The following is a 56,929-nucleotide window of genomic DNA, read 5'->3' on the forward strand; positions in this document are numbered from 1 at the left end:
GGCCAAATACGGCGGCAACACCTTCTACGTTGGCCTACAGAAAGTCGGCGGCGACGACGCCTGGATGCGCGTCAACGGCACCAGCGGCGGCACCCTGGCGAACGACAGCTACAACTCCAGCTACGACAACGCCAAGGAAAAATCCTGGCAAGTGCGCCATGACTTCAACTTCGCCGCCGTCGGCGTGCCGGGCCTGACCCTGATGAACCGCTACATCAGCGGCGACAATGTGCACACCGCCACGGTCGATGACGGCAAGGAATGGGGCCGTGAAAGTGAGCTGGCTTACACCGTACAGAGCGGTGTATTCAAGAGCCTCAACGTGAAATGGCGTAACTCGTCGCTTCGTCGTGACTTCAGCACCAACGAATTCGACGAGAACCGAATCATCTTCAACTACCCGATTTCGCTTCTGTAATACGGGACCATTGCCATGGGCGCATCCCATGGCAATCTGCGGCAGGGACGCCGATTCCAGAGCGGTTCGTCGATCAAACGTTGACAAGGTAGCGGAAGGATAAGGATATTCCCTCTCGGTCGTACGACAACTTATAACAACTGTACCTCTCATTGTTTGCTCAGGTAATGCCATGACCACGACACAGATTCGCCACCCCTTCAATCGCCTGCTATTGACCGGCGCCGCCGGCGGCCTTGGCAAAGTCTTGCGCGAACGCCTCAAGCCTTACGCCCGCCACATTCGCCTGTCGGACATCGCCAACATGGCCCCGGCCATCGACGAAAGCGAAGAAGTGGTGCCTTGCGACCTGTCGGATAAACAGGCCGTGCACCAGTTGGTGGAAGGCGTCGACGCCATCCTGCATTTCGGTGGTGTCTCGGTGGAGCGCCCGTTCGAAGAGATTCTCGGCGCCAACATCAGTGGCGTGTTCCACATCTATGAAGCGGCGCGCAAGCACGGCGTCAAGCGCGTGATCTTCGCCAGTTCCAACCACGTCATCGGTTTCTACAAGCAGGACGAGGCCCTCGACGCCCATTGCCTGCGCCGTCCGGATGGCTACTACGGCCTGTCCAAGTCCTACGGCGAAGACATGGCCAGTTTCTATTTCGATCGCTACGGCATCGAGACCGTGAGCATCCGCATCGGCTCGTCGTTCCCGGAGCCGCAAAACCGCCGGATGATGAGCACCTGGCTGAGCTTCGACGACCTCACCCAATTGCTCGAATGCTCGCTCTACACGCCGAAGGTCGGCCACACCGTGGTCTATGGCGTGTCCGCCAACCGCGACGTCTGGTGGGATAACAGCCACGCCGCGCACCTGGGCTATCAGCCCAAGGACACTTCCGAGATTTTCCGCGACAAGGTCGAAGCGCAGCCAATGCCGGCCGCCGATGACCCAGCCAGGATCTACCAGGGCGGTGCCTTTGTCGCAGCCGGCCCGTTCGACGACTGATTCGCCTGTTGTTCATGGGATACGAACGAACCAAGGAATCGCCATGCAAGCCGAATTGATTGTCGATGCACGCAACGCCGTCGGGGAAAGCCCGGTGTGGGTCCCCGAGGAAAACTCGCTGTACTGGGTAAACATCCCCAGCGGCGGCCTGCAACGCTGGAACGCCAGCAACGGAAAAATCCAGGGCTGGGAAGCGCCCGAAATGCTCGCCTGCATCGCCCGTCACCAGGACGGTGGCTGGGTCGCCGGCATGGAAAGCGGTTTTTTCCGCCTGCACCCCCATGACGACGGCAGCCTTGACAGCGAACTCTGTGCGAGCGTGGAACACAGCCGCACCGACATGCGCCTCAACGATGGCCGTTGCGACCGCCAGGGGCGTTTCTGGGCCGGCAGCATGGTGTTGAACATGGGTGCCAATGCCGACGAAGGCCGGATGTACCGCTATGAGGCCGGGCAACGCAGCCCGGTCGAGGCGCAACTGAGCGGGTTCATCGTGCCCAACGGCCTGGGCTTCAGCCCGGACGGACGGACGATGTACCTCTCCGATTCGCACCCGTTGATCCAGCAGATCTGGGCCTTCGACTACGACATCGACAGTGGCACACCGTCCAACCGGCGGCTGTTCGTCGACATGATGCCCTTGGCCGGTCGCCCGGATGGCGCAGCGGTGGATGCCGACGGTTGCTATTGGATCTGCGCCAACGACGCCGGGCTGATTCATCGCTTCACCCCAGACGGACGTCTCGACCGTTCGCTGGAAGTGCCGGTGAAAAAACCGACCATGTGCGCCTTTGGCGGCAGCCAGCTGGACACCCTCTTCGTCACCTCGATCCGCCCGGGCGACGACAACGACCCGCAATCCCTGGCCGGTGGCGTGTTCGCGCTCAACCCCGGCGTCAAGGGCCTGGCTGAACCTGCTTTCGGAGGACGGAAACACTCCGCGAACTGATCTGCTTTGCCGCTTCACATCGATAGATATAAAAACAACAACACTGGAGATTGACCATGAATTTCAAACGCACGCTTCTGATCGCAGCCCTGCCCCTGGCCTTCCTGGCCCAGGCGGCACACGCCCTCGACCTCAAGATCGCTGACATCCACCCCAAGGGCTACCCGACCGTGGTCGCCGAGGAATCCATGGGTAAAACCCTGGAAAAGGAGAGCAATGGCGAACTGAAGTTCAAGTACTTCCCGGGCGGCGTGTTGGGTTCCGAAAAAGAAGTCATCGAGCAAATGCAAGCCGGTGCGATCCAGATGTCCAGGGTCAGCCTGGGCATTGTCGGTCCTGTCGTGCCGGACGTGAACGTCTTCAACATGCCGTTCATTTTCCGCGACCAGGCCCACATGCGCGCCGTCATCGACGGTGAAGTCGGCGATGCGATCCTCGACCGGATCACCAACTCCGAATTCGGCCTGGTGGCCCTGGCCTGGATGGACGGTGGCACGCGCAACATCTACACCAAAAAACCAGTCCGCAAGCTCGAAGACCTGAAGGGCATGAAAATCCGCGTCCAAGGCAACCCGATGTTCATCGAGATGATGAATGCCATGGGCGCCAACGGCATCGCCATGGACACCGGCGAGATCTTCAGCGCCCTGCAGACCGGCGTGATCGACGGCGCGGAAAACAACCCGCCGACCCTGCTCGAACACAACCACTACCAGAACGCCAAGTACTACAGCCTGACCGGTCACCTGATCCTGCCCGAGCCCATCGTGATGTCGAAAATCACCTGGAACAAGCTCACGCCGGAACAGCAGGACATGGTCAAAAAAGCTGCCAAGGCGGCCCAGGCTGAAGAGCGCGATCTGTGGGACAAGAAGTCCGCCGCCAGTGAAGAAAAACTCAAGGCCGCTGGCGTTGAGTTCATCACCGTCGACAAGAAACCTTTCTATGACGCCACCGCGCCGGTCCGGGCCAAATACGGCGCGCCGTATGCGGACCTGATCAAGCGTATCGAAGCCGTCAAGTAAGGTCCCTCAATCTGTACTCATGAAACGGCTGGGCGCGCCTGCGATAAAAAGGCGCGCCCGGTTACGGTGGAACCCGATGAAGAACTTGCTGCTGCGTATCAACGACACGATTTACATGACTTGCATCTGGGTGGCCGGCCTGTCTGTCCTGGCAGTATCCCTGATGATCCCCTGGGGTGTGTTTGCCCGCTACGTGCTGGGCTCAGGCTCGAGCTGGCCGGAGCCCACCGCCATCCTGCTGATGATGGTGTTTACCTTCATCGGTGCCGCTTCCAGCTATCGCTCCGGCTCGCACATGGCCGTGGATATGCTCACCAGCCGCCTGCCATCCCAATGGCGAACCGCGGCGTCGATTTTCACCCAGCTATTGATGGCGGCGGTGTGCATCTTCATGACCATCTGGGGCGCCAAGCTGTGCATGACCACCTGGAATCAGTTCATGAGCGCCATCCCTACCCTGCGCGTCGGCATCACGTACATGCCGATCCCGGTCGGTGGCTTCCTGACCCTGATTTTTGTCCTGGAAAAACTCTTGCTGGGTGATCAAAGCCAGCGTCGGGTCGTGCAGTTCGACCTGGTCGAAGAAAACGAAGGTGCCGCTTAATGGACGCTCTGATTCTGCTGGGCAGTTTTTTGCTGTTGATCCTGATCGGCATGCCGGTCGCCTACGCTCTGGGCGCTGCCGCCCTGATCGGCGCGTGGTGGATCGACATTCCGTTCCAGGCCATGATGATTCAGGTCGCGGGCGGGGTGAACAAGTTCTCGCTGTTGGCCATTCCGTTCTTCGTGCTGGCCGGCGCAATCATGGCCGAGGGCGGCATGTCCCGCCGGCTAGTGGCCTTCGCCAGCGTGTTGGTAGGCTTCGTGCGCGGTGGCTTGTCCCTGGTCAACCTCGTGGCCTCGAGTTTCTTTGGCGCGATCTCCGGCTCCTCGGTGGCCGATACCGCCTCGGTCGGCTCGGTGCTGATCCCGGAAATGACACGCCGGGGCTATCCGCGTGAATACGCCACCGCCGTCACTGTCAGTGGTTCGGTACAAGCGCTGCTGACACCGCCCAGCCACAACGCGGTGCTGTACTCCCTCGCCGCTGGCGGCACCGTCTCCATCGGTTCGCTGTTCATGGCCGGCATCGTCCCCGGCATCATGATGAACCTCTGCCTGATGGCGCTGTGCCTGGTTTTTGCGAAAAAGCGCAATTACCCCAAGGGCGAAGTGATTCCGCTCAAGCAAGCGTTGAAGATCTGCAAGGAAGCCATGTGGGGCATGATGACCCTCTTCATCATCCTGGGCGGCATTCTCTCGGGTGTGTTCACCGCCACCGAATCGGCCGCGATTGCCGTGGTGTGGGCATTCTTCGTCACCATGTGCATCTATCGCGACTACAAGTGGAGCGAGTTGCCGAAACTGATGCACCGTACGGTGCGCACCATCTCCATCGTGATGATCCTGATCGGCTTCGCCGCCAGCTTCGGCTACATCATGACGCTGATGGAAATCCCGGCGAAGATCACCACCGCGTTCCTGACACTGTCGGACAACCGCTACGTGATCCTGATGTGCATCAACGTGATGTTGCTGCTGTTGGGCACCGTGATGGACATGGCGCCGCTGATCCTGATCCTGACGCCGATCCTGATGCCGGTGATCGTGGGCATCGGCGTGGACCCGGTGCAGTTCGGCATGATCATGCTGGTGAACCTGGGTATCGGGCTGATAACGCCACCGGTGGGCGCGGTGTTGTTCGTCGGCTCCGCCATCGGCAAGGTCAGCATCGAAAGCACCGTCAAGGCCCTGCTGCCGTTCTACGCCATGCTGTTCGTGGTACTGATGCTGGTGACCTACGTGCCTGCCATTTCCCTGTGGCTGCCGCATCTGGTGTTGTAACCCTGTAAGCGAGCAAGCCCCCTTGTGGCGAGGGAGCTTGCTCCCGCTCGGCTGCGAAGCAGACGCCCGGGTCCAGACCGGATGGGCCTGCTGCGCAGTCCAGCGGGAGCAAGCTCCCTCGCCACAAAAGCTATCTGCCTCCCTTCCATCTGCTTCCCTCCGAACAGAAGCGACTCCCATGACGCAGCCTCTCCTGTACCTCGAAGACGAACTCACCCGCCTCACCCTGGCCCCGCACCTGGGCGCCAGTCTCGTTGAATGGACATTGAGCAGTACCGGTGCTCCCCTGCTACGCCCGCCCGCGCCGCAAGCGCTGGAAAATGGCCTGCCGGGAAAACTCGGCTGCTTCCCGTTGATCCCGTGGTCGAACCGGATCGCCCAAGGCGGTTTCGATTGCCCCGGCGGCTGGCTGGCCCTGGACGCCAACAGCCCCAACGATCCCTTCCCGATCCATGGCAGTGCCTGGCAGCAACCGTGGCAAGTGATCGAACAGAATGGCCAGGAAGCCTTGTTGCAACTCGACAGCCAGCACCCGTTCGCCTATTGCGCCTCCCTGCGGATTCGCCTCAGTGGCGGCCAATTGCAAATCGCAATGCACGTCACCCACACGGCGAAACAGCCCGCCTGGCATGGGCTTGGCCTGCATCCGTATTTTCCGCGCACCGCCGGCACCCGTCTGCAAACCCGGGCGAACGAAGTCTGGAAATGCGATGCCAGCAAGCTGCCAACGGAGCTGAGTGCTATTCCTGCCGAGTGGGATTTCCAGCAAGCCCGGACGCTGCCCGACACACTGGTGGACAATGGCTTCGGCGGCTGGGACGGCAATTGCCTGATCCAGCAACCAGACCTGGGGTATGAACTGCAATGCCTCGCCAGCGGTAGCCCATACTTTCTGTTGTACTGCCCCGTGGGTCTGGATTTCTTCTGCATCGAACCGGTCAGCCACCCGGTCAATGCCCATCACCTGCCAGGACGGCCGGGGCTGCGTTTACTGGAGCAAGGGCAGTCGGTGGCGTTGGGCTTTTCGATGCAGTGCCGGGAGTTGTAAACACCACCCCCCTTGTGGCCAGGGAGCTTGCTCCCGCTGGCCTGCGCAGCAGGCCCATACAATCTTGACCCAGGGCGTCTGCTGCGCAGCCGAGCGGGAGCAAGCTCCCTCGCCACAAAGGCAATGTGCAATCCTGATTCGTCGCAACTACGCCCGTACCAGCATGAACCCCGCCACCGCCAGGCAGACGCCGGCAAACCCCACCTGCAACGCCCGCGCAGGAACCTTGGCCGACACTCGCCGCCCGAGCACCATCCCGACGATGCTCGCCGCAATGAACGCCGCTCCTACCCGGTCGATGCTCACGCCGGCATGAAACGCGCCCACCACGCCAATCAGTGAAATCAGGCTGATGACCATCAAGGAAGTCGCGACGATCCCGCGCATCTGCACGTCGGTCAGTTGCTTGAACGCCGGCACGATCAGGAAGCCGCCACCGACGCCCAGCAGGCCTGAAACCATGCCGGTTACCGCGCCCAATGCCGACAGCGTGGCGGTGCAACGGGCAGTCCAGGCCAGGCGCCCGGTCTGGCGGTCGAGCAGGCAATTCTTCTGGCCCCAACTGGCGGCACCGTGATCACTGGGCCCCGTTTGCGGCGTTTCCCGGCGCAACATGCGCGCCGCCACCAGCACCATCAACAGGCTGAACAGCAGCATCAGGATTTTTTCCGAGAGCTGATGGGCGAGGTAGATGCCCAGCGGCGAAAACACCGCGCCCAGCAGCGCAATCAGCAGGGCCGCACGGTAACGCACCAGGCCATGGCGCAGCCCATCGATGGCCCCCACCGCCGCCGCACTGCCCACCGCGAACAACGCCACCGGCGCGGCCTGGGTCATGCTCCAACCCAGGCCCAACACCAACGCCGGCACCGCCAGGATGCCGCCGCCCGCCCCCGTCAGGCCAAGGACCAGGCCCATGACCACGCCAAACAAACTCGCCAGTAACATTCAGGTTCTCTCAAGCCGCGCACACCTGTTGGCAGGTGCGATCGCATTTGCAGGACGCCTTGGCCCTCACTAAGCTGCGGACCATATGTTGTAAACCTCAGGCGTTGCAACAAGTGCTACTTATCCAATATGGGTATGTGGCCAGAGCTTGCTCCCGCTGGGTTGCGTAGCAGCCCCCTTTATGAGTTCGTCCCGCATAGGTTCGCTGTCATGCCCGCGCAGATTCAAAGTTTTCTCGACCCCGCCTCCAAGACCTTTACCTACGTCGTGTACGAACACGATGGCGGGCACTGCGCGGTGGTCGACCCGGTGCTCGACTACGACCCGGCCTCGGGCCGCAGCGGCACCACGCAGGCGGATAGGGTGATCGCTTTTGTGCGCGAACATCAACTGACGGTGCAATGGCTGCTGGAAACCCATGCCCATGCCGATCACCTGTCCGCCGCGCCTTATCTGCGTCGCGAACTGGGCGGCAAGATCGCCATTGGCGAGTCCATCGGCCAGGTGCAGAACGTGTTCAAGACCCTGTTCAACCTGGAACCGCAATTCGCCGTCGACGGTTCGCAATTCGACCACCTGTTCGCGCCCGACGCGTCCTTCCTGATCGGCAACCTCAAGGCCACCGCGCTGCACGTGCCCGGCCACACCCCGGCGGACATGGCCTACCTGATCGACGGCGACGTGATCCTGGTGGGCGACACGCTGTTCATGCCCGACGTGGGCACCGCCCGTTGCGACTTCCCCGGCGGCAATGCCCATCAGCTCTACGCCTCGATCCGCAAGCTGCTGGCGTTTCCTGCGGGCGTGCGGCTGTATGTGTGTCACGACTATCCACCGGAGGAACGCGAACCCCACTGCGTGAGTACCGTGGGTGAGCAGCGCCAGCACAATATTCATGTCCGCGATGGGATTGATGAAGCGGCGTTCGTGGCCATGCGTACCCAGCGCGACAAGACATTGGGCATGCCGACGCTATTGCTGCCGGCGATCCAGGTGAATGTGCGGGCGGGACACCTGCCGCCGGCCGAGGGAAATGGCGTGACCTATCTGAAGATTCCGATCAACCAGCTCTAGCAGTTTGGGGCTGCTGCGCCCGAGGCGCCGGACCGGCCCAGCGGGAGCAAGCTCGCTCCCACAGGGATTGAATTCAGGTGCCCAAGGTCAACCCATTGGCCGGCAACGGCAGCGCGGTCTTGTAGCGCACTTGCTTGAGGGCAAAGCTGGAGCGGATGTTCGCCACGCCCGGGACCTTGGTCAAAAAGTCCATCATGAACCGCTCCAACGACTGGATCGTCGGCACCAGCACGCGAATCAGGTAATCCGGATCGCCGGCCATCAGGTAGCACTCCATCACCTCCGGCCGGTCGGAAATCGCCTCCTCGAAGTGCTGCAGCGCCTCTTCCACCTGCTTCTCCAGGCTGACATGGATGAACACGTTGACGTGCAGCCCCAGCAAGTCGGCATCCAACAGCGTGACCTGCTCGCGGATCACCCCCAGCTCTTCCATGGCCCGGACGCGGTTGAAGCACGGCGTCGGCGACAGATTGACCGAACGAGCCAGGTCGGCGTTGGTGATGCGGGCGTTTTCCTGAAGGCTGTTCAGAATGCCGATGTCGGTGCGATCCAATTTACGCATGAGACAAATAACCTTGTTTTTTATCGTTGTGCAGATTTTTTATCTGCAAATGATCTGAACAGCAAGCTAACAGAGAAAAATATTCTTCTTCGTCGAGCCTATGATTGTTGTAGGACAATTTCCCACCTACCCAGGGAAATTCGTCAGCTAGCGCGCCCACTACAAGAAATTCACAAGATCGAGCGTAGAAAGCCATGAACCCAGCGTACGAACCGCTACGCCTGCACGTTCCCGAACCCTCGGGCCGTCCCGGCTGCAAGACCGACTTTTCCTACCTGCATCTGTCCGATGCCGGCACGGTGCGCAAACCTCCCATCGACGTCGAACCCGCCGACACCGCCGACCTGGCCCGCAGTCTGATCCGCGTGCTCGACGACCAAGGCAATGCCTTGGGCGACTGGGCCGCCGACATCCCCGTCGAGATCCTGCGCAAAGGCATGCGTGCCATGCTCAAGACGCGTATCTACGACAACCGCATGGTGGTCGCCCAGCGTCAGAAAAAGATGTCCTTCTACATGCAAAGCCTTGGCGAAGAAGCCATCGGCAGCGCCCAGGCCCTGGCCTTGAACATCGACGACATGTGCTTCCCCACCTACCGCCAGCAAAGCATCCTGATGGCCCGCGAAGTGCCGCTGGTGGACCTGATCTGCCAACTGCTGTCCAACGAGCGCGATCCGCTCAAGGGCCGGCAATTGCCGATCATGTACTCGGTCAAGGACGCCGGTTTCTTCACCATCTCCGGCAACCTTGCCACGCAATTCATCCAGGGCGTGGGCTGGGGCATGGCCTCGGCGATCAAGGGCGATACCAAGATCGCCTCGGCCTGGATCGGTGACGGCGCCACCGCTGAATCGGACTTCCACACCGCCCTCACCTTCGCCCACGTCTACCGCGCGCCGGTGATCCTCAACGTGGTCAACAACCAATGGGCGATCTCCACCTTCCAAGCCATTGCCGGCGGTGAAGCCACCACCTTCGCCGGACGCGGCGTCGGCTGCGGCATCGCCTCCCTGCGCGTCGATGGCAACGATTTCATGGCGGTCTACGCCGCCTCGCGCTGGGCCGCCGAACGCGCCCGCCGCAACCTCGGCCCGGCGCTGATCGAATGGGTCACCTACCGCGCCGGCCCGCACTCCACCTCGGACGACCCTTCGAAGTACCGCCCCGCCGACGACTGGAGCCACTTCCCCCTGGGCGATCCGATCGCCCGTCTCAAGCAACACATGGTGAAGATCGGCCAGTGGTCCGAAGAAGAACATGCGGCGGTCACCGCCGAACTCGAAGCCGAGGTGATCGCCGCGCAGAAGGAAGCCGAACAGTACGGCACTCTCGCCGGCGGGCAGATTCCAAGCGCCGCGACCATGTTCGAAGACGTCTACAAAGAGATGCCGGAGCACTTGAAGCGCCAGCGTCAGCAGTTGGGGATCTGACATGAACGATCACAACAACAATATTGCGTTGGACACCGCCATGACCACTACCACCATGACCATGATCCAGGCCCTGCGCTCGGCCATGGACGTGATGCTCGAGCGCGACGATAACGTCGTGGTGTTCGGCCAGGACGTCGGTTACTTCGGCGGCGTGTTCCGCTGCACCGAGGGCCTGCAGAACAAGTACGGCACCTCGCGGGTGTTCGACGCACCGATTTCCGAAAGCGGCATCGTCGGCGTGGCGGTGGGCATGGGCGCCTATGGGCTGCGGCCGGTGGCCGAGATCCAGTTCGCCGACTACGTCTACCCGGCCTCAGACCAGATCATTTCCGAAGCGGCGCGCCTGCGCTATCGCTCGGCCGGCGAGTTCACCGCGCCGATGACCCTGCGCATGCCCTGCGGCGGCGGCATCTATGGTGGCCAGACCCACAGCCAGAGCATCGAGGCGATGTTCACCCAAGTCTGCGGCCTGCGCACCGTCATGCCGTCCAACCCCTACGACGCCAAGGGGCTGCTGATCGCCTCCATCGAAAACGATGACCCGGTGATCTTCCTCGAACCCAAGCGCCTGTATAACGGCCCGTTCGACGGCCACCACGATCGCCCGGTGACGCCGTGGTCGAAACACCCCTCGGCGCAAGTCCCGGACGGTTACTACACCGTGCCGCTGGACGTCGCCGCCATCACCCGTCCGGGCAAGGACGTGACGGTGCTCACCTACGGCACCACGGTCTACGTCTCCCAAGTCGCCGCCGAAGAGACCGGCATCGACGCCGAAGTCATCGACCTGCGCAGCCTCTGGCCGCTGGACCTTGAGACCATCGTCAAATCCGTGAAGAAAACCGGTCGCTGCGTGGTCGTCCACGAAGCCACCCGCACCTGCGGTTTCGGCGCCGAGCTGGTGTCGTTGGTACAAGAACATTGCTTCCACCACCTGGAAGCGCCCATCGAGCGTGTCACCGGTTGGGACACCCCCTACCCGCACGCGCAGGAGTGGGCGTATTTCCCAGGGCCGTCCCGTGTGGGCGCGGCGTTGAAACGGGTCATGGAGGTCTGAATGGGCACGCACGTTATCAAGATGCCGGACATCGGCGAAGGCATCGCGGAAGTTGAACTGTCGGTGTGGCACGTCAAGGTCGGCGACATGGTCGTCGAGGACCAGGTGCTGGCCGATGTCATGACCGACAAGGCGATGGTGGACATCCCTTCGCCGGTGCATGGCCGGGTCATCGCCCTGGGCGGCGAGCCCGGTGAAGTCATGGCGGTGGGCAGCGAACTGATCCGCATCGAAGTCGAAGGCGCGGGCAACCTGAAGGAATCGGCGCAACCGGCCCCAACCCCGGCCGCTGTGCAGGCACCAAAACCGGCGCCCGTGGCAACGCCTGAACCGGTGGTGGAAAAAACCGCCGCGCCACGCTGCGCCCCGCAAGCCCCGGTGGCCCGCGACCCTGAAGAGCGTCCATTGGCCTCGCCGGCCGTGCGCAAACATGCGCTGGACCTGGGCATCCAACTGCGCCTGGTCCAGGGCAGCGGCCCCGCCGGACGGGTCCTGCACGAAGACCTCGAAGCCTACCTGGCCCAGGGTTCGTCGACCCAGGCCAAGGGTGGCTCGGGTTATGCCGAACGCCACGATGAGCAGCAGATACCAGTGATCGGCATGCGCCGCAAGATCGCCCAGCGCATGCAGGAAGCGACCCAGCGCGCCGCCCATTTCAGCTACGTCGAGGAAATCGACGTCACGGCCCTGGAAGAGCTACGGGTTCACCTGAATGAAAAACACGGTGCCAGTCGCGGCAAGCTGACCTTGCTGCCGTTCCTGGTCCGCGCCCTCGTCGTAGCCCTGCGGGATTTTCCGCAGATGAACGCGCGCTACGACGACGAAGCCCAGGTCATCCACCGCTGCGGCGCCGTACATGTTGGCGTCGCCACCCAGAGCGACGTTGGCCTGATGGTGCCGGTGGTGCGTCACGCCGAGGCCCGCAGCCTGTGGGACAGCGCGGCGGAAATCTCGCGGCTGGCCACGGCCGCCCGCAATGGCAAGGCCAGTCGCGATGAACTGTCCGGCTCGACCATCACCCTGACCAGCCTCGGTGCGTTGGGCGGCATCGTCAGCACGCCGGTGTTGAACCTGCCGGAAGTGGCGATTGTCGGCGTCAACAAAATCGTCGAACGGCCCATGGTGATCAAGGGCCAGATCGTGATCCGCAAGATGATGAACCTCTCCAGCTCCTTCGATCACCGGGTGGTCGACGGCATGGACGCGGCGCAATTCATCCAGGCCCTGCGCGGCTTGCTCGAACAACCTGCCACCTTGTTTGTGGAGTAAGAGATGCAATCTTTGAACACCACGCTGCTGATCATCGGCGGCGGTCCTGGCGGTTATGTGGCGGCGATCCGCGCCGGGCAACTGGGCATTTCGACCATCCTGGTGGAAGGCCAGGCGTTGGGCGGTACCTGCCTGAACATCGGCTGCATCCCGTCCAAGGCGTTGATCCATGTGGCCGAGCAGTTCCACCAGACCTGCCACCACAGCCAGGGCTCGGCCTTGGGTATCACGGTGGCGGCGCCGACCCTGGAGATCGGCAAGAGTGTGGAATGGAAAAACGGCATCGTCGATCGCCTGACCACTGGCGTCGCGGCATTGCTGAAAAAGCACAAGGTCCAGGTTATTCATGGCTGGGCCAAGGTCATCGATGGCAAGACCGTCGAGGTCGGCGACACCCGCATCCAGTGCGAGCACCTGCTGCTGGCCACCGGTTCGAAAAGCCTCAACCTGCCGATGCTGCCCGTGGGCGGGCCGATCATTTCCTCCACCGAAGCCCTCGCCCCCACCTCGGTGCCCAAGCACCTGGTGGTGGTCGGCGGTGGCTACATCGGCCTGGAGCTGGGCATCGCCTACCGCAAGCTCGGCGCCGAGGTCAGCGTGGTCGAGGCCCAGGAGCGGATCCTGCCGGCCTACGACGGCGAGCTGACGCAACCGGTGCACGAGGCGCTCAAGCAGTTGGGCGTAAAGCTGTACCTCAAGCACAGCGTCGAAGGTTTCGATGCCCAGGCCAGTACCTTGCAGGTGCGTGACCCCAACGGCGACACGTTGAACCTGGACACCGACCGGGTGCTGGTGGCGGTCGGTCGCAAACCCAACACCCTGGGCTGGAATCTCGAAGCGCTGGACCTGGCGATGAACGGTTCGGCGGTGAAGATCGACAGCCGTTGCCAGACCAGCATGCGCAATGTCTGGGCCATCGGCGACCTGAGCGGCGAACCGATGCTCGCCCACCGGGCCATGGCCCAGGGCGAAATGGTCGCCGAACTGATCGCCGGCCAGCATCGGGAGTTCAACCCGACGGCCATTGCGGCGGTGTGCTTCACCGATCCGGAACTGGTGGTGGTCGGCAAGACGCCGGACGAGGCCAAGGCTGCCGGCCTGGACTGCATCGTTTCGAGCTTCCCGTTCGCCGCCAACGGCCGGGCCATGACCTTGGAATCGAAAAGCGGTTTCGTCCGGGTCGTGGCGCGCCGGGACAACCATTTGATTGTGGGTTGGCAAGCGGTCGGCGTCGGTGTGTCGGAGCTGTCCACCGCGTTCGGCCAATCCTTGGAAATGGGTGCGCGCCTGGAGGACATCGCCGGCACCATCCACGCCCATCCGACACTGGGCGAGGCCGTGCAGGAAGCGGCGTTGCGGGCGTTGGGGCATGCGTTGCATCTCTAGACGTGTAGCGCATCTGTAGGCATGAGTTTCACCTGTGGCGAGGGAGCTTGCTCCCGCTGGGCTGCGAAGCGGCCCCGTTTTTGCGACTGCTGCGCAGTCGAGCGGGAGCAAGCTCCCTCGCCACAGATGTGAAACGCCGGGAAAATATGCCTGCCCCTTATCGAGCGGGCTGCGAAACAGCCCCGGAATGAAGTATTGTTGTCCCCATCCAAAAAACGTCAGAAGCCTTGAACCGTTTCGACGGTTGTTAAGAAATAGAGGGTGTCATGGGTAACGAGAGCATCAATTGGGACAAACTGGGCTTTGACTACATCAAGACCGACAAGCGCTACCTGTCGCACTGGCGCGATGGCGCCTGGGACGCGGGCACCCTGACCGAAGACAACGTGCTGCATATCAGCGAGGGCTCCACCGCCCTGCACTACGGTCAGCAGTGCTTCGAAGGCCTGAAGGCCTATCGCTGCAAGGACGGCTCGATCAACCTGTTCCGCCCGGACCAGAACGCCGCCCGCATGCAGCGTAGCTGCGCCCGCCTGCTGATGCCGCACGTCGACACCGAGCAGTTCGTCGAAGCCTGCAAGCAAGTGGTCCGCGCCAACGAGCGCTTCATCCCGCCGTATGGCACCGGCGGCGCGCTGTACCTGCGCCCGTTCGTGATCGGCGTGGGTGACAACATCGGCGTGCGCACCGCACCCGAGTTCATCTTCTCGATCTTCTGCATCCCGGTCGGCGCCTACTTCAAGGGCGGCCTGACCCCGCACAATTTCCTGATCTCCAGCTTCGACCGCGCCGCCCCACAAGGCACCGGCGCGGCCAAGGTCGGTGGCAACTACGCCGCCAGCCTGATGCCCGGCTCCCTGGCCAAGAAGGCCACTTTCGCCGACTGCATCTACCTGGATCCGCTGACCCATTCGAAAATCGAAGAAGTCGGCTCGGCCAACTTCTTCGGCATCACCCACGACAACAAATTCATCACCCCCAACTCCCCTTCGGTCCTGCCGGGCATCACCCGCCTGTCGCTGATCGAACTGGCCAAATCGCGCCTGGGCCTGGAAGTGATCGAAGGTGACGTGTTCATCGACAAGCTGGCGGATTTCAAGGAAGCCGGCGCCTGCGGCACCGCTGCGGTGATCACCCCGATTGGCGGCATCAGCTACAAGGACAAGCTGCACGTGTTCCACAGCGAAACCGAAGTCGGCCCGATCACCCAGAAGCTCTACAAAGAGCTGACGGGCGTGCAGACCGGTGACGTGGAAGCGCCGGCGGGCTGGATCGTCAAGGTTTGATCCAAGCCGGCGCTTGCGCCCGCTGGGCTCTGTAGGAGCTGTCGAGTGCAACGAGGCTGCGATCTTTCCCCAGACACTTGAGTCTCAAGTGAAAGATCAAAAGATCGCAGCCTTCGGCAGCTCCTACAGAGCCCAGCGCGAGCAAGCGCCCTCGCCACATGGGTCTGCACCCCACTACCCTCGCCGCAAAACCGGCCATCGCCCCCAGCGCTGGCGAAACCATCCGTAACCGCTGACCAGCAGAATCCCACTCAATACCAACGCCGCGCCAACGATGAAGTTCGGCTCCAGCGGCTCATCCAGCAACCAGACGCCAAAACCGATACCGAACAGCGGCGTCATGAACGATAGCACCCCCAATTGCGACGCGAGGTAGTGGCGCAGCAGGGAGAACCAGATCAGGAAACTGGCGAAGGATACCAGCAACACCTGGAACGCCATGCTGGCAATGAGTTGTGGCGTGGGGTTGATCGTCGTTTGCCCCAGCGCTGCCGACATGCCGATCAGCAGCACCCCGGCGCCTACCAGTTGATAAAGCAGTGTCTGGCTGGCCGGCACGTCAGTCAGCCGCGAACAACGAACCGTCACCGTGGTTGCGCCCCACAGCGCGCCAGCCAGCAAGCCCATGCCGTCACCGAGCAACGAGCTGCCGTTCGCCGCGCCCGAGCCGCCACTGAAGGCCACCACGATCCCGCCGAAGGCAACGGCGATGCCCAGCCATTGCGCCGGTTTGAGACGCTCACTCGGCAGTTTCCAGTGCAAACCGAGGGCGGCGAACATCGGTGCGGTGTAGAGGAAAATCACCATGTGCGACGCCGTCGTATGACGCAGGCCTTCGCCCACCATCACGAACTCCAGGGCGAACAACAGCCCCACCAGCAGGCCTGGGCGCCAACTGCCATCGGCCAGGGACAGGCGTTCACCGCGGGCCAGCACCAACAGCCAGACCAGCACCGCAGCGATGGCCGAGCGCACGCCCAGTTGCAGCATCGGCGCCATGTCGACGGCGCCTGCCTTGATCGCGACTTGCTGGAAACCCCAGATGGCACAGAGGCCGGTCATCAGGGCACAGACCTGGCCATCCAGGGCGCGACGGGTGGTCATGGGAAAGGGTCCTTGGGCAGAAAAGAGATGAAAGGATTGTCTGCCTGACACCTTTGCTGGATATAGTGATTACCCGACAAGCCATCCCGGTAATCCGCCATTGCGGTCGATATGCAACCTCCAGCCCAACACCTGAAGATTCCTCCGTTCGAATCGGCCCTGCCCTCGCCGATTTTCTTTCGCAGCGCCTGCATGCCGGCCCACGCCACTTACCCCCGGCACCGGCATGCCTGGGGTGAGTTCGTCTACTCCTACAGTGGCGTGATGGAAATCGAGATCGCCCAGCACCATTACCTGGCGCCACCGCAGTACGGCATCTGGCTGCCGCCGGACATGGAACATGTGGGGTTCAATCGGCACGAGGCCTGCCATTGTTCGTTGTATCTGGCGGCCGAACTGTGCGCTGCGCTGCCTGCCGTACCCTGTGCGCTGACCTTGAGCCCGCTGATCCGCGCGTTGCTGGAAGAACTGCGCAGCGACCCGCCGAGCCAACCGCAGACGCCCGAACAGCAGCGCTTGTTACAGGTGCTGGTGGACAAACTGACTCAGGCGCCCCACGTCGGCAGCTACCTGCCCTTCTCGGATGACCCACTGCTGGGCCCAGTGCTGCGGGCTCTGGAGGCGAACCCCAGCGACCCGCGCTCCTTGCCACAACTGGCCCACGCCGCCAACACCACCGAACGCACGCTGATGCGCCGGGCCCAACGGGACCTGGGCATGTCCTTGGTTGAATGGCGCCAGCGCCTGAAAGTCATCGAGGCCCTGGCCCTGCTCGAACGCGGCCAGAGCGTGGAAACCATCGGCCTGGACCTGGGCTACAGCAGCGCCTCGGCGTTTATCAGCATGTTTCGCAAAATGATGGGGACCACGCCGGATGAATATCGGCGCAGGCATATGGCTGGATGATGTGACGTTGAATGTGCTGCCGTCATCGCGAGCAGGCTCGCTCCCACAGGGGATAGGTGGTGTGCATGGGTCTTGTATTCAGCGCAGACCCATTGTGGGAGCGAGCCTGCTCGCGATGGCGCCTGTGGGTTTGACGTCGATTTCGGCACTGATCCCGAATCGCGCCGCCATTTCCCGGCGGCCACTGGCCGTCAACCCCAGCGCCCGGCTGTCCAGGTCCTGGATCACCCATTTGCGCTTGAGCGCGACTTGCAGCAACGCCGCGCCCAAGGCCCCGCCCAGATGGGGGCGGCGCATGCTCCAGTCGAGGCAGGGGCAGGCGAATCGGCGGCGTTGCGTGGCGAGGTGATGCACATCGACACCCAATCCCTCGAACACTGCCTCGCCGGATTCACTCAGGCGATAGCCCTCACCCTCCATGCCCACCAGCCATCCGGCCTCAAGCATGCGGTCATGCAGGCGCACCGCCAAGGTGCCGGCCATGTGGTCGTAGCAGGTGCGGGCAAATTGCAGGCGATCCGGCGTGCGCGGGGTGAAGGTCGGCGTGGCGCTCTGGCCGATCACCATCAGCGCCTCCAGTGCCTGGGCCACGCGTGGGTCCGCCAGGCTGTAATAGCGATGGCGGCCCTGGACATGCAGGCGCACCAGGGCCATTTGCTTGAGTTTCGCCAGGTGGGCGCTGGCGGTCGAGGCGCTGACCTCGGCGATGCTTGCCAATTCGGTGCTGGTACGGGCATGGCCGTCCATCAACGCACACAGCATCCGGGTACGGGCCGGCTCGGCAATGGCCGCGGCCACCTGGGACACGCCCAGGTCATGGTGTTCTGCATTCATAGTTCGCTCCCCGACGAATCAAGCCCTGCATCGACTGGAGATAGTAGCAACACTTTCTCCCTCACGAACAAGGCCGCGCTTCATGGACCCGATCACCGCCGCGACGCACACCGACCCTTACCCTTTCTACGCCACCCTGCGCGCCGCCGGCGGGCTGGCCTTCGACCCTGAATTGAACCTGTGGATCGCCAGCAGCGCCGAGGCCGTATGCGCCGTCTTGCATCACCCCGATTGCCACGTGCGCCCGGCCCACGAGCCCGTGCCCAAGGCCATCGCCGAGGGACCGGCCGGCCGCGTGTTCGGCCATCTGATGCGCATGAACGAAGGCGAACGGCAGCGTTGCCCGAGGGCGGCGATTGCGCCGGGGTTGCAGGACATCGACCCCAGTCAGATCGAAGCATTGATCAGAGCCCGCTTTCTCCGGGACGGCGCCGAAGGCCTGCATCAGGCCCAGTTCATCGGGCCGGCCAGCGTGGTCGCGGCATTACTGGGTTTCAACCCGACGGAGAGTCGCCTGATCAGCGAATTGACCGCAGACTTCGTCGCCTGCCTGTCGCCCCTGAGCCAGGCGCCGCAACTGAACGCCGCGCACCGGGCCAGCGAGCAGCTAGCCAGGTTGTTCCAGGAACGGCTCGGGGCGCAGGACATCCCTTTGTTGACACACATCGATCAAGGCTTCGAAGGCACGGCGCCGGACAGCAAGATCGCCAACCTGATCGGCCTGCTCTCGCAAACCTATGAAGCCACGGCTGGGCTGATCGGCAACGCGTTGCTGGCACTGATCGACGATCCGGCGTTGCGCCAGGCGCTGCGGGACGACCCCGCGCAAGTCGGCCCGCTACTGGCCGAAGTCCAGCGTTTCGACCCGCCCGTGCAGAACACCCGTCGATTCGTCGCCGCCCCTTGCGAAATCCTCGGCAGCGCATTGAACCCTGGCGAAGCGATCCTGGTGCTACTGGCCTCAGCCAACCGCGACCCGCAGCTCAACCCGCAGCCGGACAGCTTGCTACTGGACCGGCCGAATCGCCGCAGTTTCAGCTTCGGCAGCGGGCGTCATGAATGCCCAGGGCAAACCCTGGCCATGGGCATCGCCCGCGCCACCCTGGCGGTACTTCTGGAAGCCGAACCAAGACTGGAGCAGTTGACCTGGCGCTACCGCCCCTCGGTCAACGGACGCATTCCACTGTTCAGCGAGCGGTCCTGACCCGCCCCTGCCCCCTCAATCGTCCCGGGTCAGGACTTCCAGCAACTCGATTTCAAAGATCAGGTTGGCGTTGGGCTTGATATGGGCGCCCATGGAACGCTCGCCATAGGCCAGGTGAGCCGGCACCCACAACTTGCGCTTGCCACCGACTTGCATGCCCATCAGGCCCAAGTCCCAACCCTTGATGACGCGACCGGTGCCGATCACGCATTGGAAGGGTTTGCCGCGACTGTAGGACGAATCGAATTCGGTGCCGTCTTCAAGGGTGCCGCGGTATTGGGTGGTGATCAGCGCACCTTTGACTACGCTTTTGCCGTCGCCCTGTTGCAGGTCGATGATTTGCAGTTCTTCATTCATGGCGTATCCCTCGTGTGATCCTGGCGCGGGGTTTTCGCAGAAATCAGGCCCCATGGCAAACGTTGTCTGCCATGGCCAGGGAACCGCAACGGCCTCTTCGGTTCACATGGGTATCGACCCTGCATTTCAGATAAGGATTTTCTGATGATCGACTCTCGCCCACACCACAGTTTCATTCCGCCGTACATCCTCAACCGCATCATCGCCCACGGTTCCGAGCAGCAACGCTCCAGCGCCCTCGGCACCTTGACCCACGTGCGCAACCTGCGGCACAACCCAGGCCCGCCCAGCCATCCGCCGGTCGCGGCGGCGCTGCCCAAGCCCGGCAAGGCCGGACACCCGCAACGCAGCGTGCATGACGCCCAGAACAGCATGGAACTGCCCGGCCAGCCGGTACGCCTGGAAGGCCAGCGGGCCAGTGGGGACCCGGCCGTGGACGAGGCCTACGACGCCCTCGGCGCGACCTATGATTTTTTCTGGAAGGTCCTGGGGCGCGACTCCATCGACAACAAAGGCTTCGCCCTGGTGGGCAGCGTGCATTATGGCCAAGGCTATGAAAACGCCTTCTGGAACGGCGCGCAGATGGTATTCGGCGACGGCGACGGGGAAATCTTCCAGCGCTTCACCCGCTCCCTCGACGTGGTGGCCCACGAACTGGCCCATGGCGTCACCGAAAGCGAAGCCGGGTTGATCTACGCCAACCAGTCCGGTGCGTTGAACGAGTCCATCTCCGATGTGTTCGGTGTGCTGGTCAAGCAGTTCGTGCTCGAACAGACCGCCGACCAGGCCGACTGGCTGATCGGCGCCGACCTGCTCACCGACAAGATCAACGGCGACGGCCTGCGCAGCATGTCCAACCCCGGCACCGCCTACGATGACCCATTGCTGGGCAAGGACCCGCAACCAGCGCACATGCGCGAATTCGTGATTACCCGTGAGGACAACGGCGGCGTGCACATCAACTCCGGCATTCCCAACCGGGCCTTTTATCTGGTGGCGACCACGCTGGGCGGATTTGCCTGGGAAAAGGCCGGCCGGATCTGGTATGAAACCTTGTGCGACCGAAGACTGGCCAACGACGCGTCCTTCAGCGCCTTCGCCCGCCTGACCGTCGAGCACGCCCGCCAGCGCTTCGGCATGCGGGAAGTGCAAGCGGTGCAGAACGGCTGGGCCCAGGTCGGCGTCGACCTGACACAGGAGAGCTGATGAAAACCCTTCCAGACCTCGACGACAAGGCCGTGGTGCGGCTGTCGCGCCAGGGCGGCGTGGCCGCCATTCATGCACTGACCCGACCACGGGAAATCGAGTTCGCCCAGTGCGACCTCGACCAGCGCACCCGCATCTGCTCGGTCCTGGAGGGCTGCCTGCCGCTGACCTCCTCCACGCCCGGGCGCGGCGACCAGCGGTTTTTCCAGATCGAGGTGCGTTATCGCGCCAACGACCAGGACGACGAGATGGTGCTGCAGGTGCCCGAGGACCGGGCACCTGGCGAGTTGGTGCATTTGTGGGACAAAGGCGAAGTGCTTTAACGGGTGGCCGGAACGATCTTGACGATGGCGCCCGACACGGTTTCGATCAGCAGGTACTTGTCGTCGATCTGCACCCATTGCTGGTCGTTTGTCGGCTGTTCGAGCTTCTTCTGTTTCAAGTCTTTCACGGCCCTGTCCGCGCGCTGGTAGTCCGCCGGTACCCGGTCGTTCTCCACCAGCCTGCGGCCATTGCTCGGCGAATGCTCCAGGGCGTCGCCGGTTTTCTCGACCGCTTGTGCGACCGGCCCAAAAGCGGTGAGGCCGGCGATCAGGACCAGGCTGGCGATCAGGGTGGGTTTGCGCATAAAAAACTCCAGTTATTCGAGGGACTGAATCTGGGACTTCGCGGACGGCGAATCATTCCTTAATTTCTGGAAACTGTACCCCTGCTTGCTCCCGCTGAACCCTGTAGGAGCTGGCGAAGCCTGCGATCTTTTGATCTTTTGATCTTTCGCTTGAGACTCAAGTGTCTGGGGAAAGATCGCAGCCTCGTTGCACTCGACAGCTCCTACAGAGCCGAGCGGGAGCAGGCTCCCTCGCCACAGGTTGTGCCTGGCATGGCATAGTGACGGGTCTTGGCCCAACACCCGCCGGACGGACCCACCATGAGCACCACCGCCTCTTCCCCTGCCCTCAAGGAAATCTTCAACAACGCGCGCCTGGAGCACATCGCCGGCGAAATGCGCGCGGTGTATCCAGCCTTCGACGCCAAGGCGTTCTTGCACAGGGCCAACGATGGGCTGGCCGAATTGTCGGTGATGCAGCGCATGGCCCGGGTCAGTGAGTGCCTGCACGCGGTGCTACCCCTCGATTACGAGGCGTCGCTGGAGGTGCTGCGCGCCCTGGCTCCGCGCCTGAACAGCATGTTCGTCAGCATGTTCCTGCCGCACTACGTGGCGTCTTACGGCCGGCATCGCTTCGACGTGTCGCTGGATGCGCTCAAGTATTTCACCCGGTTCGGCTCGTCGGAGTTCGCCGTGCGGCACTTCCTGCGCGATGACCTGGAACGCACCCTCAAGGTCATGCACGACTGGGCGCTGGACGCCAACGAGCACGTGCGCCGCCTCGCCAGCGAAGGCAGCCGTCCACGCCTGCCGTGGTCGTTTCACCTGGAGCCGATCCAGGCCAACCCTGACCTTGCCGCCGCGATCCTCGACACGCTCAAGGCCGACGACAGCCTGTATGTGCGCAAATCCGTGGCCAACCACCTCAACGACGTCACCAAGCAGCATCCTGACTGGGTGCTGGACCAGATCGAAGGCTGGCCACTGCAAGACCGTCACACGGCGTGGATCGCCCGGCATGCGCTGCGCAGCTTGATCAAACAAGGCAACCCCAGGGCGCTGGGGGTCATCGGCGCCGGCGGCAAGGCGCAGGTCCAGGTGCTCGATTTACAGGTGACGCCGGCGGTGATTCGCCTGGGGGAACAGGTCACGCTGTCCTTCACCGTGCAATCAACCCTGGAGCAGAGCCAGCGCCTGGTGATCGACTACGCCGTCGACTACGTGAAAGCCTCGGGCGGCACCTCGGCCAAGGTCTTCAAGCTCAAGACCTTCGATCTTCCCGCCCAGGGTTGCGTCAATCTCAGCCGCTCCCAACACATTCGCGAGCTGACCACCCGCAAACACTATGCGGGCCGACATGACGTGCACCTGCTGGTCAACGGCGAGCGACTGGGTAGCACAGCGTTCGACATCGTACCCTGAGGGCGTCTCAGGCCATCACCACGCGTTTCGCCCGGCGAATCTCCTGCAAAAATCCCTCGGCCGGCAGCGGATGGCCCAGCAGATAACCCTGCAGCGAATCGCAGCCCAGCTGGGTCAGGAAGTCTTGTTGCACATCGGTCTCCACGCCTTCGGCGACGATCCGCAGGCCCAGGGCCTGGCCGAGGGCGACGATGGCCGAGACGATGGCCGCGTCATCGCTGTCGTGCTCCAGGTCGCGCACGAAGCCGCGATCGATCTTCAGCTCGTTGGCCGGCAGGCGCTTGAGGTACATCAGGCTCGAATAGCCGGTGCCGAAGTCATCGATGGACAAATCCACGCCCATGTCCGAGAGCTGTTGCAGCACCGTCATGCTCGCGTCCGCATCACTCATGGCGGTGGTTTCGGTGATTTCCAGGGTCAGGCTGTTGGCCGGCAGTTTGTGCATCGCCAACGCCTTGGCCACGCTCTGCACCAAGCCGGTGTGGCAGAACTGCAAGGCCGAGAGGTTCACCGCGATGCGCCAGTCGGTATAGCCGAGCACGTACCACTCGCGCATCTGCCGGCAGGCTTCGTTCAACACCCATTCGCCAATTGGGATGATCAAGCCGGTTTTTTCCGCCAGGTCGATGAACGTGTCGGGCATCAACAGGCCCTGGGTCGGGTGGGTCCAGCGCAACAAGGCTTCGGCCCCGACCGGACGGCCATTGGCCGCGTCGAACTTGGGCTGGTAATGCAGGCTGAACTGCCGCTGTTCGACGGCCGTGCGCAAGTCTTGCAGCAGTTGCAATTGCTTGCGGGCATTGCTGTTCATTGAGGCGTCGAAAAAGCTGTAGCCGTTCTTGCCGGCGCCCTTGGCGTGGTACATCGCCGCGTCGGCATTCATCAGCAGCTCTTCGGCGCTCTGGCCGTTGCCAGGGTAGACGGCGATGCCGACGCTGGCGGAGATCTGCAAGTCATGGTCAGCCACCCGGAACGTACGCCCGATCAAGCCGACCTGACGTGCCGCCAGTCGCAGGGCATCGTCGGGCTCGGCCAGTTGCACCAGCAGCACGAATTCGTCACCGCCAATCCGCGCCAGGGTGTCCTGGCTGCGCAGGTCTTCGCGCAGGCGCAGCGCCACGTCCCGCAGCAGCAAATCGCCCATGTGGTGACCAAAGGCGTCGTTGACCGGCTTGAAGCCATCGAGGTCGATGAACATCAAGGCGAAGCAGCCGCCCTGCTCTTGCACCCGATGCATGGCCTGGTCGATCCGATCAGCCAGCAGCACACGGTTGGGCAGACCGGTGAGGGGGTCGTGCAGGGCCAACTGGGTCAGTTCCCGGTTGGCCAGGGTCAGGGACTGGGCCAGCTCGGCGGTGCGGGCTTCCAGGCGCGCGTCGAGAATCGACGTCAGCAAGGCGATGGCCAGCACGGCCAGGGTGGTGATCAACACCAGATTGTCCAGGCCCTTGCCGCTCAAGCCGTCCAGCGAGCCACAAAAGCTGCCTTCGCTGAACCGCGCCCCGGCCATGCCGGTGTAGTGCATGCCGACGATGGCGATGCCCATGACCACCGCGGCGCCCGCCCGAGCCAGACGCACGTGAGGCGTGTTCTGACGCAGGCGAAAGGCAATCCACAGCGCCGCCGCAGACGCGCCGACGGCAATCACCAACGAAGCGCCGAACAGCGTCGGATCGTAATCGATGCCCGGCTGCATCCGCAGCGCGGCCATGCCGGTGTAATGCATGGCGCTGATCCCGGCGCCCATGATCAGTGCGCCAAAAGCCAGTTGCCACGCCGGCAATCGCGGTTGGCTGACCAGCCACAGGGCGAAACCGCTGGAAAGAATCGCGGTCAGCAGCGACAGCGCAGTGATCGGTACATCGTAGCCAAGCTCGATTGGCAAGGTGAACGCCAGCATGCCGATGAAGTGCATGGACCAGATGCCCACCCCCATCGCCAGCGCGCCCCCGGTCATCCACAAATGCGCGGCGCGACCCTTAGCGGTCGCGATCCGCCCGGCCAGATCCAGCGCGGTGTAGGAAGCCAGCACTGCAACAAACAAGGAAATCGAAACAAGAGCAGGGGAATAACTACCAATGAGCATGGTTTTTCTCGTAACAGGAGAACCGGACGGCTTCCATGCCCGGTTGGAGGCCGGCGATTGTACTGAATCGTGGCAGGGACGCACGAACCAAATGTCAAAAAGCCATCAAACTTGGAATATTTTCGACGAAAGACACTACCTCCAGCAGGGTGAATATTTTTTGTGGGAGCCTCTCAATCCTGTGTTCCGCGGATCCAATGTGGGAGCGAGCCTGCTCGCGATAGCGGTGGGTCAGTCCGCACACCGGCCCAAGGCTGTTCAGCTACTCTCGAAGAACCACTTCAAGGAGGATTCCAATCATGAACGTTCCAGCCAACCGAGCCTTGACCACCGCACTCGTGGTGATCGATGTACAGAACGACTTCATCCCCGGCGGTCAATTGGCCGTGCCGGGGGGTGATGAAATCGTGCCGCTGATCAACCAGCTCGGCCAATCCTTCAGGCACGTCGTCCTCGCGCAGGACTGGCACCCGGCCGGGCATGCCTCGTTTGCGTCCAGTCATCCGGGCAAGCAACCTTTCGGCACCGTCCAATTGCCCTATGGCGAGCAAAAGCTCTGGCCCGACCACTGCGTACAAGGCAGCCACGGCGCCGCGCTGCACCCGGCACTCAAGCTTGACCATGCCAAGCTGATCATTCGCAAAGGTTGCAACCCGGACATCGACAGCTACTCAGCCTTCATGGAAGCGGACCACCTGACCCCCACCGGTTTGACCGGCTATCTCAAGGAACGCGGCATCGACACCGTGTACCTGGTGGGCCTGGCCCTGGATTTCTGCGTGATGTTTTCGGCGCTGGATGCCCGGCTGGCCGGGTTCAACGCATTTGTGGTGCTGGATGCCTGCCGGGGCATCGACACCGATGGCTCGACGGCGACGGCGATCCGGCGGATGCAGGAAGCGGGCGTGCAATTGATCGAGTCCAGCGCGATAGACGGCCGGCCCTTCGCTTGATGGCTCATACTAGGCATCTCCTTTCCGGACAGTGAGCCTCCATGCCCCTCCTCGCCCGCACCCACCCGCGTCTTTCCAGCGCCACGGTCCTTGGCCTGGCGGTGGGTATTCTGGTGCCCGTGGATTCGATCATCAGCAAAATCCTGATCGGTTGGAACGCCGGTGTCTGGACCTACCTGATACTGATGTTCTGGCTGACCGTGCGGGCCAAGGCGCCCGACGTGAAGCGCATCGCTGAAATCGAAGATGAAAATGCCGGGCTGGTGCTGCTGATGGTCTGCGTCGCGGCATTGGCCAGCCTGGCGACCATCACCTTCGAGTTGGCGGGCAGCCGCGACCTGCAAGCCGCTGGCAAGCTGTTGCATTACGGCTTCACGGCAATGACCGTGATCGGTTCATGGTTGCTGATTGGCGTAATTTTCAGCGTTCACTATGCGCGGTTGTATTACACCTGGGAGGGCAAGGAGCCGGCGCTGCGGTTTGCCGAAGGGCTGATTACGCCCAACTATTGGGATTTCCTGTATTTCTCTTTCACCATCGGCGTGGCGGTGCAGACCTCGGACGTGGGCGTAGCCACGCGGCAATTGCGCAAGATCGTGTTGGCGCAGTCGTTGATCGGGTTTGTGTTCAACACGGCGATCCTGGGGTTTTCGATCAATATTGCGGCGGGGTTGTTTGGGTAGGTAATGGTCACCCTCCTGTAGGAGCTGCCGAAGGCTGCGATCTTTTGATCTTGATCGTTCGCTTACGACTCAATTGTCCGGGGCAAGATCGCAGCCTCGTTGCACTCGTCAGCTCCTACAGACGAGTCGGGCGATATATCGAGATGCCTCAGGAGGGTGTTGGCAGCCACAGCCTGAAGCGCGCCCCGCCCAGTGGCGAGGCCTCGACGGTCAGTGTGCCGCCCTGGGCTTCCAGGGCCCGGCGGCTGATGGCCAGGCCGAGGCCGAAGCCGCCGGTGGCGCGGTCGCGGCTACGGTCCAGGCGGTAGAACGGCTCGAACACACGTTCGCGTTCGCTGTCGGGAATACCGATGCCGTCGTCGTCGACCCAGATCTCACAGCCTTGATCACTGACCAGTACACCAACCTGGATGCGCTTTTCGCAGTAACGCATGGCATTGCGCAACAGGTTCTGCAACGCCCGAGCGGTCAGGCGAGGATCCAGCACGAAACGTTCCAGCGCCCCATGCAACAGCACGTCGATGACCACGTCCGGCGCCGCCAGGTCCTCGTCGATGCTGCCCAGGATGCTGTCGATGAACTCATCCAGCGCCACTTCGACCTGTTCGGGCAGGCGCTGCGGGTTTTGCAAACGGCTGTAGGACAGCAGTTCCAGCACCAACTCATCCAACTCGCGAATGTGCGCCACCAGCCCTTGCAAGCGCTCGCGACTGGGCGCCGGCAGGTCGTCGGACAGCGCCAGGGCCAGGCCGAAATCGAGCCGGGTCAGTGGCGTGCGCAGTTCGTGGGACACGGCGTTGAGCAGATCCCGCTGTTGGTTGAGCAGGTTCTCGATGTCCCCCGCCATCGTGTCGAATACGTGGGCCAGGCTGCCAATGTTCGAACTGGACGCGATGTGTGTCCGCTCCTCCAGATGGCCTTTGCCGAAACGCTCGGCGGTGCGCCTGAGGCGTTCCAGGTCGCGCCAATGCGGCCGCAGCCAGAGCAACAGACAGGCCAGCATGGTCGCGCCGATCAACACGTTGATGCTCCAGTACAACCAACTGACATCGGCCGGGTCCGGCGGCACGACCATCTTCACCGCCGTACGCTCGTCCAGCGGCGCCGCCGCCAGGGTTCGCCAGGCCCAATCGCCAAGGCGCACCACATTCTCGCCACGCTTGAGACGCGCCTGTTCATCGGCGCTGAAACCCTCGTCATCGACCGCGGCCAGTTCGATGCGCAGCGGCTCGAACTCCTTGTCCATCTGCGCCGCCAGCGCCGGCCACTGCTCGCTGGGCACGGCGCGGAACTGCTTGACCATCAAGGTTTGCAGGCCCCGGGAATAATCGAGGTTGTAGGTCAGGAAACGCTCCTGGAACAGGCGGATCACCAGTTCCGGCATCAGGTAGATCGCCGCGCTGTAGGACACGATGGTGACCAGGTACAGGCGAATCAGCAGCTTCCACATTGGCTCAGCATTCCCACTCGGAACGACTGAACAGATAGCCCTTGCCCCACACGGTCTTGATCTTGCGGGCTTCGTCGGCGTTGTCGTCGAACTTGCGCCGCAACTTGGAAATCGCCACGTCCACCGAACGGTCGGTGCCGTTGAACTCGATGCCGCGCAGGCGCTGCAGGATCTGGTCGCGGCTCAGCACTTCGCCGGAATGCCGGGCCAGTACCACCAGCAGGTTGTATTCGCCACTGGACAGCTCCACCGCTTGGCCGCGCCACGTTACCGTACGCTCGGACAGGTCGATGCACAGGTTGCCCATGAGGATGCGGTCGTTGACCGTCTGCGGCTCGGTGAGGCTGCTGCGCCGCAACAAAGTGCGCACCCGCGCCAGCAACACTCGGGGTTCGCAAGGCTTGGTGACGTAGTCGTCGGCGCCCATTTCCAGGCCCAGGACCTGGTCGTGGCTGTCGTCCCGGGCGGTGAGCATCAGGATCGGCAAGGTCGCCGAGTCGGCCCGCAACAGACGGCAGACCTGCAAGCCGTCCAACCCCGGCAGCATCAGGTCGAGGATCACCAGGTCCGGCGGATCGACCCGCGCCCGTTCACGCACATGATCGCCACGGCTGAGCACGCTGACCTGATAGCCGTTGCGCTCCAGGTAACTGGCGATCAGTTCGGAGAGCGCGGTGTCGTCTTCGACCAGGAGGATGTTGGGCATGGTGTTTCCAGAGTGCTGGGGCGTCAGCTATGCCGCCATCGCGAGCAGGCTCGCTCCCACATTTGGCTTTGGTACGACACAAAACCACTGTGGGAGCGAGCCTGCTCGCGATGGCGGTATGACAAACGCAGAAAATCTCAATCTGCCAAGGATATACGCCCTCGCCCGCCCGCGAGCAAACCCCTTACACAATTTCACAACAAGCTTTCCAATCACAAAACCTCGGCCTTGGCTACCTGTAATACTTGACAGTATACAAAGGAGCAACATTGGTCCTATATAAGAAACCAGGCGCATGGCATCGCAACGTGCCGACTGGAGCCTTCCAATAACCTTATGGAGTTCACCTATGAACAGCGCAGCCAGTAAATCTTCCTTAGCTACAACTGACGTAAATTTCACTGCGAGCCTTGAGGACGGCTCCTCCTTTCGCGCCTCCGTAACGGAACTTAAAAGCTCGGTTACGCCAGGCCGCGGCGATATATGGATGGTGATTGCCACTGAATGGGTCAACGGTCGTCCCAGAACGTTCACCATCACGTTCTCCAAAGAGAGGAAAGATGCAACAAACGAACCTGTGACGGACCAAGACCAACATGCAACCGTGCATTTCAATAATTATCAAGACCCCCTACACCCGACGTTGCAAAAAGCCAGATCAGGAACGATCACTTACCGTTTTAACCGCGCAAACTTAAACTTCTCGGGTACTTTTCAAGTCACCATGGACAAAGCTGACGGCACTGGCCGCTATCAATGCGTGGGGGAATTTGACACCGCGCTTGATTGATAGGCAAAAAATAGCCCCGGCGTTAAACCGGGGCTATACATATTAAAATCAAATCCAAGCCAAAACGATAAGCATGCTTACCATTTAAATTGCAGACCTACAGTTCCCCCTAGCGGCATTTCAATGCCTTTACCATTCATATATTCAACTTCCCCGTGGGCTTGCCAGCGCTGCGACAGGTTGACGGCAATACCAGCGCCCAATTCAGCGCGCGATCCGGAAAGGTCGTTATTGAACACATTATTATTCACTTTGACTTCATTATTTTTGGAGAACTCATGGGCCCATGCCGCACGAACATAAGGCTGAACCGTCGCGCCATTGTTCAGTTGCATGTCCCGCCCTACCGTCATGCCAGCCTTACCCAACAATGAATAAGTACGGTCACCCTCAGCCTGCAAACCATTATCCAAGTGGTAATCCTTCCCCTGGATCGCCACAGCGGACCACTGGGTAAACGGCTCGATGAAGTAACCATCGTCAAGCTTGATATGGCGACCGACCTCCACCGAACCGCCGAGGCCATTGTTGTCATAATCGCCCTTGGAGCGTTGCCCATCACTCATGCCGACCTTGGCTTCATTCCGAAAGCGGTTCAGCTTGAGCGTGCTGTCGACATAGTAACCACTGGTCTCATCCATCCATGTCAGATAGGTACCGAGGTAGTAACTTTTAATCGTGCCCGAAGTACCGTAATGCAGATCCAGGTCCGAAGTGCTATGACCGGCCATGACCCCCAGCAACCATTGCCCATCACCCAAAGGCAACGGCGCATCGGCACCCAATGAGAATCCTTGTTGTGCCTGGCGGTATCCTGCGCCGTAGCTGTCCGACACGTTGTACTTGTTGCCATAGGCGCGGATCCAGGCGCCGGATTTTTCCGGATTGAAGCGCAACTCCCCCATGCGGCTGCGCAATGAGGCCTGCTCGCCGTACCACACCGTCACTGCGGTATTGAACAACGCCATGACGGCGCGGGTGGAAGGGCTGACGCCGCGAGCCGTGGGATCGAGGAACCAGTCACCCGTATCGCCTTTCTGCAAACCATAGGTAAATGCGCCGAACTCCACTTCTCCACCGGTATTGGCCAGGGAGAAAACAGCATCCCCCCCGGCGGTCTGGACCACCTGAACGGGCTGACCGCTACTACCCACCAGCTCGTTGCCACTGGCAGCAATCAAGAGTTGGTGGTTCCCCGTGGCAGTGCCCGTGACATTGATAAAGTCCGTCTGGTTGGTTGTAAAATCAGTGCCGATTGCAAACAGACCATTCCCGGAGAGGTTCTCCACGTTCAATCGATAGAACGCATTATCGGCACCCATTCTCACCGTACCGCCATTGAGCGCCAGGTTACCGACCTGACTGTCGCCCGTCATGGTCCAACCCGATTGAGCATCGATGCCAACCGTCGCAACATTGGTCATGATGCCGGTCAATTGCGAGCCTTGCTGCAACGCTACTGTCGCCGTACTGCCCGCATCGGCGGTTATGTCACCCGTCAATGAGCCTTGAGTAAAAGTCAGCGCCGCGACACTGTTGTCGGAAACTTGAACGTTACCCGTCAAGTCGCTCAGACCTACATTCGTGGCTACGTCAGCCGCGCCCTTTACTTCCAGAATCGTTCCGTTGCTACCGGTCAGCGTTGAACCGTTGAGGACATCAATCCGCGTAACCGGGGCCGAACTGCCCGAATAATCCACAACGATGGCAGATCCGTTTTTTCCTTCAACGCTCGACCGATCCAGCTCTAACTGGTTACCAACCGATACGCCGCTTTCAAGCCCCAGCGTGACGCCATTCTGACCGCCGATAATACGCGTTCCATTACTGGCAAACGCCGAGCCACCCAGCAGTGAAATACCAAAACTTGTTGCGCCTGTGCCTTCGACGGTCGAATTCGAAAACGCCATGGTGCTATAGGCCGATGCACGAGCGCCACCTGTGGCGCCGGTGAAGGTACTGTCGGTGGCCGTTACCGTTGAACCCGTTGTCGAAGTGACATCCCGCGCGGCTGACAACCCCAATCTATCCCCAATAATGGTGCTGCCGTTGATCGTCGCGGTACTGTTGTCAAGTCGCAACGCGGAGGGCGCATTCCCACCAATGACTGTGGTGTCAGATAAATTGATGGTCGAACCAACACTTCCAGTTACTCTTCCAGTTGTAGCTCCGCTGGCATTCAACGTTGATTCAGAGACAAAAACATCGAGCGTTTCTGCGCCATTGACGTTCAACGTGGAGAATTGCGCGAGCGTCCAGGTTTCCACCGGGTAACCGTTTGTGATTGTCTCGTCTTGGCCTACCAACGCCCCGGCAAGCGCCGGCTCAGCCAGGAACAAAAAATACAATAACGACGAACTACCCAGACAGCCTGCTGCCTCAGACCTTCTGCTGACAAACTTGACCGATTTCATAATTGCAACCTGAGTTCTGTCATTCCGAAAAATGACGAGGCTAATTTCGTGAGCGTCCCCTCTCACAGACGGCCGGTAAGCTACACTTCAATTCCGCAATTTAATGTAGGATAAATCCCAATTCAAACTAGGACATTTCTTCACTCCCTATTCCCGGAAGACATCAGGGAGGCATTTACCCCCCCGATGCCCGAACCGCCAGCCTATTGATTATCCGTCCCATCACAATACTGAAAGCTGTTATTCAGCAGCGAAACCTCATTTATAAATTCAAGCGAGGGTGTAAGCACCCCACCGACATCAACCTCATACCAGATTTTTATGTAACCATTAGGCAGACCGGAAGAATGTGGCGGCTGGATAGGCTTGAGCTTTGTCAAATAGGGTTCTATGTTTTTCTCAAACTGCCCACCCGTTTCCGTCCCCTTAATTACGTACTCTCCGCTGTAGTCCGTACCCGGAATTTCATCAAGTCCAAACTCATCAGTGGTCCCAACGGATTTCAGCGTAACGACCGTACCGGTAGGCATATAAACCGGATCGATAGGAACGGTGACAGGCAGCTCGTAGTTATCCACCAAATATCGGCATGAAACAAAGCCGTTAAACAAGCGGACCGTTGGCTCTAGAAATACAACCCGAACTGCATCAACTTGAACCTCAGTAGGGTACGATCGCATTACGTTACGACCGCCGGCCTCTTCGATGGTCCAATGGGCAAGTTTTTTTCCAACCCCGGCAGCATCGATATCAGCGGCGGTCATCTGAAAGGTCAATGGCGCCAACGACCCGGCCGTTAAGTTAGCGCTATGTACTTCCACACCGTTGAACCACAACCGGGCAATCTCATCGCCAATCGGCAACCACTGACTTGATGCATCGACCATAGGGGTGCTGATAGTCGCAGGTTTTCCACGATCATCGGCTGTAATGTGGTTTGGAGTGCCAGAGCCACCAACGGCTACCACCGTAACCCTCACCATATTCGGGTTTTCCAACCCGGGGAAAATCGGATTCACAGGTCCGCGATAGCTAAAGTCAAGAGCAGACTCTACAGGATTGGACGGAACTGGGGTTTCTGTTGTTCGGGAAAATTGATATTCAGTAAATACAGCAGTTTCTGCGGTGGAGCTTCCCCAAAGCCCAACCAACTTGCTCGTAGTCACATGAAATTGGAGTTTTTTATTAGGCGTATCCGGCCCTAACTCCTGACTACCCAAATAAAAGTCGGTGCTACCGTTAAAATTAACGATTTTCGGGATGATCCGGTCCGTATCTTGACCATTGGTGGTATAAGGCACTTCCACATATACCGGGCTTGTCAGGTCCTCCAAATCGACAACATCCGGCAATATCCCTTTTGGAATATAAGAGTCAATCAGTTGAGGTCGTGGCCGGCGGCGGACGTAATACGCACTCGGAAACGCATCTTCGCTGATATTTCCGACCACGTCTTCCAGCACATACCAAACATAATATTGCCCGTCCAGTTGCGGGATAGCCGTTGTTGGGACCGAGACCTCTCCTGATGACGTTAGCGCTTGCGTATGTACCGGGGTCCCCCCACCATAATTGGTCCCTGCATAAACGTGAACGAGGTCGTCCTCGCGGTAAAAGTCATAGGCAATATTAATATTCAGATCCAGCGTACTGTTATTAGCGAGCCATTCATCATCGATTTCCTCGCTGGGCGCCAAATTCACAAATACAGCGGCCTCAGGCTTAAGCTTCATATTCGACCGTTTATCATGCTCAGGTGCATACCGGTCAATTTCTGCTGGGAACCAATCGGAGCGGTCAGGATTGCCGTCCGCCCCTTTGAAGTGGATAAACCGGTATTCGTAGGTTGTTGACGCTTTGGATACATCATCATCCACAAGCGAAACGGTGGGTACCGGAATGTTGATCTCCGTCGGACGACCTAGTACAGGACCGAACTGGCCATCATCGACCAATCTTCCATTCCCCGTATCTGGCGCCTTCCGCTCGCGCAGCTCCCATTCATCAAGATCATGCGGGGTAGCAATGTCACTGGTTTGGAATCGAACCGTCATCTCCCCAGTGTCCAACACCGATTTGGGGATCAGGTCGTCTATGATCTGCCCGACAATTTCAGGGGGATCCAGCAGAACGCCTGAGTCAGAAGTTGGAATACGTAACGCTGACCTGGAGCGGCGAGCAATTTGCTGCAGCGTCAGAACTTCACCGTCGACATTTATACTTTTACTAGTCATTTTTTGTTTCTCCCTGAACACTGAATGAGTTCTGTTAAAACTCGTATAGAGATTCAACCGTCGCCACACCACTGAATGAAATACAGCGGAAACTCTTAACTTCTATGCCACCCTTCAACCTAACATCTATCTCATGCAAATCCCCCGCATGGCATTGCCTCCCCGGGAATCATCCGGTCTATTTTGACCAGGCCTTTCTTCGACTTGCCTTTAGGAATGCCATTTCGATAAATCGTATATTGGGCAACCCCAGAATCGTTATTCACCATGGGCTTCACATAAGGTACAAACGGGATTTCCATAACAAACCCATTCAGCGCCTCGCTATCACTTAGCGTCTTACGAAATTCATAAACGGATGTGAGTGCGGGGGGACTCCCATTCAAACTGCCAAATCCCTGCCATTCAAGAACACATTCATCCTGCCCGCTGAAAATGGATTGAGGCGCTATTGCCACCCTGACTTTATCCCAGATCGGAACTGGCGAAGTGCAATTGAGATAGCCCCAAAGATTGCTGTCAGGGAAGGTAGGCTCCGCCAAAGATGGCGCCGGTGTATGATCGATGGTGAGCTTGCGTACTGGAGAGCGGTCTTCATTACCATCATGTTTAATCAATAGGTAACGAATATATGCAACCCCATCTACACTCATATCTTGGGGTGTTATTGGAAATGTAAATTCCGGCCGGTCATCGGCAGGCGTATACCTGTTTTGGTATATCTCTCTTTCGTTAGGCTGCGCCCAAAATACAAAAAGATCGGTATATTCCCCGGGCTGATCAGGAAAATCCGCCCAGCGCGCTATTCTTCCGGTCGTTCCGTTAGTCAGCTGTTCTAACGGTATCCTGCCCTCTGGATCCTGATCACTCACTCCATCTATTCGCAAGGGTTGGGCGGTGATTTGCTCGTTAGGCTGTGACATCACGTATTCACTCCGGAAAAAGTGCTTGTGAGCACACGTTTGTCTAGAGAAGTCCTCAATTCAATTAGGCACCGAACACATACGGCCGCCTACTGTCATATCTGACAGGTCTGAATACCGTTTATCGGATTTGACGGAACGACACGCGCACAGACACCTGCGCAATCGCCGGATGATTTGAACGAGAAGTTTATGGGAGCCGCAGTAAGCAATGGGTGGCGCGGGGCACTTGATGCTGATTCATGCTGCTTAGTCATGACGGACGTTTTTTCAACTGGAGTTGTCCGCCATGGTTGATCGTGAGAGCCAAACGGGTTGGAACCGTTTCAACCAGCCCTCAAGTACATCGAATCAGTTCTGCCGCATACAAGGCAATCCGCCGGCACGCCTCCGCCAACTTCACCTGATCGACCACCAACCCGATCCGAATATGCCCCGCCGCGCTTGGCCCAAACGCCTCGCCGGCCAGCACCGACACGCCATACCCGTCCAGCAGCCGCTCGGCAAAAGCCTGGGCATCGAGGCCGGTCTGGCGCACGTCGACCATCACGAACATGCCGCCATCGGGCCGCACCGGCTTGAGGCCTGGGCAGTCATCGAGCATGGCGCAGACCAAGTCCCGCCGCTGGCGATATTCCTCATGCATCTGCGCCACTTCCGGCAAATCTCGCTCCAGGGCCACCTGGGCTGCTCGTTGCACGAAATCCGGCAGGCCGAACAGCATGCACAAGGACAAGTTCGCCAGATGGCCGGTGAGAGGTTCAGGGCCAACCACCCAGCCGATGCGCCAACCGGTCATGGCGTGGGATTTGGACAGGCTGTTGATCGTCGCGGTGCGCTCGGCCATGCCCGGCAGGCTGGCCGGGCTGATGTGTTCGCCCTCATAGACCAGGTCGCTGTAGACCTCGTCACTGATCAGCCACAGGTCATGTTCGATGCACAACCGCGCCAAGGCTTGCCAGGTGGACATCGGCAGGCTGGCGCCGGACGGGTTGTTCGGGCTGTTGAGCAGCATCGCCCGGGTACGTGGGGTCACAAGACGGGCAACGTCCGCAGGCTCGACCCGAAAACCGTTCTCCGGGCGGACGGCCACCGGCACCACTTTCGCCCCGCAGGCGCCGAACACCGCTTCGTAGGTAACGTACATCGGTTCGGCGACGATGACCTCGTCGCCAGGGTCGAGCAGGCATTGCGCGACCGCATACACCGCACACTGCGCGCCCGGCAGCACGACGACCTGTTCGGCCCCCACCGGCTGGCCGCAACGCAGGCGATGACGCCGGGCGATGCTGGCCCGCAAGGTGTGCAGGCCACGGATATCCGAATAATGGGTGTCGCCGGCCCGCAGGCTGCCCACCGCGGCGTCGACAATGGCGCGCGGTGTATCGAAATCCGGGTCGCCCACCGACAGCAACAACACATCCATGCCCTGTTCGCGCATGGCCAGCGCCCGGTCGTGAATCTGCCAGGCGGCGGCGCCTTCGCCGGTGATGCGTTGGGTCAAGACTGAGAAGCGCATGTATCTCTCCTGATTGCGCGGTATCCAGCCTCAACCCTATCTCAAATCACAAACCGCGCCACCATCGCATTCAACCCCACCGCCAGGCGCGACAGTTCGTGGGTCGCGTCGCTGGTCTGTTTCGCACCGCTGGCCGATTGAGTCGCCAGGTCGCGAATGTTCACCAGGTTGCGGTCCACCTCACGGGAAACCTGGGCCTGTTCTTCCGAGGCGCTGGCGATGACCAGGTTGCGTTCGTTGATCTGGTGGATCGACTGGGTGATCTGCTCCAGCGCTACGCCGGCGGCCCGGGCCATTTCCAAGGTACTTTGGGTACGCTGGTTGCTTTGCTGCATCGACTGCACGGCCTGACCGGTGCCGTTCTGGATGCCGGCGACCATTTTTTCGATTTCCTGGGTCGACTGCGCAGTGCGATGGGCCAAGGCCCGGACTTCGTCAGCCACCACCGCGAAACCGCGTCCGGCCTCCCCGGCGCGGGCGGCTTCGATGGCGGCGTTGAGGGCCAGCAGGTTGGTCTGTTCGGCGATGGCGCGAATCACGTCCAGCACCTTCCCGATGTCGCGGCCCTGGATCGCCAGGCCTTCGATCATCGAGGCGGTGGCTTGCACGTCGTGGGTCATGGTCTGGATCGCGTCGACCGTTTCCACCACGCGTGTGCGACCTTCCCGGGCGGCCTGGGTCGACTCGTTCGACGCTTCTGAGGTGGACACCGCGTTACGGGCGACCTCTTCGACAGCGGCGGTCATTTCGTTGACGGCCGTGGCCGCCTGTTCGATTTCATTGTGCTGCTGTTGCAGGCCGCGGGAGGACTCCTGGGTCACGGCGCTCAACTCTTCCGCTGCAGCGCCCAGTTGAGTGGCCGAACCGGCGATCTGCTCGATGGTCTGGCGCAGGCTGCCTTGCATGGCGGCCAAGGCCTGGAGCAAGCGGCCGGGCTCGTCCTTGCCGTCGTCCGCAATGACCTGGACCAGGTTGCCACTGGCGATGGTCCGCGCCGCCTCCAATGCGCGGTTGAGCGGCGCAACGATGCTGCGGGTCAGCAGCAATGCCAGCACGACGGTGGCCAGGGCGGCGGTGATCGAGACAATAATGATGCCGGTGATCGCGCTGTCGTAGTGCTCGCCGGCCAGTGCCGACGCTTCGCCGGCACTGGCCACGTTGATCGCGATGAGCTTGTTGAGCTGCTCGCCCATCAGGTCGGTGCCTTCCTTGATCCGTGTATTGATGTGGGCGCGCAGCTCATCCGCCTTGTTCTGTCGCGACAGGTCGAGCATTTCCTTCTGGGCTTGCAGGTATTTTTCCAGGGTCGCGGAAAAGACCTTGTACAGTTCGGCCTCTTGCGGCGTGGTCGGCAACGCGGCGTAGCTGTTATTGGCCTTGTTCAGTTTTTCCGTCAATACGCCGATGCGGCTTTCGGCTTCGGTCAGGCTGGCCGTATCCCGGTTGACCAGGATACGGAACGAGAGGATGCGCATGCGCAGCACGTTCTCCAACACATTGGCCAGGTAGCCGACGCTGGGCACCTGGGTCTGTTCCATGTCCAGCGAGGCTTGGCGAATGACGGACATGCGGTTGGCGGCGAACACGCCAAGGATAACGACGAGCAACGCGATGACGGCGAAGCCGAGAAAGGCTCTTGGCGCGATATTCAGGCTGCGTAGGGACATGGAGGGACCTCGAATGGTGGGTCGAGCATCCATGCCGGCAAGCGCACGGGTTGGAGTTATGGGTGTATGCGCTTAACCCGTTATCGGCTGGGCTTTAGGGTTGGCGCAGGCGAATGTAAAAAAATATTTCTGAAGGCTTTTGTGGCGAGGGAGCTTGCTCCCGCTGGGCTGCGCAGCAGCCCCACATTGGCGGTGGTCAACCAGACGAATAGTGGTGGATGGTTTTGGGGCCGCTTCGCGACCCAGCGGGAGCAAGCTCCCTCGCCACAGGTTCACCATGCTCCTGGTCCAAAGATCCAAGATCCAAGATCCAAGATCCAAGCAGGATTGTGCTCGTTGCCTTTACCGCGCCGCCACCCGCCAAAGCCGAGCGATGTCCCGGGCGCGCTCCCTCAGCAGGCGCGGGGCGTCGGTGCAGGCTTCTTGCAGGGTCATCGGCCCGTTGGCCAGGGCGAAGGCGGCATCGATGCCGTGTTCGTACAGCGCCTGATAGCCCTCCCCCAGCGTGCCGGCAATGACCACCACCGGTACACCGTGCTGGCGGGCGATGCGGGCCACGCCGAAGGGGGTCTTGCCGCGCAGGGTCTGGGCGTCGAAACGGCCTTCGCCGGTGATCACAAGGTCGGCGCCGCTGACCGCCTCGGCCAGCCCGGTCAATTGGGCGACAACGTCCACGCCGGTACGAAACTGCGCCCCCAGGAACGCCTTGGCCGCAAACCCCAAGCCACCGGCGGCGCCGCTGCCCGGCTCGTCGCGCACATCCTGGGTCAACACCCGGGCGCACTGTTCGGCGAAATGCCCCAGGGCCCGGTCCAGTGCCTGCACTTGCTGGGCGGTGGCGCCCTTCTGCGGACCAAAGACCGCCGAAGCGCCGTGGGGCCCGCACAGGGGGTTGTCGACGTCGGCGGCGATCTCGAAATTGACCTGGGCCAGGCGTGGGTCGAGGTCGCTCAGGTCGATGCGCGCCAGGTTCGCCAAAGCCAGGCCGCCGGGTGGCAGGGATTGGCCCTGGTCATCCAGCAAGGCCACGCCCAAGGCCTGCATCGCACCGGCACCGCCGTCGTTGGTGGCGCTGCCGCCAATTGCCAGGATCACCCGCTCGGCGCCTGCATCGAGGGCGGCGCGAATCAACTCGCCGGTGCCGTAGGTGCTGCTGGAACAGGCATCGCGTTGCCCTGGCGGCACCAGTTGCAAGCCACTGGCCTCGGCCATCTCGATGATCGCGGTGCGGCTTTCGACCAACCAGCCCCAGCGCGCCTCGACGGCAACACCCAGGGGGCCGCGGACCCGGGCATGACGCCACTGGCCGTTGCAGGCTGCCAGCACCGACGCCACCGTTCCCTCCCCGCCGTCGGCCATCGGGCATTTGATCAACTGCGCATCCGGCCAGACCTCGGCCAGCCCCAGGGCGATGGCATCGGCGACGCCCTGGGCGCTGAGGCTGTCCTTGAACGAGTCGGGGGCGATGATTATTTTCATATTATTCTCCGGTTCCGATGCACAGCATGCTGCCAGCTGACCGTAGCCGTGACCCCGGTCCGCCGCACAAAAGACACCGGGCATTATTGTTCAAATTCACAAAGATCGGTCGGGCAAGGGGATTGTGGTCGACAGTGATGGCCTCATCGCGAGCAGGCTCGCTCCCACAGGGATTCGTGGTGGTCAAAATAATCAGGTACACCGCCAGCCCCCTGTGGGAGCGAGCTTGCTCGCGATGACGACGGCACATCCAATACCTTTGCAAGCTGATACACCGCTATCGCGAGCAAGCTCGCTACCACAGGTTCTACACCGGAGGGCTCTCGGTCTGCGGCAACAGCTGCACCCCCAGGTACAACGCCAGCATCCCATCCAGCCGCAACGGGTCCACGCCACTGAGTTCGGCGATGCGTTCCATGCGGTAGCGCAGGCTGTTGCGATGGATGCCCAGGGCGTCGGCGCAGGCCTGGCTCTGGCCGTCGTGTTCACACCAACTGCGCAAGGTGGCAAGCAGTTGGCCGTTGCTGTCCTTGGCGATGACTTTGCGCAACGGGGTCAGCAATTCGTCCAGGGCATCGTCGCTGCGATGGCGCCAGAGCAGCACCGGCAGGCGATAACGGGCCAGCGCCAGCAAGCGCGATTGCGGCAACACATCACGTCCGTAGGCCAGCAGGTCCGCCACCCGCCGATAGCAACGCCGCAGGCCCGCCAACCCTTCGGCCTGGCCGCCCACCGCGATCCGCAGGATGTTCCAGCCCAGCCCATCGAGCTTGGCCAGCAGCCGCTCGTTCTCCACCGAGGCGGTGACCGGCCGGCACCAGAGCAAGGAGGATTTGGACGAAGTCAGGCACCAACTGTCCGGGTAGCGCGACATCAGCCAGCTGCTCAAGGTCTCCACCGTCTGCCCGGGACCATGTTCCAGGCCCAGTTCGAACAGATACGGCACCCGCGACAACTGCGGCTTGAGGCCCATTTGCCGAGCTTCGTCCAGCAATCGCGGCGAATCCCCGGCGTCCCCCAGCAGCAACGCCAGCAAATCATCGCAGCGCTGGCGACGCCATTGCTGCTCGGCCTGCTGGTTGCGCTGACCGAGCAGCATTTCAGCGGTCATGCGTACCAGTTCAGCGTAGGTGCGCAATTGCGCCGGCTCGCCGGTGATGCCCAGGACGCCGATCAGCCGCTGGTCGAGCATCAGCGGCAGGTTGATGCCCGGCTGCACGCCCTTGAGGTGCACGGCGGTGTGTTCGTCGATTTCCACCACTCGCCCGTTGGCCAGGACCAGTTGCGCGCCTTCGTGACGGGTATTGATGCGCTCGCGTTCGCCGCTGCCGAGGATCAGGCCCTGGTTGTCCATGACATTGACGTTGTACGGCAGGATCGCCATCGCCCGGTCGACGATGTCCTGCGCCAGGTCGTGATCGAGTTCGAACATGGGCGGGGTTCCTTGCAGGCGGCGTGGATTGTTGTTTTAGGCATGGGTTTGGTCAGGCGCACAGGGTCTGTATTCAAACCCTGTGCTCCGGCACAAAGACATGGGCCCTTGGGCTGGCCGAGACTCAAGGGGCGGTCAACGTTACCCCTTGGCTCGCAAAAAATCATAATAAAGAGAGACCCGCCATGTCCCAGAGCGCAACAGCCCTCCTGGCTACCCCCGACGAAAAAAATAGCGTCTACAAGCGCATCACCCTGCGCTTGATCCCATTCATTTTCATTTGCTACCTGTTCAACTACCTCGACCGGGTCAACGTGGGCTTCGCCAAGTTGCAGATGCTCGACGCCCTGAAATTCAGCGAAACCGTGTACGGCCTCGGCGCCGGGATCTTCTTCATCGGCTACGTGTTGTGTGGCGTGCCGAGTAACCTGGCCCTGACCAAATTCGGCCCGCGTCGCTGGATCGCGCTGATGATGATCACCTGGGGCACCCTCTCGACCTGCCTGCTGTTCGTCACCACCCCCACCGAGTTCTATACCTTGCGCCTGTTCACCGGCGCCGCCGAAGCCGGGTTCTTTCCGGGCGTGGTGCTGTACCTTTCGCAATGGTTCCCGACGTTCCGCCGCGGCCGGATCATGGCCTTGTTCATGTCGGCCATTCCGGTGTCCGGCCTGCTGGGCAGCCCGTTTTCCGGATGGATCCTCAACCACTTCGCCGCGGGCCAGGGCGGCCTGGCGGGTTGGCAGTGGATGTTCCTGCTGCAAGGCGTCCCGACGGTGATCCTTGGGGCGCTGGCCTTCTTCCTGCTCAGCGACACCTTCGCCAACGCCAAATGGCTGACCGACCAGGAACGCGCCGTGCTCAGCGCCGACCACGCCGACGACTTGGCCAACAAGCCAAAGACCGCCACCGACTCGCTGCTGGCGGTGTTCAAGAACCCGGCGATCTGGGCCTTCGGCCTGGTGTACTTCTGCATCCAGAGCGGCGTCTACGCGATCAACTTCTGGCTGCCGTCGATCATCAAGAGCCTGGGCTTCAGCGATAACCTGGTGATCGGCTGGCTGAGTGCAATCCCTTACCTGCTGGCCGCGGTGTTCATGTTGCTGGTGGGCCGTTCGGCGGACCTGCACAAGGAACGTCGCTGGCATTTGGTGGTGCCGATGCTGATGGGCGCCGTCGGACTGCTGATCGCGGTCAACTTCGCTACCACCCCGGCCATCGCCATCATCGGCCTGTCCATCGCCACCATGGGCGCCCTCACCGGCCTGCCGATGTTCTGGCCAGTGCCCACTGCCCTGCTCAGCGCCGGCGCGGCGGCTGGCGGGTTGGCGTTGATCAACTCCATGGGCCAAATGGCCGGTTTCCTCAGCCCGTACCTGGTGGGCTGGGTCAAGGACGCCACCGGCTCGACCGACGCGGCGTTGTACGTGCTGGCGGGCGTGATTGTCTGCGGCAGCCTGCTGGCGTTGCGCATGACCCGCACCCTGCGGGCCTGACACCCCTGTGCCCCTTTGTGGGAGCGAGCCTGCTCGCGATGGCGGTGTATCAGTCGATATAAATGTTGGCTGACCTGACGCTATCGCGAGCAGGCTCGCTCCCACAATGGATTTTGGTGGGGTTGAGAAAACGGTTGGATCCACGCGGCGGTTCTGGTATTTGATTGAGCCTTTCCCCATGGATAAAAGGATCTTGTCATGAGCTACCGCACGCTAGGCCATTCCGGGTTGCAAGTCTCGACGTTGACCCTGGGCACGATGATGTTCGGCGAACAGACCAGCACCGAGGATTCGCTGCGGATCATCGACAAGGCCTGGGACCAGGGCATCAATTTCATCGACACCGCGGACGTGTACACCAACGGTCGTTCCGAAGAGATCGTTGGCGAGGCAATCGCCCGTCACCGCCAGGAATGGGTGTTGGCGACCAAGGTCGGTTTCGGCCCGCCGGACGGTATGCCCAACCGCAGCGGGCTGAGCCGCAAGCACCTGTTCAATGGCATCGAAGCCAGCCTGACGCGCCTGGGCACCGATTACCTGGACATCTATTACCTGCACCGCGAAGACCACAACACCCCGCTGCACGTTACCGTGTCGGCCATCGGCGACTTGATTCGCCAGGGCAAGATCCGCTACTGGGGCCTGTCGAACTACCGTGGCTGGCGCATCGCCGAAGTGATCCGGATCGCTGACAGCCTGGGCATCGACCGGCCGGTGATCAGCCAACCGCTGTACAACATCGTCAACCGCCAGGCGGAAACCGAGCAGATCACCGCGGCGCAGAATTACGGCCTCGGCGTGGTGCCGTTCAGCCCCCTGGCCCGTGGCGTGCTCAGCGGCAAGTACGCGCCGGACGTGGCACCGGACGTCAATAGCCGTGCCGGTCGCCAGGACAAACGCATCCTGGAAACCGAATGGCGGGTCGAGTCCCTGCGCATTGCCCAGCAGATCCTGCAATACACCCAGGGCCGCGGCGTGGGCATCGTCGAGTTCGCCATCGCCTGGGTGCTGAACAACAGCGCCGTGACCTCGGCCATCGTCGGACCGCGCACCGAGGAACAGTGGAATTCGTACATCAAGGCGCAGGCGGTGAAGATCAGCGCGGAGGATGAAGCCTTCATCGATTCGCTGGTGACGCCGGGGCATGCGTCGACACCGGGGTTCAACGATGTGAGTCATTTCGTGCCTGGCCGAGTGGCGCGCACGTCTTAACACCCATAAACATCGTGGCGAGGGAGCTTGCTCCCACTGGGTCGCGCAGCGGCCCCCGGAAAAAGCGGCCGCTGCGCAGCCGAGCGGGATCAAACTCCCTCGCCACAGGTAATACTTCCCACGCCTGCGTTGCAGCCCCAATCAATAAGAGGCCTCAGTGTCCAAAGGCATCGCTCTATCGGTCTCGGCCTCTGCGCTGTTCGCCGTCATGTACTACTACACCTCGTTGCTCTCACCGCTGACCGGCGTGGAGATCTTCGGTTGGCGCATGTTGCTGACGATGCCGTGCATGACCGTCTTCCTGCTGGTGACACGGGACTGGAACCTGGTCACAGCGCTGATCCAGCGCCTGATCGCCACGCCACGGCTATTGATCGCGGCGATCGCCTCTTCGGCCCTGATGGGCGCGCAACTGTGGCTGTTCATGTGGGCGCCACTCAACGGCTACAGCCTGGACGTGTCGCTGGGGTACTTCCTGTTGCCGCTGTCGATGGTCCTCACCGGGCGCATGGTCTATGGCGAGCGCCTTTCCTACCTGCAGAAAGTCGCCGTGTTCTTCGCCACCCTCGGCGTGTTCAACGAGTTGTACCAGGTGGGTGGTTTTTCCTGGGCAACCTTGCTGGTGGTGATCGGCTACCCGATCTATTTCATCCTGCGCAAACGCATCAAGACCGACAACCTCGGCGGGCTCTGGCTGGACATGACCCTGATGCTGCCCCTGGCGCTGTGGTTCGTGCAAAGCGGCGAACAGGGTTTCAACGTGTTCGATCAATACCCATGGCTATCGCTGCTGATCCCGTTGCTCGGGTTGATCAGCGTCAGTGCACTGGTGTCCTACATCGTCGCCAGCCGACTGCTGCCGTTCAGCCTGTTCGGGTTGTTGAGCTACGTCGAACCGGTGTTGCTGCTGGGCGTTGCGCTGCTGTTGGGCGAAAGCATCAAGGCCAGTGAATGGCTGACCTACATTCCCATCTGGATGGCGGTGGCGGTGCTGGTGTTCGAAGGCTTCAAGCATCTGGTGCGGCAGCGACGCCGGACTTAAGCACACCACCGGCCCCCCTGTGGGAGCGAGCTTGCTCGCGATGGCGGTGGCACATTCAAAATTGATGTGACTGCCATATTGTCATCGCGAGCAGGCTCGCTCCCACAGTTGTACTTTGTTCGCACGCAAAAAAAGCCCGCCCGGCATCACTGCCGGGCGGGCTTTTTCATGGGTCAGGCCTTACTCGGTCGCGAGTACACCACGACGCACCTGGTCACGCTCGATGGATTCGAACAATGCCTTGAAGTTGCCTTCGCCAAAGCCATCATCGCCCTTGCGCTGGATGAATTCGAAGAACACTGGCCCCATCAGGGTTTCCGAGAAGATCTGCAGCAGCAGGCGCTTGTCATCCGGGTTGGACGAGCCGTCCAGCAGAATGCCCCGCGATTGCAGCTCATCGACCGGTTCGCCGTGGTTCGGCAGGCGGCCTTCGAGCATTTCATAGTAGGTATCCGGCGGCGCAGTCATGAAGCGCATGCCGATCTTCTTCAACGCATCCCAGGTCTTGATCAGGTCATCGGTGAGGAAGGCCACGTGCTGGATGCCTTCGCCGTTGAACTGCATCAGGAATTCTTCGATCTGCCCGGCGCCCTTGGACGACTCTTCGTTCAACGGGATGCGGATCATGCCATCCGGCGCGGTCATGGCCTTGGAGGTCAGGCCGGTGTATTCGCCCTTGATGTCGAAGTAGCGGATCTCGCGGAAGTTGAACAGTTTCTCGTAGAAACCAGCCCAGTAGGCCATGCGTCCGCGATACACGTTGTGGGTCAGGTGGTCGATGATCTTCAGGCCCGCGCCCACCGGGTTGCGGTCCACGCCCTCGAGGAACACGAAGTCGATGTCATAGATCGAGCTGCCTTCGCCAAAACGGTCGATCAGGTACAGCGGCGCACCGCCGATTCCCTTGATCGCCGGCAGGTTCAGCTCCATCGGGCCGGTCTCGATGTGGATCGGTTGGGCGCCGAGTTCCAGGGCGCGCTTGTAGGCCAGTTGCGAATCCTTGACCCGGAACGCCATGCCGCACACCGACGGACCGTGCTCGGCGGCAAAATACGATGCGACGCTGTGGGGTTCGTTGTTGAGGATCAGGTTGATCGCGCCCTGGCGATACAGGTGCACGTCCTTGGAGCGGTGGGTAGCCACCTTGGTGAAGCCCATGATCTCGAAGATCGGCTCCAGGGTGTTGGGGGTCGGGGATGCGAATTCAATGAATTCGAAGCCCATCAGGCCCATGGGGTTTTCGTATAGATCTGCCATGTCGGCGCCTCATCATTCTAGTCAATTAACAAAAAACGTTAGTTGCAGGCAATGCTGGGGGCACGGGGCGGCGCGCAGGAAATGCCACGAACGCTGCGGGCGAGGAAATCGCCGTAGATCAGTTGAAACCCAAGTATCTTCATTGTCGACCCAAGGCTCTTGCGGGCGAGTCTTCTGCTGCCAGAAGACGTTATTCTTATATGCGTAAATCGATTCTACACAGCGTAACTTGATTTGTCCGCCTTCTGTATCAAATCGCCTTTTGCGCCGACCGCGCAAGGGGTTTGTTGCAGAGAAAAATGCCCAGCAGGATCACGCCGCCGCCGACACACATCAAGGCTGTGAGGCGTTCGTCCAGCAGCAGCGCGCCCAACAGCACCGCCGTCAGGGGGTTGAGCGCGATGAATACGCCGGACCGGGTCGCGCCGATCCGACGAATGCCGTCATACCAGGCGATATAGGCCAGGGCCGAGCCCAGCACGCCGAGGTACAACAAGCTCAGCCATTGTTCCATGTCCAGTGCGCGCAAGGCTTCGACACGAATTTCGCCTGCGGCCGCGCAGGTCAGCCACAGCATCAGCGTGCCCAGCAGAATCGACCAGGTCACGGTCTGCAAGGGGCCGAGGCTGTCGTTGAGTTTTTTCGAAAACAGCGAATAAATGCCCCAGCCGAGCACGCAACCCAAAATCAGCAGGTCGCCGATCCAGCCCTGCGCGGCGTCTTGCAACAAGGACGGATCACGGCTGACGATCACCAATCCCGCCCCGCCGATGCACAGCACGATGCCCGCCACTTTCAGTCGGCTCAGCCGCTCCTTGAACAGCCACCAGGACGCCAGCCCGATCACCGCCGGGTTCAAGGCCACGATCAGCGAGGCCCGTGATGCATTGATGTACTGCAAACCGTAAAAAAAGCACAGGTTGTAGAAAAAGATACCGAAGAACCCCAGCGCCGCCAATTGCAGCCCCTGCTTCACACTCGGCCTGGCCAGCGGGATGCCGGCCAGGCCGAGGAACGCCAGCAGCGCGATACTCGCCAGCAGGAACCGCAGGCTGGCGGCAAACATCGGCGCCAGGGCATCGGCCAGGATCCGACCGGCCACGAAGGTCCCGCCCCAGATCATGGTGACCATGGCGAGCTTCAGGTAGACCGGCAGGTCCGATGAGATTGGGACGGCTTGTTCAAGGGGTTTCATGGTTTCACCACATTGAAATAGGACGAATGACCGGTGGCGAGGGAGCTTGCTCCCGCTGGGCTGCGAAGCGGCCCTCTCATTTACCAGCAATGGGCCCGCTGCGCGGTCCGGCGGGAGCAAGCTCCCTCGCCACGGAAAAGCGCCTGGGCCACAGTTCCGTGTACGGTTGGGATGCCGTATTGTTCGCCTCATGTTCGTTCATCGTAAAATGAGCAATCCCTCATGACCCTCACCCAACTCGAAATCTTCTCCCTGGTCGCCGAGCTGCGTGGTTTCACCGCTGCGGCCACCCGCTTGGGCATTGGCCAATCCGCGGTATCCCATGCCATCAAATCCCTGGAGCAAGAGCTGGGTGTGGAATTGCTCAGGCGGCATCAGTCGATGGTGGAGCTCAGCGACATTGGCCAGCAATTACTGCTAAGGGCCCGGGCCATGCTCGGGCTGGCCAACACCTTGCGCCAGGAAGCCGCCGATGCCCGGGGCATGCGCCGAGGCACCCTGCGCATCGGCTCGTTCGGGCCCACGTCTTCGATGAAATTGCTGCCCGGGATCCTGCGGCGCTATCGAGCCTTGCATCCCGGGATCGAAGTGCACATCGACGAAGGGCCTGACAGGCAGGTCATCCAGTGGCTGGACGAACGCCGAATCGACGTCGGTTTCGTGGTGCTGCCCGAGGAGCGTTTCGATACGTTCATGCTGATGGAAGATCAGATGGTCGCCCTGCTGCCCACCGCACACCCCCTCGCCGCCCAGGCCAGCCTGAACCTCAAGGACCTGTGCAACGACCCCTTCGTGCACACCGAGGCGGGATCGTCGGAGCTCGTGACGCGCCTGTTCAATGCCGCCCGGCTGACACCGAACGTGCGCTTTCGTTGCTCGCAATTGCTCAGCACCCTGGATGTCGTCAGGCGCGGCGAAGCGGTGAGCGTGGTGTCCGAAGGATCGTTGCCAGATGACGAGAACCCTGGTTACGTCGCCCGGCCCTTGTCGCCACGGGTGCCGCGCCAGATTGGCCTGGCCGTATTGGACAGCCGCCAGGCCTCGCCCGCGACCCTGGCGTTTATCGAACTGGCCCGGCAGTCATGAGCCCGCTCCCACAGTCACACGGCTATCGGCAACTAACCGGCAAGCCATCTATCATGGTCGGCATCCAAAGCTTCCCCCGCCCCTTTTGCTCAGGTTGTGCCGATGCCCTTGACCGCCACCCGCTCGCACACCCGGCCCCTCCGCTTACTGGTCACCCTGCTCTGCGGCCTGGTGCCGATACTGTCAGGGCTGGCCATTTTGTACATGCAGGCCGAACGGACGCTGGCGCAACACACCCGGCAGACCGCTGAGGAACTGGTCAGGCAGATCGAGTTGATGCTCGACAACACCGCGTTGGCGGCCCGTGAATTATTGCCCCTGGCCGGCCAGCCCTGCGAAGCGGTGAAGCTGGCCCTACGCGAACAAGTGACGCGCCGGCCCTTTGTCCGCTCGACCAACCTGATCTGGGACAACAACCTGTATTGCAGCTCGCTGTTCGGTGCCGTCGAGGAACGCCTCGACCCGAGCAATTATCATCAAGGCACGTTGTGGCTCATGGACGGCAACCCGGTTACGCCGGATACCGCCCTGCTGATCTACCGGCTCAATGAAGGTCGGCAAGGCGCCTTGGCCACGCTGGATGGGTATCACCTGGCCAACGTCCTGCGCCTGATCGGCGGCCAGACCCGACTGCGGCTGCAAGTCGGGCCGCACTGGCTGGCGGCGGACGGCAAGGTCCGGCCAGCGCCCTTGCCCGGGTTGTCGGTGGCCCAGAACGAACTGGGCTCAACGCGCTACGCCTTCAATGTCGAAGCCGGATTCGATAAGGGTGAAGCCTGGCGCTACATGGCCAGGGAATATCCGCCGCTGTTCAGCTTGCTGATTTTCTTCGGCGTCGTGGCCGGGACCTTGGGACACTGGTTGCAAAAACGCGCCTCGTCTCCCAGCCGGGAATTGCAACGGGCGCTGGAAGCCAGCGAGTTCGTGCCCTACCTGCAACCGGTCGTGCACAGCGACAGCAAACGCTGGGCCGGCGTCGAGGTGCTGATGCGCTGGAACCACCCCAAGGAAGGCCTGGTCCGCCCGGACCTCTTCATCCCCTTCGCCGAACACAGTGGCGTGATCGTGCCGATGACCCGTGCGCTGATGCAACAAACCAGGCGCTTGCTGGTGCCGCTTGCGCCGCAACTCGAAGCGCCGTTTCATGTCGGCATCAACATCACCGCCCGCCACTGCCAGGACCTGGCGCTGGTGGACGATTGTCGCGAGTTTCTCAACGCCTTCGCGCCGGGCGCGATTGCCCTGGTGCTGGAGTTGACCGAACGCGAGCTGATCGAACCAACGCCCGTGACCCGGCAACTGTTCGACCAACTGCGGGAACTGGGGGTCAAGATCGCCCTCGACGATTTCGGCACCGGTCACTCCAGCCTGGCGTACTTGCGCCAGTTCAACGTGGACTTCTTGAAGATCGACCAGAGTTTTGTCGCGATGATCGGTGCCGACGCGCTGTCGCGGCATCTCCTTGATAGCATCATCGAACTGTCGGGCAAGTTGGGCTTGGACATGGTTGCCGAGGGCGTCGAGACCCTCGAACAAAGCGACTACCTGAGCGCCCAGGGGGTGAACTTCCTACAGGGCTATCTCTTTGGTCGACCGATTAGCGCGCAGGCATTCATTGAGGCATTGACCGCCACTAATGGCAGTTAACCGCCGCCGATCTATTGACGATCGAGTTCCAATTGATAAAACGTTTGCTGTTGTTACATAACGAAAAAGTTACGATTTACACTCTAGGGATTAACTACTACAATTTTTCTACCTGTGCCACATAACAGGAGAGAGTCATTAACACCGAGTCGCTTCAAGGCGCTTGGCTTATAGCTTTGTTTGCGGTTGGTATCAGCCAAATATTTTGATTGGAGTAATCATTTTGTCCAGACTCGCTGAATTTCGTGCAGCCGAAAAGGCCCTTCAAGAACAGCTCAAGCAGCTGGAATCGCTGAAGAACGATGCCGGGCTCAAGAAGGAAATCGAATTCGAGGAAAAGCTCCAGGGACTGATGAAAACCTACGGCAAGGGCCTGCGCGACATCGTCGCGATCCTCGACCCGAACCCGTCCAAGGCGAACCTGCAATCGACCAAGACCACCAAAACCCGCCGTGCGCGAGTGGTGAAGGTTTACCAGAACCCGCACACGGGCGAGTTGATCGAAACCAAGGGCGGCAATCACCGCGGCCTGAAAGCCTGGAAAGAACAATACGGTGCGGCGACTGTCGATTCCTGGCTGCGTGGTTGACAACACGTGGCTGACAGCCCCAATGATGCAAAAAAGCCCTGAACATTCAGGGCTTTTTTTTATGGGCTAAACTTTAGGATTAAACCCTTTGGCGTATAACGCTGAAGGGGGTCATAGTTTCAAACTGTTTCGCACCGACTGTATTTCGTCCTGGCTTTCAACAAACACCTGCGCCTGGCCTGCATAGGACAGCACATAAGCCTTGCCCTCATTTAGTGCCGCAACGAGTGCCTGGGACAATACATGTCGTCCGTTTTGCGTGATCGTGCAAGTAGTTTCCAGTGCAGTGACGCCGCCCAACATGGCGGTATGGATCTTAGTGCACACACTTTGGTAACCGCCCTGGAAAAAATCCTTCTGGATTGATTTGCGCATCTCCAGCAATACGCCTTGCAAGTTGACCTGGTGATCGGGCTCGACGGGGGTCGTGGTCAATTCCATGACCATCACGGCATTGCCAGCCGAATCACTCTTGGATGCACGTTGTCGCTGGGTTCCGGGGGGCGCCGAGGTCGATGCCTCCGCCGGCAGCGGTTCGACAACCCAGCCCTGGGGCCAAGCTACCTGCGGCTCGGCCGCCTGGGCGCCGCCGATGCTGGCAAACAGCAGGACAAACAGCAAAAGGAACGGTCGAATCATTGCATTGGCACTCAAGGACGAATCGTAAAGTCTGAAGCCCGAGGCAGAGCCAGGCAATAGCCACATGCGGTTTGGCGACGCCACGCCCCTTGCGTATCATGGGCGCACCTGCAAGGAAGCCGTCTGACGCAAGCCCAGGAACCGTCGCAACCCAGTCTGCGACGCCGTTTGCCCCACTTATTTTCCGGAGGGCCCATGAGCCTGCACGAACTCGATACTTTCCCTGGCGTCACCGCACAACCTGACGCCGCCACGGCCCAGTTCGTTTTCAACCACACCATGCTGCGGGTCAAGGACATCACCAAGTCCCTGGACTTCTACACCCGCGTATTGGGTTTCTCGCTGGTGGAAAAACGCGACTTCCCAGAAGCCGAATTCAGCCTGTATTTCCTGGCCCTGGTGGACAAGAACCAGATCCCCGCGGACGCGGCAGCGCGTACCGAATGGATGAAGTCGATCCCTGGCATCCTGGAACTGACCCACAACCACGGCACCGAAAGCGACCCGGCGTTCGCCTACCATAACGGCAACACCGACCCACGCGGCTTCGGCCACATCTGCATCTCGGTACCGGACCTCGTCGCAGCCTGCGAGCGCTTCGAAGCACTGGGCTGCGATTTCCAGAAACGCCTCAGCGACGGTCGCATGAAAAGCCTGGCCTTCATCAAGGACCCGGATGGCTACTGGGTCGAGATCATCCAGCCTGCGCCGCTGTAAACCCATAGTAGATTTCTAGAGAATACAAGTTCTACAACCACATCCGCCCCCTGTGGGAGCGAGCTTGCTCGCGATAGCGGTCTGTCTGGCACATCAATGTTGAATGTGCTGCAGCTATCGCGAGCAAGCTCGCTCCCACAGGGGGATGGGTGATCCAAAATAAAACCCCATGAGCCATTTTGGCTCATAGGGTTTTGTGTTTTCCGCTGTCGGTTGTTCAGGCCGGCGCGGAGGTGCGGATCAGGTGGTCGAAGGCACTCAGGGAAGCCTTGGCGCCCTCGCCCACGGCAATCACGATCTGCTTGTACGGCACAGTGGTCACGTCACCGGCGGCGAACACGCCAGGGATCGAGGTTTCACCCCGGGCATCGACAATGATCTCGCCCCGTGGCGACAGCTCGACGGTGCCTTTGAGCCAGTCGGTGTTAGGCAGCAGGCCGATCTGCACGAAGATCCCTTCCAGCGCCACGTCGCGCACTTCACCGCTCGGACGATCCTTGTAGCGCAGGCCATTGACCTTCTGGCCGTCGCCCGTCACTTCGGTGGTCTGGGCGTTGGTGATCACCGTCACGTTCGGCAGGCTGTGCAGTTTGCGTTGCAACACCGCGTCGGCTCGCAATTGCACATCGAACTCCAGCAATGTGACGTGCGACACGATACCCGCCAGGTCGATCGCCGCTTCGACGCCGGAGTTACCACCGCCGATCACCGCCACGCGCTTGCCTTTGAACAGCGGGCCGTCGCAGTGCGGGCAGTACGCCACGCCTTTGTTGCGGTATTGCTGCTCGCCCGGCACGTTCATTTCGCGCCAGCGGGCACCGGTCGCCAGGATCACAGTCTTGGCCTTGAGGCGCGCACCGCTGGCGAACTTGATTTCATGCAGGCCGCCATCCTTGCCTGGCACCAGGCCGTCGGCACGTTGCAGGTTCATGATGTCCACGTCGTACTGCTTGACGTGTTCTTCCAGGGCGACGGCCAGTTTCGGCCCTTCGGTCTCCTGGACCGAGATGAAGTTCTCGATGGCCATGGTGTCCAGTACCTGGCCGCCGAAACGTTCGGCCGCCACACCGGTGCGGATGCCTTTACGGGCCGCATAGATCGCCGCCGAAGCACCGGCCGGGCCACCGCCGACCACCAGCACGTCAAAGGCGTCCTTGGCGCTGATTTTCTCGGCCTGGCGTTCGATGCCGCTGGTGTCGATCTTGGCGAGAATCTCCTCCAGGCCCATGCGGCCCTGGCCGAAATTCACGCCGTTCAGGTAAATGCTTGGCACGGCCATGATCTGGCGCTCATCGACTTCGGCCTGGAACAGCGCGCCGTCGATGGCGACGTGCTTGATGTTCGGGTTCAGCACCGCCATCAGGTTCAGCGCCTGGACCACGTCCGGGCAGTTCTGGCACGACAGCGAGAAATACGTCTCGAAGTTGAACTCGCCTTCAAGGGCGCGGATCTGTTCGATCACTTCGACACTGGCTTTCGACGGGTGGCCACCGACTTGCAGCAGGGCCAGCACCAGCGAAGTGAATTCGTGACCCATGGGGATACCGGCAAAACGCAGGCTGATATCGGCTCCCGGGCGGTTCAACGAAAACGAAGGCTTGCGCGCATCGGTACCGTTGTCGAGCAAGGTAATCTGGTGGGAAAGACTGGCTACGTCTTTGAGTAACGCGAGCATTTCCTGGGATTTCGCACCGTCGTCGAGGGAAGCGACGATCTCGATCGGCTGGGTGACCCGTTCCAGGTATGACTTCAACTGAGCTTTAAGATTGGCGTCCAACATACGGGCGATTTCCATTTTTTGAATTTCAGAAAAAACAACGCCCGAGCGAATCTCGCCCGGGCGTTTTTTGGGGCGAAGCGGCTTACTTGGTTAAGAGCGAATCGCCCTCGGATGACTCACAGACTTAGATCTTGCCGACCAGGTCCAGGGACGGAGCCAGGGTGGCCTCGCCTTCTTTCCACTTGGCTGGGCAGACTTCGCCTGGGTGAGCGGCAACGTACTGGGCGGCCTTGATCTTGCGCAGCAGCTCGGAAGCGTCACGGCCTACACCGCCGTCGTTGATTTCAACGATCTTGATCTGGCCTTCTGGGTTGATCACGAAAGTACCGCGGTCAGCCAGGCCGACTTCTTCGATCAGCACGTCGAAGTTGCGGGAGATGACGTGAGTCGGGTCGCCGATCATGGTGTACTGGATCTTGCCGATGGCTGGCGAAGTGTTGTGCCAGGCAGCGTGGGCAAAATGAGTGTCGGTGGAGACGCTGTAGATCTCGACGCCCAGTTTCTGGAATTCGGCGTAGTTGTCGGCCAGGTCTTCCAGTTCGGTTGGGCAGACGAAGGTGAAGTCAGCCGGGTAGAAGAACACGACCGACCACTTGCCTTTCAGGTCGGCGTCCGACACTTCGACGAATGCGCCGTTTTTGAAAGCGGTAGCGTTGAACGGTTTAACTTGGCTGTTGATGATAGGCATCGATGTTTCTCCGTCAGGGTTGAAAAGTTGATGGAGGGAATCTTAACCACTCATCCCCTGGCTGGCTCATTGGCAAACCTGATGTGAATGATTGGTTTTGGCTATCAGGATTCTATATAGATAGAAGAAATCTGTAGGAGCTGGCGAAGGCTGCGATCTTTTGATCTTTTGATCTTTTGATCTTTCGCTTGAGATTCAAGTGTCTGGGGGAAGATCGCAGCCTCGTTGCACTCGACAGCTCCTACACAGCTCCTACACAGCTCCTACAGGCTGCCTCAGGCTACGGGCGTACGCATGGTGACAAATTCTTCGGCGGCGGTCGGGTGCACGCCGATGGTTTCGTCGAAGTCGCGCTTGGTTGCGCCGGCCTTGAGGGCGATGGCCAAGCCTTGGACGATCTCACCGGCATCCGGCCCGACCATGTGGCACCCCAATACCTTGTCGGTCCGGGCATCCACCACCAGTTTCATCAGGGTGCGCTCCTGGCAGTCGGTCAAGCTCAACTTCATGGGCCGGAAACGGCTTTCGAAAATCTCCACCTCATGCCCCTCCTCCCTGGCCTGCTCTTCGGTCAGGCCCACCGTGCCGATGTTTGGCAGGCTGAACACGGCAGTCGGGATCATCCGGTAATCCACCAGTCGATACTGCTCGGGCTTGAATAGCCGCCGCGCCACCGCCATGCCTTCGGCCAGGGCCACGGGGGTGAGTTGGACGCGGCCGATAACGTCGCCAATGGCCAGGATCGACGGCTCAGTGGTCTCGTATTTTTCGTTGACCTCGACAAAGCCTTTCTTATCCAGCGTGACGCCGGTGGTTTCCAGGCCAAGGTTGTCGAGCATCGGCCGCCGGCCGGTGGCGTAGAACACGCAGTCGGTCAGCAGCGTGCGACCGTCCTTGAGGGTCACCTTGAGGCTGGCGTCGTCCAGCTTGTCGATGCGTTCGATGTCGGCATTGAATTGCAGGTCCAGGCCACGGCGGGTCAGTTCCTCTGCCAGGTGCTTGCGCACCGCACCGTCGAAGCCGCGCAGGAACAGGTCACCGCGATACAGCAACGATGCTTGCGCGCCCATGCCGTGGAAGATCCCGGCGCACTCCACCGCAATGTAGCCACCGCCCACCACGATGACGCGCTTGGGCAGGTCCTTGAGAAAGAACGCCTCGTTGGAACTGATGGCGTGCTCGCGCCCCGGAATGTCCGGGATCACCGGCCAGCCGCCGGTTGCGATCAGGATGTGCCTGGCGGTGTGGCGCTGGCCGTTGATCTCGACCTCGTTGGGCCCGGTCAGCCTGGCATGCCCTTCGTGCAGCACAACACCGCTGTTGACCAGCAGGTTGCGGTAGATGCCGTTGAGGCGATTGATTTCCTTGTCCTTGTTGGCGATCAACGTGGCCCAATCGAAACTCGCCTCGCCCGCCGTCCAGCCATAGGACGACGCCTGCTCGAAGTCCTCGGCGTAATGCGCGCCGTAGACCAGCAGTTTTTTCGGCACACAGCCCACGTTCACGCAGGTCCCGCCCAGGTAGCGGCTTTCCGCCACGGCCACCTTGGCCCCGAAACCGGCGGCGAACCGCGCAGCCCGCACACCACCGGAACCGGCGCCAATCACATACAAGTCAAAATCGTAGGCCATTTTCTCTCTCCTTCGGCAGGTCATCAGCATACCTGCTGTTTTTACCTGGGGCAGCGTTGGGATGGTTATGGGGGCGGAACCTGAAAAGCCAAACGGCATTTTTCTCAGCTTGCCTTTGTGGCGAGGGAGCTTGCTCCCGCTCGGCTCTGTAGGAGCTGGCGAAGCCTGCGATCTTTTGATCCTGGTCTTTCGCTCTGGACTCAATGGGCAGTGGAATGATCGCAGCCTCGTTGCACTCGTCAGCTCCTACAGAGCCCAGCGGGAGCAAGCTCCCTCGCCACGGGATCTTCAGCGCCTGCGATTTGGCGGCATAAAAAAACGCCCCATCGGGGCGTTTTTCAAGGCGTGGCGCAGGCTATCAATAAGCCTTGCCGGTCTTGTAGAAGTTCTCGAAGCAGAAGTTGGTCGCGTCGATGTAGCCTTCGGCGCCACCGCAGTCGAAACGCTTGCCCTTGAACTTGTAGGCCATGACGCAGCCGTTCTGGGCCTGTTTCATCAGGGCGTCGGTGATCTGGATTTCGCCGCCCTTGCCTGGCTCGGTCTGTTCGATCAGGTCGAAGATGTCCGGGGTCAGGATGTAGCGACCGATGATCGCCAGGTTCGACGGCGCGTCTTCAGGCTTTGGTTTTTCAACCATGCTG

The 56,929-nt window shown here is 61.0% G+C and carries 51 protein-coding genes and 1 pseudogene (1 of these 52 cut by a window edge); 28 read left to right on the forward strand and 24 right to left on the reverse strand.

Annotation, left to right across the window (positions count from 1 at the left end; all coding sequences use genetic code 11):
• The 7 genes from AD659_RS15665 to AD659_RS15695 all read left to right on the forward strand — a co-directional run.
• Positions 1-418 (forward strand): OprD family outer membrane porin (locus tag AD659_RS15665; RefSeq protein WP_156330591.1); only part of this gene is annotated, 418 nt, incomplete at its 5' end.
• A 172-nt stretch (positions 419-590) separates the two neighbouring features.
• Positions 591-1,412: an NAD-dependent epimerase/dehydratase family protein gene (locus AD659_RS15670; RefSeq protein ID WP_053122861.1), complete on the forward strand. Its 822-nt coding sequence runs from the start codon at positions 591-593 to the stop codon at positions 1,410-1,412.
• Between the two features lie 43 nt (positions 1,413-1,455).
• Complete coding sequence (locus AD659_RS15675) at positions 1,456-2,361, forward strand: SMP-30/gluconolactonase/LRE family protein (RefSeq protein WP_053122863.1); 906 nt, start codon at positions 1,456-1,458, stop codon at positions 2,359-2,361.
• A 56-nt stretch (positions 2,362-2,417) separates the two neighbouring features.
• A complete protein-coding gene (locus AD659_RS15680) occupies positions 2,418-3,386 on the forward strand; it encodes a TRAP transporter substrate-binding protein (RefSeq protein WP_053122865.1) in 969 nt (322 codons plus the stop codon).
• A gap of 76 nt (positions 3,387-3,462) precedes the next feature.
• Positions 3,463-3,990, forward strand: coding sequence for a TRAP transporter small permease (locus tag AD659_RS15685; RefSeq protein WP_053122866.1), 528 nt, complete (start codon positions 3,463-3,465; stop codon positions 3,988-3,990).
• Positions 3,990-5,270, forward strand: a complete 1,281-nt coding sequence (locus tag AD659_RS15690) for a TRAP transporter large permease (RefSeq protein WP_053122868.1) — start codon at positions 3,990-3,992, stop codon at positions 5,268-5,270. The genes AD659_RS15685 and AD659_RS15690 overlap by 1 nt, the downstream gene beginning before the upstream one ends.
• Positions 5,271-5,448: 178 nt before the next feature.
• On the forward strand, positions 5,449-6,318 hold the full coding sequence (locus AD659_RS15695) for an aldose 1-epimerase (protein WP_053122870.1): 870 nt from the start codon (positions 5,449-5,451) through the stop codon (positions 6,316-6,318).
• Between the two features lie 147 nt (positions 6,319-6,465).
• Here AD659_RS15695 and AD659_RS15700 read toward each other — a convergent pair whose 3' ends face one another.
• Positions 6,466-7,266, reverse strand: a complete 801-nt coding sequence (locus tag AD659_RS15700) for a sulfite exporter TauE/SafE family protein (protein ID WP_053122872.1) — start codon at positions 7,264-7,266, stop codon at positions 6,466-6,468.
• 210 nt (positions 7,267-7,476) lie between these two features.
• Between AD659_RS15700 and AD659_RS15705 the strand changes: the two genes are divergently transcribed.
• Positions 7,477-8,340, forward strand: coding sequence for an MBL fold metallo-hydrolase (locus AD659_RS15705; protein WP_053122874.1), 864 nt, complete (start codon positions 7,477-7,479; stop codon positions 8,338-8,340).
• 73 nt (positions 8,341-8,413) lie between these two features.
• Here AD659_RS15705 and bkdR read toward each other — a convergent pair whose 3' ends face one another.
• The gene (gene bkdR, locus AD659_RS15710) at positions 8,414-8,902 is read right to left on the reverse strand and encodes a Bkd operon transcriptional regulator BkdR (protein ID WP_003202929.1); all 489 of its coding nucleotides are present in this window, start codon (positions 8,900-8,902) and stop codon (positions 8,414-8,416) included.
• A gap of 194 nt (positions 8,903-9,096) precedes the next feature.
• On the opposite strand from bkdR, the gene AD659_RS15715 reads away from it, so the two are divergent.
• The 5 genes from AD659_RS15715 (at position 9,097) to AD659_RS15735 (ending at position 15,333) form a co-directional block, all read left to right on the forward strand.
• Entirely contained in the window at positions 9,097-10,332 is a 1,236-nt protein-coding gene (locus tag AD659_RS15715) for a 3-methyl-2-oxobutanoate dehydrogenase (2-methylpropanoyl-transferring) subunit alpha (protein ID WP_030141238.1), read from the forward strand.
• A 1-nt stretch (position 10,333) separates the two neighbouring features.
• Entirely contained in the window at positions 10,334-11,392 is a 1,059-nt protein-coding gene (locus tag AD659_RS15720) for an alpha-ketoacid dehydrogenase subunit beta (protein WP_018605866.1), read from the forward strand.
• Positions 11,393-12,661: a dihydrolipoamide acetyltransferase family protein gene (locus AD659_RS15725; RefSeq protein ID WP_053122876.1), complete on the forward strand. Its 1,269-nt coding sequence runs from the start codon at positions 11,393-11,395 to the stop codon at positions 12,659-12,661.
• Between the two features lie 3 nt (positions 12,662-12,664).
• Positions 12,665-14,047, forward strand: coding sequence for a dihydrolipoyl dehydrogenase (gene lpdA, locus AD659_RS15730; protein ID WP_053122877.1), 1,383 nt, complete (start codon positions 12,665-12,667; stop codon positions 14,045-14,047).
• Between the two features lie 266 nt (positions 14,048-14,313).
• Complete coding sequence (locus AD659_RS15735) at positions 14,314-15,333, forward strand: branched-chain amino acid aminotransferase (RefSeq protein ID WP_053122879.1); 1,020 nt, start codon at positions 14,314-14,316, stop codon at positions 15,331-15,333.
• Positions 15,334-15,507: 174 nt separating this feature from the next.
• On the opposite strand, the gene AD659_RS15740 is transcribed toward AD659_RS15735, so the two are convergent.
• A complete protein-coding gene (locus tag AD659_RS15740; protein WP_053122881.1) occupies positions 15,508-16,437 on the reverse strand; it encodes a DMT family transporter in 930 nt (309 codons plus the stop codon).
• Positions 16,438-16,548: 111 nt separating this feature from the next.
• Here AD659_RS15740 and AD659_RS15745 point away from each other — a divergent pair, with 111 nt between their 5' ends.
• Entirely contained in the window at positions 16,549-17,343 is a 795-nt protein-coding gene (locus tag AD659_RS15745; protein ID WP_053122883.1) for an AraC family transcriptional regulator, read from the forward strand.
• 78 nt (positions 17,344-17,421) lie between these two features.
• On the opposite strand, the gene AD659_RS15750 is transcribed toward AD659_RS15745, so the two are convergent.
• Positions 17,422-18,177, reverse strand: a complete 756-nt coding sequence (locus AD659_RS15750; RefSeq protein ID WP_053122885.1) for an ArsR/SmtB family transcription factor — start codon at positions 18,175-18,177, stop codon at positions 17,422-17,424.
• 82 nt (positions 18,178-18,259) lie between these two features.
• On the opposite strand from AD659_RS15750, the gene AD659_RS15755 reads away from it, so the two are divergent.
• A complete protein-coding gene (locus AD659_RS15755; RefSeq protein ID WP_053122887.1) occupies positions 18,260-19,381 on the forward strand; it encodes a cytochrome P450 in 1,122 nt (373 codons plus the stop codon).
• 15 nt (positions 19,382-19,396) lie between these two features.
• Here the strand turns inward: AD659_RS15755 and AD659_RS15760 are convergent, their stop codons facing one another.
• Positions 19,397-19,738, reverse strand: a complete 342-nt coding sequence (locus tag AD659_RS15760; RefSeq protein WP_053122889.1) for an FKBP-type peptidyl-prolyl cis-trans isomerase — start codon at positions 19,736-19,738, stop codon at positions 19,397-19,399.
• Between the two features lie 144 nt (positions 19,739-19,882).
• Between AD659_RS15760 and AD659_RS15765 the strand changes: the two genes are divergently transcribed.
• On the forward strand, positions 19,883-20,944 hold the full coding sequence (locus AD659_RS15765) for a M4 family metallopeptidase (protein ID WP_053122891.1): 1,062 nt from the start codon (positions 19,883-19,885) through the stop codon (positions 20,942-20,944).
• A complete protein-coding gene (locus tag AD659_RS15770; RefSeq protein WP_053122893.1) occupies positions 20,944-21,267 on the forward strand; it encodes a protealysin inhibitor emfourin in 324 nt (107 codons plus the stop codon). Before AD659_RS15765 ends, AD659_RS15770 begins: the two co-directional genes overlap by 1 nt.
• Here the strand turns inward: AD659_RS15770 and AD659_RS15775 are convergent.
• On the reverse strand, positions 21,264-21,572 hold the full coding sequence (locus AD659_RS15775; protein WP_053122894.1) for an RcnB family protein: 309 nt from the start codon (positions 21,570-21,572) through the stop codon (positions 21,264-21,266). The genes AD659_RS15770 and AD659_RS15775 overlap by 4 nt on opposite strands.
• Positions 21,573-21,872: 300 nt before the next feature.
• Here AD659_RS15775 and AD659_RS15780 point away from each other — a divergent pair, with 300 nt between their 5' ends.
• On the forward strand, positions 21,873-22,973 hold the full coding sequence (locus AD659_RS15780) for a DNA alkylation repair protein (RefSeq protein ID WP_053122896.1): 1,101 nt from the start codon (positions 21,873-21,875) through the stop codon (positions 22,971-22,973).
• Between the two features lie 7 nt (positions 22,974-22,980).
• Here the strand turns inward: AD659_RS15780 and AD659_RS15785 are convergent, their stop codons facing one another.
• Positions 22,981-25,059: a putative bifunctional diguanylate cyclase/phosphodiesterase gene (locus AD659_RS15785; RefSeq protein WP_053122898.1), complete on the reverse strand. Its 2,079-nt coding sequence runs from the start codon at positions 25,057-25,059 to the stop codon at positions 22,981-22,983.
• 299 nt (positions 25,060-25,358) lie between these two features.
• Here AD659_RS15785 and pncA point away from each other — a divergent pair, with 299 nt between their 5' ends.
• Both pncA and AD659_RS15795 read left to right on the forward strand, forming a co-directional pair.
• On the forward strand, positions 25,359-26,012 hold the full coding sequence (pncA, locus tag AD659_RS15790) for a bifunctional nicotinamidase/pyrazinamidase (protein WP_053122900.1): 654 nt from the start codon (positions 25,359-25,361) through the stop codon (positions 26,010-26,012).
• 41 nt (positions 26,013-26,053) lie between these two features.
• The gene (locus AD659_RS15795; RefSeq protein WP_053122902.1) at positions 26,054-26,695 is read left to right on the forward strand and encodes a DUF1345 domain-containing protein; all 642 of its coding nucleotides are present in this window, start codon (positions 26,054-26,056) and stop codon (positions 26,693-26,695) included.
• Between the two features lie 148 nt (positions 26,696-26,843).
• On the opposite strand, the gene AD659_RS15800 is transcribed toward AD659_RS15795, so the two are convergent.
• Positions 26,844-28,145: an ATP-binding protein gene (locus AD659_RS15800; RefSeq protein WP_053122905.1), complete on the reverse strand. Its 1,302-nt coding sequence runs from the start codon at positions 28,143-28,145 to the stop codon at positions 26,844-26,846.
• Between the two features lie 4 nt (positions 28,146-28,149).
• A complete protein-coding gene (locus tag AD659_RS15805; RefSeq protein WP_018605899.1) occupies positions 28,150-28,851 on the reverse strand; it encodes a response regulator in 702 nt (233 codons plus the stop codon).
• A gap of 349 nt (positions 28,852-29,200) precedes the next feature.
• On the opposite strand from AD659_RS15805, the gene AD659_RS15810 reads away from it, so the two are divergent.
• The gene (locus AD659_RS15810) at positions 29,201-29,641 is read left to right on the forward strand and encodes a hypothetical protein (protein WP_053122907.1); all 441 of its coding nucleotides are present in this window, start codon (positions 29,201-29,203) and stop codon (positions 29,639-29,641) included.
• 77 nt (positions 29,642-29,718) lie between these two features.
• Here the strand turns inward: AD659_RS15810 and AD659_RS15815 are convergent, their stop codons facing one another.
• From AD659_RS15815 to AD659_RS15840, 8 genes and pseudogenes are all read right to left on the reverse strand, one after another.
• Positions 29,719-32,055, reverse strand: a complete 2,337-nt coding sequence (locus AD659_RS15815) for an autotransporter outer membrane beta-barrel domain-containing protein (protein WP_053122909.1) — start codon at positions 32,053-32,055, stop codon at positions 29,719-29,721.
• A 203-nt stretch (positions 32,056-32,258) separates the two neighbouring features.
• Complete coding sequence (locus AD659_RS15820) at positions 32,259-34,289, reverse strand: hypothetical protein (RefSeq protein ID WP_053122910.1); 2,031 nt, start codon at positions 34,287-34,289, stop codon at positions 32,259-32,261.
• A gap of 131 nt (positions 34,290-34,420) precedes the next feature.
• Positions 34,421-35,212 (reverse strand): hypothetical protein, encoded by a 792-nt coding sequence (locus AD659_RS29805; protein WP_153043873.1) that lies wholly within the window; start codon positions 35,210-35,212, stop codon positions 34,421-34,423.
• Positions 35,213-35,549: 337 nt separating this feature from the next.
• Positions 35,550-36,731, reverse strand: coding sequence for a pyridoxal phosphate-dependent aminotransferase (locus AD659_RS15825; protein WP_053122911.1), 1,182 nt, complete (start codon positions 36,729-36,731; stop codon positions 35,550-35,552).
• Between the two features lie 41 nt (positions 36,732-36,772).
• Positions 36,773-37,636 (reverse strand): methyl-accepting chemotaxis protein, encoded by an 864-nt coding sequence (locus tag AD659_RS30540; protein ID WP_419242260.1) that lies wholly within the window; start codon positions 37,634-37,636, stop codon positions 36,773-36,775.
• Positions 37,628-38,431 (reverse strand): annotated as a pseudogene (locus AD659_RS30545) (MCP four helix bundle domain-containing protein); the annotation flags it as partial. The gene AD659_RS30540 and the pseudogene AD659_RS30545, both read right to left, overlap by 9 nt.
• A gap of 309 nt (positions 38,432-38,740) precedes the next feature.
• On the reverse strand, positions 38,741-39,877 hold the full coding sequence (locus AD659_RS15835; RefSeq protein ID WP_053122916.1) for a glycerate kinase: 1,137 nt from the start codon (positions 39,875-39,877) through the stop codon (positions 38,741-38,743).
• A 307-nt stretch (positions 39,878-40,184) separates the two neighbouring features.
• Positions 40,185-41,309 (reverse strand): sugar diacid recognition domain-containing protein, encoded by a 1,125-nt coding sequence (locus AD659_RS15840; protein WP_053122918.1) that lies wholly within the window; start codon positions 41,307-41,309, stop codon positions 40,185-40,187.
• Between the two features lie 185 nt (positions 41,310-41,494).
• Between AD659_RS15840 and AD659_RS15845 the strand changes: the two genes are divergently transcribed.
• The 3 genes from AD659_RS15845 (at position 41,495) to rarD (ending at position 45,059) form a co-directional block, all read left to right on the forward strand.
• Entirely contained in the window at positions 41,495-42,805 is a 1,311-nt protein-coding gene (locus AD659_RS15845; protein WP_053122920.1) for an MFS transporter, read from the forward strand.
• Positions 42,806-43,003: 198 nt separating this feature from the next.
• Positions 43,004-44,017 (forward strand): aldo/keto reductase, encoded by a 1,014-nt coding sequence (locus AD659_RS15850; protein ID WP_053122922.1) that lies wholly within the window; start codon positions 43,004-43,006, stop codon positions 44,015-44,017.
• A 157-nt stretch (positions 44,018-44,174) separates the two neighbouring features.
• Positions 44,175-45,059, forward strand: a complete 885-nt coding sequence (rarD, locus tag AD659_RS15855) for an EamA family transporter RarD (RefSeq protein WP_053122923.1) — start codon at positions 44,175-44,177, stop codon at positions 45,057-45,059.
• A 180-nt stretch (positions 45,060-45,239) separates the two neighbouring features.
• Here the strand turns inward: rarD and hppD are convergent, their stop codons facing one another.
• Together hppD and AD659_RS15865 are read right to left on the reverse strand one after the other, a co-directional pair.
• Positions 45,240-46,316, reverse strand: a complete 1,077-nt coding sequence (hppD, locus tag AD659_RS15860; RefSeq protein ID WP_053122925.1) for a 4-hydroxyphenylpyruvate dioxygenase — start codon at positions 46,314-46,316, stop codon at positions 45,240-45,242.
• A gap of 250 nt (positions 46,317-46,566) precedes the next feature.
• On the reverse strand, positions 46,567-47,511 hold the full coding sequence (locus tag AD659_RS15865) for a DMT family transporter (RefSeq protein ID WP_053122927.1): 945 nt from the start codon (positions 47,509-47,511) through the stop codon (positions 46,567-46,569).
• Positions 47,512-47,733: 222 nt separating this feature from the next.
• Here AD659_RS15865 and AD659_RS15870 point away from each other — a divergent pair, with 222 nt between their 5' ends.
• The 3 genes from AD659_RS15870 (at position 47,734) to AD659_RS15880 (ending at position 50,833) form a co-directional block, all read left to right on the forward strand.
• Positions 47,734-48,597 carry a LysR family transcriptional regulator gene (locus AD659_RS15870; protein ID WP_053122930.1) on the forward strand — a complete coding sequence of 288 codons (864 nt, stop codon included), beginning with the start codon at positions 47,734-47,736 and terminating at the stop codon, positions 48,595-48,597.
• A gap of 102 nt (positions 48,598-48,699) precedes the next feature.
• Positions 48,700-50,244 carry an EAL domain-containing protein gene (locus tag AD659_RS15875; RefSeq protein WP_053122932.1) on the forward strand — a complete coding sequence of 515 codons (1,545 nt, stop codon included), beginning with the start codon at positions 48,700-48,702 and terminating at the stop codon, positions 50,242-50,244.
• 223 nt (positions 50,245-50,467) lie between these two features.
• Positions 50,468-50,833, forward strand: a complete 366-nt coding sequence (locus AD659_RS15880) for a histone-like nucleoid-structuring protein, MvaT/MvaU family (RefSeq protein WP_053122935.1) — start codon at positions 50,468-50,470, stop codon at positions 50,831-50,833.
• 111 nt (positions 50,834-50,944) lie between these two features.
• Here AD659_RS15880 and AD659_RS15885 read toward each other — a convergent pair whose 3' ends face one another.
• Positions 50,945-51,472 (reverse strand): DUF4946 domain-containing protein, encoded by a 528-nt coding sequence (locus AD659_RS15885; RefSeq protein WP_053122937.1) that lies wholly within the window; start codon positions 51,470-51,472, stop codon positions 50,945-50,947.
• A gap of 195 nt (positions 51,473-51,667) precedes the next feature.
• On the opposite strand from AD659_RS15885, the gene gloA reads away from it, so the two are divergent.
• Positions 51,668-52,189: a lactoylglutathione lyase gene (gene gloA / locus AD659_RS15890; protein WP_053122939.1), complete on the forward strand. Its 522-nt coding sequence runs from the start codon at positions 51,668-51,670 to the stop codon at positions 52,187-52,189.
• 217 nt (positions 52,190-52,406) lie between these two features.
• Here the strand turns inward: gloA and ahpF are convergent, their stop codons facing one another.
• The 4 genes from ahpF to galU all read right to left on the reverse strand — a co-directional run.
• The gene (ahpF, locus tag AD659_RS15895; protein WP_053122942.1) at positions 52,407-53,969 is read right to left on the reverse strand and encodes an alkyl hydroperoxide reductase subunit F; all 1,563 of its coding nucleotides are present in this window, start codon (positions 53,967-53,969) and stop codon (positions 52,407-52,409) included.
• 124 nt (positions 53,970-54,093) lie between these two features.
• Positions 54,094-54,657, reverse strand: coding sequence for an alkyl hydroperoxide reductase subunit C (gene ahpC, locus AD659_RS15900; protein ID WP_053122943.1), 564 nt, complete (start codon positions 54,655-54,657; stop codon positions 54,094-54,096).
• A 275-nt stretch (positions 54,658-54,932) separates the two neighbouring features.
• Entirely contained in the window at positions 54,933-56,288 is a 1,356-nt protein-coding gene (gene gorA, locus AD659_RS15905; RefSeq protein ID WP_053122945.1) for a glutathione-disulfide reductase, read from the reverse strand.
• 358 nt (positions 56,289-56,646) lie between these two features.
• A protein-coding gene (gene galU / locus AD659_RS15910; RefSeq protein ID WP_003182953.1) for a UTP--glucose-1-phosphate uridylyltransferase GalU crosses the window boundary here: on the reverse strand, positions 56,647-56,929 show its 3' portion. It continues 557 nt past the right edge of the window; only the last 283 of its 840 coding nucleotides appear in the window; its start codon lies beyond the right edge, outside the window; it ends in the stop codon at positions 56,647-56,649.

It is taken from the genome of Pseudomonas thivervalensis (assembly GCF_001269655.1).
In the GTDB taxonomy this organism is placed as follows: Bacteria; Pseudomonadota; Gammaproteobacteria; order Pseudomonadales; family Pseudomonadaceae; genus Aquipseudomonas; species Aquipseudomonas thivervalensis.

What these genes read in the sequence shown, in the direction of transcription:
- AD659_RS15670 (WP_053122861.1), top strand. Translation starts at nt 591, where the DNA reads ATGACCACGACACAGATTCGCCACCCCTTCAATCGCCTGCTATTGACC.
- AD659_RS15675 (WP_053122863.1), top strand. Translation starts at nt 1,456, where the DNA reads ATGCAAGCCGAATTGATTGTCGATGCACGCAACGCCGTCGGGGAAAGC.
- AD659_RS15680 (WP_053122865.1), top strand. Translation starts at nt 2,418, where the DNA reads ATGAATTTCAAACGCACGCTTCTGATCGCAGCCCTGCCCCTGGCCTTC.
- AD659_RS15685 (WP_053122866.1), top strand. Translation starts at nt 3,463, where the DNA reads ATGAAGAACTTGCTGCTGCGTATCAACGACACGATTTACATGACTTGC.
- AD659_RS15690 (WP_053122868.1), top strand. Translation starts at nt 3,990, where the DNA reads ATGGACGCTCTGATTCTGCTGGGCAGTTTTTTGCTGTTGATCCTGATC.
- AD659_RS15695 (WP_053122870.1), top strand. Translation starts at nt 5,449, where the DNA reads ATGACGCAGCCTCTCCTGTACCTCGAAGACGAACTCACCCGCCTCACC.
- AD659_RS15700 (WP_053122872.1), bottom strand. Translation starts at nt 7,266, where the DNA reads ATGTTACTGGCGAGTTTGTTTGGCGTGGTCATGGGCCTGGTCCTTGGC.
- AD659_RS15705 (WP_053122874.1), top strand. Translation starts at nt 7,477, where the DNA reads ATGCCCGCGCAGATTCAAAGTTTTCTCGACCCCGCCTCCAAGACCTTT.
- bkdR (WP_003202929.1), bottom strand. Translation starts at nt 8,902, where the DNA reads ATGCGTAAATTGGATCGCACCGACATCGGCATTCTGAACAGCCTTCAG.
- AD659_RS15715 (WP_030141238.1), top strand. Translation starts at nt 9,097, where the DNA reads ATGAACCCAGCGTACGAACCGCTACGCCTGCACGTTCCCGAACCCTCG.
- AD659_RS15720 (WP_018605866.1), top strand. Translation starts at nt 10,334, where the DNA reads ATGAACGATCACAACAACAATATTGCGTTGGACACCGCCATGACCACT.
- AD659_RS15725 (WP_053122876.1), top strand. Translation starts at nt 11,393, where the DNA reads ATGGGCACGCACGTTATCAAGATGCCGGACATCGGCGAAGGCATCGCG.
- lpdA (WP_053122877.1), top strand. Translation starts at nt 12,665, where the DNA reads ATGCAATCTTTGAACACCACGCTGCTGATCATCGGCGGCGGTCCTGGC.
- AD659_RS15735 (WP_053122879.1), top strand. Translation starts at nt 14,314, where the DNA reads ATGGGTAACGAGAGCATCAATTGGGACAAACTGGGCTTTGACTACATC.
- AD659_RS15740 (WP_053122881.1), bottom strand. Translation starts at nt 16,437, where the DNA reads ATGACCACCCGTCGCGCCCTGGATGGCCAGGTCTGTGCCCTGATGACC.
- AD659_RS15745 (WP_053122883.1), top strand. Translation starts at nt 16,549, where the DNA reads ATGCAACCTCCAGCCCAACACCTGAAGATTCCTCCGTTCGAATCGGCC.
- AD659_RS15750 (WP_053122885.1), bottom strand. Translation starts at nt 18,177, where the DNA reads ATGAATGCAGAACACCATGACCTGGGCGTGTCCCAGGTGGCCGCGGCC.
- AD659_RS15755 (WP_053122887.1), top strand. Translation starts at nt 18,260, where the DNA reads ATGGACCCGATCACCGCCGCGACGCACACCGACCCTTACCCTTTCTAC.
- AD659_RS15760 (WP_053122889.1), bottom strand. Translation starts at nt 19,738, where the DNA reads ATGAATGAAGAACTGCAAATCATCGACCTGCAACAGGGCGACGGCAAA.
- AD659_RS15765 (WP_053122891.1), top strand. Translation starts at nt 19,883, where the DNA reads ATGATCGACTCTCGCCCACACCACAGTTTCATTCCGCCGTACATCCTC.
- AD659_RS15770 (WP_053122893.1), top strand. Translation starts at nt 20,944, where the DNA reads ATGAAAACCCTTCCAGACCTCGACGACAAGGCCGTGGTGCGGCTGTCG.
- AD659_RS15775 (WP_053122894.1), bottom strand. Translation starts at nt 21,572, where the DNA reads ATGCGCAAACCCACCCTGATCGCCAGCCTGGTCCTGATCGCCGGCCTC.
- AD659_RS15780 (WP_053122896.1), top strand. Translation starts at nt 21,873, where the DNA reads ATGAGCACCACCGCCTCTTCCCCTGCCCTCAAGGAAATCTTCAACAAC.
- AD659_RS15785 (WP_053122898.1), bottom strand. Translation starts at nt 25,059, where the DNA reads ATGCTCATTGGTAGTTATTCCCCTGCTCTTGTTTCGATTTCCTTGTTT.
- pncA (WP_053122900.1), top strand. Translation starts at nt 25,359, where the DNA reads ATGAACGTTCCAGCCAACCGAGCCTTGACCACCGCACTCGTGGTGATC.
- AD659_RS15795 (WP_053122902.1), top strand. Translation starts at nt 26,054, where the DNA reads ATGCCCCTCCTCGCCCGCACCCACCCGCGTCTTTCCAGCGCCACGGTC.
- AD659_RS15800 (WP_053122905.1), bottom strand. Translation starts at nt 28,145, where the DNA reads ATGTGGAAGCTGCTGATTCGCCTGTACCTGGTCACCATCGTGTCCTAC.
- AD659_RS15805 (WP_018605899.1), bottom strand. Translation starts at nt 28,851, where the DNA reads ATGCCCAACATCCTCCTGGTCGAAGACGACACCGCGCTCTCCGAACTG.
- AD659_RS15810 (WP_053122907.1), top strand. Translation starts at nt 29,201, where the DNA reads ATGAACAGCGCAGCCAGTAAATCTTCCTTAGCTACAACTGACGTAAAT.
- AD659_RS15815 (WP_053122909.1), bottom strand. Translation starts at nt 32,055, where the DNA reads ATGAAATCGGTCAAGTTTGTCAGCAGAAGGTCTGAGGCAGCAGGCTGT.
- AD659_RS15820 (WP_053122910.1), bottom strand. Translation starts at nt 34,289, where the DNA reads ATGACTAGTAAAAGTATAAATGTCGACGGTGAAGTTCTGACGCTGCAG.
- AD659_RS29805 (WP_153043873.1), bottom strand. Translation starts at nt 35,212, where the DNA reads ATGTCACAGCCTAACGAGCAAATCACCGCCCAACCCTTGCGAATAGAT.
- AD659_RS15825 (WP_053122911.1), bottom strand. Translation starts at nt 36,731, where the DNA reads ATGCGCTTCTCAGTCTTGACCCAACGCATCACCGGCGAAGGCGCCGCC.
- AD659_RS30540 (WP_419242260.1), bottom strand. Translation starts at nt 37,636, where the DNA reads ATGCAAGGCAGCCTGCGCCAGACCATCGAGCAGATCGCCGGTTCGGCC.
- AD659_RS15835 (WP_053122916.1), bottom strand. Translation starts at nt 39,877, where the DNA reads ATGAAAATAATCATCGCCCCCGACTCGTTCAAGGACAGCCTCAGCGCC.
- AD659_RS15840 (WP_053122918.1), bottom strand. Translation starts at nt 41,309, where the DNA reads ATGTTCGAACTCGATCACGACCTGGCGCAGGACATCGTCGACCGGGCG.
- AD659_RS15845 (WP_053122920.1), top strand. Translation starts at nt 41,495, where the DNA reads ATGTCCCAGAGCGCAACAGCCCTCCTGGCTACCCCCGACGAAAAAAAT.
- AD659_RS15850 (WP_053122922.1), top strand. Translation starts at nt 43,004, where the DNA reads ATGAGCTACCGCACGCTAGGCCATTCCGGGTTGCAAGTCTCGACGTTG.
- hppD (WP_053122925.1), bottom strand. Translation starts at nt 46,316, where the DNA reads ATGGCAGATCTATACGAAAACCCCATGGGCCTGATGGGCTTCGAATTC.
- AD659_RS15865 (WP_053122927.1), bottom strand. Translation starts at nt 47,511, where the DNA reads ATGAAACCCCTTGAACAAGCCGTCCCAATCTCATCGGACCTGCCGGTC.
- AD659_RS15870 (WP_053122930.1), top strand. Translation starts at nt 47,734, where the DNA reads ATGACCCTCACCCAACTCGAAATCTTCTCCCTGGTCGCCGAGCTGCGT.
- AD659_RS15875 (WP_053122932.1), top strand. Translation starts at nt 48,700, where the DNA reads ATGCCCTTGACCGCCACCCGCTCGCACACCCGGCCCCTCCGCTTACTG.
- AD659_RS15885 (WP_053122937.1), bottom strand. Translation starts at nt 51,472, where the DNA reads ATGATTCGACCGTTCCTTTTGCTGTTTGTCCTGCTGTTTGCCAGCATC.
- gloA (WP_053122939.1), top strand. Translation starts at nt 51,668, where the DNA reads ATGAGCCTGCACGAACTCGATACTTTCCCTGGCGTCACCGCACAACCT.
- ahpF (WP_053122942.1), bottom strand. Translation starts at nt 53,969, where the DNA reads ATGTTGGACGCCAATCTTAAAGCTCAGTTGAAGTCATACCTGGAACGG.
- ahpC (WP_053122943.1), bottom strand. Translation starts at nt 54,657, where the DNA reads ATGCCTATCATCAACAGCCAAGTTAAACCGTTCAACGCTACCGCTTTC.
- gorA (WP_053122945.1), bottom strand. Translation starts at nt 56,288, where the DNA reads ATGGCCTACGATTTTGACTTGTATGTGATTGGCGCCGGTTCCGGTGGT.